Source organism: Moheibacter stercoris, from assembly GCF_040545805.1.
Classification (GTDB): Bacteria; Bacteroidota; Bacteroidia; order Flavobacteriales; family Weeksellaceae; genus Moheibacter; species Moheibacter stercoris.
In genome coordinates, this window is record NZ_JBEPMO010000001.1 from 173015 (window position 1) to 230685 (window position 57671).

General features: G+C 36.9%; 53 protein-coding genes (2 of these 53 running past the window's edge). 26 read left to right on the forward strand and 27 right to left on the reverse strand.

Annotated elements, in window-relative coordinates; genetic code table 11:
• The 7 genes from ABID46_RS00785 to ABID46_RS00815 all read left to right on the forward strand — a co-directional run.
• Positions 1–1359: the 3' portion of a DUF5686 family protein gene (locus ABID46_RS00785; protein ID WP_354505745.1), read on the forward strand. The gene continues 1128 nt to the left of window position 1, outside the view; 1359 of the gene's 2487 nt are visible here — the last part of the coding sequence; the start codon falls outside the window, past its left edge; the stop codon is at positions 1357–1359.
• Positions 1360–1404: 45 nt separating this feature from the next.
• The gene (locus tag ABID46_RS00790) at positions 1405–2100 is read left to right on the forward strand and encodes an AIM24 family protein (RefSeq protein ID WP_354505747.1); all 696 of its coding nucleotides are present in this window, start codon (positions 1405–1407) and stop codon (positions 2098–2100) included.
• A gap of 248 nt (positions 2101–2348) precedes the next feature.
• A complete protein-coding gene (locus tag ABID46_RS00795; RefSeq protein WP_354505750.1) occupies positions 2349–5069 on the forward strand; it encodes a sodium-translocating pyrophosphatase in 2721 nt (906 codons plus the stop codon).
• Positions 5070–5160: 91 nt separating this feature from the next.
• Positions 5161–6381 (forward strand): MFS transporter, encoded by a 1221-nt coding sequence (locus tag ABID46_RS00800; RefSeq protein ID WP_354505753.1) that lies wholly within the window; start codon positions 5161–5163, stop codon positions 6379–6381.
• A 129-nt stretch (positions 6382–6510) separates the two neighbouring features.
• Positions 6511–7767: a peptidase U32 family protein gene (locus ABID46_RS00805; protein ID WP_354505756.1), complete on the forward strand. Its 1257-nt coding sequence runs from the start codon at positions 6511–6513 to the stop codon at positions 7765–7767.
• A 3-nt stretch (positions 7768–7770) separates the two neighbouring features.
• Entirely contained in the window at positions 7771–8001 is a 231-nt protein-coding gene (locus tag ABID46_RS00810; protein WP_354505759.1) for a ferredoxin, read from the forward strand.
• Positions 8002–8057: 56 nt separating this feature from the next.
• Positions 8058–8627, forward strand: a complete 570-nt coding sequence (locus ABID46_RS00815) for a 5-formyltetrahydrofolate cyclo-ligase (RefSeq protein WP_354505762.1) — start codon at positions 8058–8060, stop codon at positions 8625–8627.
• Here the strand turns inward: ABID46_RS00815 and ABID46_RS00820 are convergent.
• Complete coding sequence (locus ABID46_RS00820; RefSeq protein ID WP_354505765.1) at positions 8579–9169, reverse strand: hypothetical protein; 591 nt, start codon at positions 9167–9169, stop codon at positions 8579–8581. The two genes, ABID46_RS00815 and ABID46_RS00820, sit on opposite strands and share 49 nt — an antisense overlap.
• A complete protein-coding gene (locus ABID46_RS00825; RefSeq protein ID WP_354505768.1) occupies positions 9159–10232 on the reverse strand; it encodes a hypothetical protein in 1074 nt (357 codons plus the stop codon). Before ABID46_RS00825 ends, ABID46_RS00820 begins: the two co-directional genes overlap by 11 nt.
• A gap of 83 nt (positions 10233–10315) precedes the next feature.
• Here ABID46_RS00825 and ABID46_RS00830 point away from each other — a divergent pair, with 83 nt between their 5' ends.
• From ABID46_RS00830 to rnhA, 3 genes are all read left to right on the forward strand, one after another.
• Positions 10316–10672, forward strand: coding sequence for a hypothetical protein (locus tag ABID46_RS00830; protein ID WP_354505771.1), 357 nt, complete (start codon positions 10316–10318; stop codon positions 10670–10672).
• A gap of 99 nt (positions 10673–10771) precedes the next feature.
• Complete coding sequence (locus ABID46_RS00835) at positions 10772–11506, forward strand: lysophospholipid acyltransferase family protein (protein WP_354505774.1); 735 nt, start codon at positions 10772–10774, stop codon at positions 11504–11506.
• Between the two features lie 9 nt (positions 11507–11515).
• Positions 11516–11998, forward strand: a complete 483-nt coding sequence (gene rnhA, locus ABID46_RS00840; RefSeq protein WP_354505777.1) for a ribonuclease HI — start codon at positions 11516–11518, stop codon at positions 11996–11998.
• Here the strand turns inward: rnhA and ABID46_RS00845 are convergent.
• Positions 11995–12525 carry a hypothetical protein gene (locus ABID46_RS00845; RefSeq protein WP_354505780.1) on the reverse strand — a complete coding sequence of 177 codons (531 nt, stop codon included), beginning with the start codon at positions 12523–12525 and terminating at the stop codon, positions 11995–11997. The genes rnhA and ABID46_RS00845 overlap by 4 nt on opposite strands.
• A 143-nt stretch (positions 12526–12668) precedes the next feature.
• Here ABID46_RS00845 and ABID46_RS00850 point away from each other — a divergent pair, with 143 nt between their 5' ends.
• The gene (locus ABID46_RS00850) at positions 12669–14006 is read left to right on the forward strand and encodes a TlpA family protein disulfide reductase (RefSeq protein WP_354505783.1); all 1338 of its coding nucleotides are present in this window, start codon (positions 12669–12671) and stop codon (positions 14004–14006) included.
• A gap of 118 nt (positions 14007–14124) precedes the next feature.
• On the opposite strand, the gene rplT is transcribed toward ABID46_RS00850, so the two are convergent.
• From rplT to thrS, 4 genes are all read right to left on the reverse strand, one after another.
• The gene (gene rplT, locus ABID46_RS00855; RefSeq protein WP_182042543.1) at positions 14125–14469 is read right to left on the reverse strand and encodes a 50S ribosomal protein L20; all 345 of its coding nucleotides are present in this window, start codon (positions 14467–14469) and stop codon (positions 14125–14127) included.
• Positions 14470–14559: 90 nt separating this feature from the next.
• Entirely contained in the window at positions 14560–14757 is a 198-nt protein-coding gene (rpmI, locus tag ABID46_RS00860) for a 50S ribosomal protein L35 (RefSeq protein WP_354505787.1), read from the reverse strand.
• 60 nt (positions 14758–14817) lie between these two features.
• Positions 14818–15330: a translation initiation factor IF-3 gene (gene infC / locus ABID46_RS00865; RefSeq protein WP_354505790.1), complete on the reverse strand. Its 513-nt coding sequence runs from the start codon at positions 15328–15330 to the stop codon at positions 14818–14820.
• A 56-nt stretch (positions 15331–15386) separates the two neighbouring features.
• Positions 15387–17309: a threonine--tRNA ligase gene (gene thrS / locus ABID46_RS00870; protein WP_354505792.1), complete on the reverse strand. Its 1923-nt coding sequence runs from the start codon at positions 17307–17309 to the stop codon at positions 15387–15389.
• A 93-nt stretch (positions 17310–17402) separates the two neighbouring features.
• Here thrS and ABID46_RS00875 point away from each other — a divergent pair, with 93 nt between their 5' ends.
• Positions 17403–18680 carry an acetyl-CoA hydrolase/transferase family protein gene (locus ABID46_RS00875; protein WP_354505795.1) on the forward strand — a complete coding sequence of 426 codons (1278 nt, stop codon included), beginning with the start codon at positions 17403–17405 and terminating at the stop codon, positions 18678–18680.
• 51 nt (positions 18681–18731) lie between these two features.
• On the opposite strand, the gene ABID46_RS00880 is transcribed toward ABID46_RS00875, so the two are convergent.
• A complete protein-coding gene (locus ABID46_RS00880; protein ID WP_354505798.1) occupies positions 18732–19826 on the reverse strand; it encodes an LptF/LptG family permease in 1095 nt (364 codons plus the stop codon).
• Between the two features lie 18 nt (positions 19827–19844).
• Positions 19845–20975 carry a tRNA guanosine(34) transglycosylase Tgt gene (gene tgt / locus ABID46_RS00885; RefSeq protein WP_354505801.1) on the reverse strand — a complete coding sequence of 377 codons (1131 nt, stop codon included), beginning with the start codon at positions 20973–20975 and terminating at the stop codon, positions 19845–19847.
• Positions 20976–21335: 360 nt separating this feature from the next.
• Between tgt and ABID46_RS00890 the strand changes: the two genes are divergently transcribed.
• Positions 21336–22172, forward strand: coding sequence for a mechanosensitive ion channel family protein (locus tag ABID46_RS00890; RefSeq protein WP_354505804.1), 837 nt, complete (start codon positions 21336–21338; stop codon positions 22170–22172).
• Positions 22169–23437: a D-alanyl-D-alanine carboxypeptidase/D-alanyl-D-alanine-endopeptidase gene (locus tag ABID46_RS00895; RefSeq protein WP_354505807.1), complete on the forward strand. Its 1269-nt coding sequence runs from the start codon at positions 22169–22171 to the stop codon at positions 23435–23437. The genes ABID46_RS00890 and ABID46_RS00895 overlap by 4 nt, the downstream gene beginning before the upstream one ends.
• On the opposite strand, the gene ABID46_RS00900 is transcribed toward ABID46_RS00895, so the two are convergent.
• The 5 genes from ABID46_RS00900 to ABID46_RS00920 all read right to left on the reverse strand — a co-directional run bounded on the left by ABID46_RS00900 (position 23434) and on the right by ABID46_RS00920 (position 28838).
• A complete protein-coding gene (locus ABID46_RS00900; protein WP_354505810.1) occupies positions 23434–26211 on the reverse strand; it encodes an outer membrane beta-barrel protein in 2778 nt (925 codons plus the stop codon). The genes ABID46_RS00895 and ABID46_RS00900 overlap by 4 nt on opposite strands.
• A 138-nt stretch (positions 26212–26349) precedes the next feature.
• Positions 26350–27825, reverse strand: a complete 1476-nt coding sequence (mqo, locus tag ABID46_RS00905) for a malate dehydrogenase (quinone) (RefSeq protein ID WP_354505813.1) — start codon at positions 27823–27825, stop codon at positions 26350–26352.
• Between the two features lie 154 nt (positions 27826–27979).
• Positions 27980–28288: a pirin-like C-terminal cupin domain-containing protein gene (locus tag ABID46_RS00910; protein ID WP_354505816.1), complete on the reverse strand. Its 309-nt coding sequence runs from the start codon at positions 28286–28288 to the stop codon at positions 27980–27982.
• Positions 28289–28603: a pirin family protein gene (locus ABID46_RS00915; protein WP_354505818.1), complete on the reverse strand. Its 315-nt coding sequence runs from the start codon at positions 28601–28603 to the stop codon at positions 28289–28291.
• Positions 28604–28655: 52 nt separating this feature from the next.
• A complete protein-coding gene (locus tag ABID46_RS00920) occupies positions 28656–28838 on the reverse strand; it encodes a hypothetical protein (RefSeq protein ID WP_354505821.1) in 183 nt (60 codons plus the stop codon).
• A 250-nt stretch (positions 28839–29088) separates the two neighbouring features.
• Here ABID46_RS00920 and ABID46_RS00925 point away from each other — a divergent pair, with 250 nt between their 5' ends.
• Complete coding sequence (locus ABID46_RS00925; RefSeq protein WP_354506388.1) at positions 29089–29205, forward strand: winged helix-turn-helix transcriptional regulator; 117 nt, start codon at positions 29089–29091, stop codon at positions 29203–29205.
• A gap of 98 nt (positions 29206–29303) precedes the next feature.
• Here ABID46_RS00925 and lpxB read toward each other — a convergent pair whose 3' ends face one another.
• The 3 genes from lpxB to ABID46_RS00940 form a co-directional block, all read right to left on the reverse strand.
• A complete protein-coding gene (gene lpxB, locus ABID46_RS00930) occupies positions 29304–30422 on the reverse strand; it encodes a lipid-A-disaccharide synthase (protein ID WP_354505824.1) in 1119 nt (372 codons plus the stop codon).
• 107 nt (positions 30423–30529) lie between these two features.
• Positions 30530–32833, reverse strand: coding sequence for a VPS10 domain-containing protein (locus ABID46_RS00935; protein ID WP_354505827.1), 2304 nt, complete (start codon positions 32831–32833; stop codon positions 30530–30532).
• 99 nt (positions 32834–32932) lie between these two features.
• The gene (locus ABID46_RS00940; RefSeq protein ID WP_354505830.1) at positions 32933–34573 is read right to left on the reverse strand and encodes a hypothetical protein; all 1641 of its coding nucleotides are present in this window, start codon (positions 34571–34573) and stop codon (positions 32933–32935) included.
• A 57-nt stretch (positions 34574–34630) separates the two neighbouring features.
• Here ABID46_RS00940 and ABID46_RS00945 point away from each other — a divergent pair, with 57 nt between their 5' ends.
• Positions 34631–35134: a DUF2480 family protein gene (locus ABID46_RS00945; RefSeq protein WP_354505832.1), complete on the forward strand. Its 504-nt coding sequence runs from the start codon at positions 34631–34633 to the stop codon at positions 35132–35134.
• 70 nt (positions 35135–35204) lie between these two features.
• On the opposite strand, the gene ABID46_RS00950 is transcribed toward ABID46_RS00945, so the two are convergent.
• Complete coding sequence (locus ABID46_RS00950; RefSeq protein ID WP_354505835.1) at positions 35205–36404, reverse strand: endonuclease/exonuclease/phosphatase family protein; 1200 nt, start codon at positions 36402–36404, stop codon at positions 35205–35207.
• A 93-nt stretch (positions 36405–36497) separates the two neighbouring features.
• Here ABID46_RS00950 and ABID46_RS00955 point away from each other — a divergent pair, with 93 nt between their 5' ends.
• Positions 36498–39236, forward strand: coding sequence for a carboxypeptidase regulatory-like domain-containing protein (locus ABID46_RS00955; protein WP_354505838.1), 2739 nt, complete (start codon positions 36498–36500; stop codon positions 39234–39236).
• 31 nt (positions 39237–39267) lie between these two features.
• Positions 39268–40632 (forward strand): DUF5689 domain-containing protein, encoded by a 1365-nt coding sequence (locus ABID46_RS00960; protein ID WP_354505841.1) that lies wholly within the window; start codon positions 39268–39270, stop codon positions 40630–40632.
• A gap of 433 nt (positions 40633–41065) precedes the next feature.
• On the opposite strand, the gene ABID46_RS00965 is transcribed toward ABID46_RS00960, so the two are convergent.
• The 3 genes from ABID46_RS00965 to ruvC all read right to left on the reverse strand — a co-directional run bounded on the left by ABID46_RS00965 (position 41066) and on the right by ruvC (position 44607).
• Positions 41066–41812: a type III pantothenate kinase gene (locus ABID46_RS00965; protein ID WP_354505844.1), complete on the reverse strand. Its 747-nt coding sequence runs from the start codon at positions 41810–41812 to the stop codon at positions 41066–41068.
• Between the two features lie 3 nt (positions 41813–41815).
• On the reverse strand, positions 41816–43669 hold the full coding sequence (locus ABID46_RS00970; protein ID WP_354505847.1) for a M1 family metallopeptidase: 1854 nt from the start codon (positions 43667–43669) through the stop codon (positions 41816–41818).
• Positions 43670–44061: 392 nt separating this feature from the next.
• Positions 44062–44607, reverse strand: a complete 546-nt coding sequence (gene ruvC, locus ABID46_RS00975; protein WP_354505850.1) for a crossover junction endodeoxyribonuclease RuvC — start codon at positions 44605–44607, stop codon at positions 44062–44064.
• 74 nt (positions 44608–44681) lie between these two features.
• Between ruvC and ABID46_RS00980 the strand changes: the two genes are divergently transcribed.
• Positions 44682–45269 (forward strand): hypothetical protein, encoded by a 588-nt coding sequence (locus ABID46_RS00980; protein ID WP_354505853.1) that lies wholly within the window; start codon positions 44682–44684, stop codon positions 45267–45269.
• 62 nt (positions 45270–45331) lie between these two features.
• Here ABID46_RS00980 and pyrF read toward each other — a convergent pair whose 3' ends face one another.
• The gene (gene pyrF, locus ABID46_RS00985) at positions 45332–46681 is read right to left on the reverse strand and encodes an orotidine-5'-phosphate decarboxylase (protein ID WP_354505855.1); all 1350 of its coding nucleotides are present in this window, start codon (positions 46679–46681) and stop codon (positions 45332–45334) included.
• Between the two features lie 94 nt (positions 46682–46775).
• On the opposite strand from pyrF, the gene ABID46_RS00990 reads away from it, so the two are divergent.
• Together ABID46_RS00990 and nadA are read left to right on the forward strand one after the other, a co-directional pair.
• Complete coding sequence (locus ABID46_RS00990) at positions 46776–47891, forward strand: C1 family peptidase (protein ID WP_354505858.1); 1116 nt, start codon at positions 46776–46778, stop codon at positions 47889–47891.
• Between the two features lie 109 nt (positions 47892–48000).
• Positions 48001–49005, forward strand: coding sequence for a quinolinate synthase NadA (gene nadA, locus ABID46_RS00995; protein ID WP_354505860.1), 1005 nt, complete (start codon positions 48001–48003; stop codon positions 49003–49005).
• Positions 49006–49113: 108 nt separating this feature from the next.
• Here nadA and ABID46_RS01000 read toward each other — a convergent pair whose 3' ends face one another.
• Positions 49114–50853 (reverse strand): agmatine deiminase family protein, encoded by a 1740-nt coding sequence (locus tag ABID46_RS01000; protein ID WP_354505863.1) that lies wholly within the window; start codon positions 50851–50853, stop codon positions 49114–49116.
• A gap of 109 nt (positions 50854–50962) precedes the next feature.
• On the opposite strand from ABID46_RS01000, the gene rsmI reads away from it, so the two are divergent.
• Entirely contained in the window at positions 50963–51640 is a 678-nt protein-coding gene (rsmI, locus tag ABID46_RS01005) for a 16S rRNA (cytidine(1402)-2'-O)-methyltransferase (protein ID WP_354505866.1), read from the forward strand.
• On the opposite strand, the gene recJ is transcribed toward rsmI, so the two are convergent.
• Genes recJ through ABID46_RS01020 form a run of 3 tightly spaced genes read right to left on the reverse strand, consistent with a single transcriptional unit; the run spans position 51630 to position 54787 of the window.
• A complete protein-coding gene (gene recJ / locus ABID46_RS01010; RefSeq protein WP_354505869.1) occupies positions 51630–53315 on the reverse strand; it encodes a single-stranded-DNA-specific exonuclease RecJ in 1686 nt (561 codons plus the stop codon). The genes rsmI and recJ overlap by 11 nt on opposite strands.
• Positions 53316–53366: 51 nt before the next feature.
• Positions 53367–54113 (reverse strand): uroporphyrinogen-III synthase, encoded by a 747-nt coding sequence (locus ABID46_RS01015; RefSeq protein ID WP_354505871.1) that lies wholly within the window; start codon positions 54111–54113, stop codon positions 53367–53369.
• A gap of 14 nt (positions 54114–54127) precedes the next feature.
• Positions 54128–54787, reverse strand: a complete 660-nt coding sequence (locus ABID46_RS01020) for a DUF4271 domain-containing protein (protein ID WP_354505872.1) — start codon at positions 54785–54787, stop codon at positions 54128–54130.
• Between the two features lie 65 nt (positions 54788–54852).
• On the opposite strand from ABID46_RS01020, the gene ABID46_RS01025 reads away from it, so the two are divergent.
• Both ABID46_RS01025 and ABID46_RS01030 read left to right on the forward strand, forming a co-directional pair.
• Complete coding sequence (locus tag ABID46_RS01025) at positions 54853–55572, forward strand: polyprenol monophosphomannose synthase (protein ID WP_354505875.1); 720 nt, start codon at positions 54853–54855, stop codon at positions 55570–55572.
• On the forward strand, positions 55569–55949 hold the full coding sequence (locus tag ABID46_RS01030) for a DUF4296 domain-containing protein (RefSeq protein WP_354505877.1): 381 nt from the start codon (positions 55569–55571) through the stop codon (positions 55947–55949). Before ABID46_RS01025 ends, ABID46_RS01030 begins: the two co-directional genes overlap by 4 nt.
• On the opposite strand, the gene ABID46_RS01035 is transcribed toward ABID46_RS01030, so the two are convergent.
• Positions 55946–56710, reverse strand: a complete 765-nt coding sequence (locus ABID46_RS01035) for an alpha/beta fold hydrolase (protein WP_354505880.1) — start codon at positions 56708–56710, stop codon at positions 55946–55948. The two genes, ABID46_RS01030 and ABID46_RS01035, sit on opposite strands and share 4 nt — an antisense overlap.
• 48 nt (positions 56711–56758) lie before the next feature.
• Between ABID46_RS01035 and ABID46_RS01040 the strand changes: the two genes are divergently transcribed.
• Both ABID46_RS01040 and ABID46_RS01045 read left to right on the forward strand, forming a co-directional pair.
• The gene (locus ABID46_RS01040) at positions 56759–57307 is read left to right on the forward strand and encodes a hypothetical protein (RefSeq protein ID WP_354505883.1); all 549 of its coding nucleotides are present in this window, start codon (positions 56759–56761) and stop codon (positions 57305–57307) included.
• Positions 57308–57415: 108 nt separating this feature from the next.
• Positions 57416–57671, forward strand: the 5' portion of a protein-coding gene (locus tag ABID46_RS01045) for a M16 family metallopeptidase (RefSeq protein WP_354505886.1). Its footprint extends 1058 nt past the window's final position; only the first 256 of its 1314 coding nucleotides appear in the window; it begins with the start codon at positions 57416–57418; its stop codon lies off the right edge, out of view.

A 57671-nucleotide genomic window follows, 5' to 3' on the forward strand; every position in this document is an offset into this window, starting at 1 on the left:
AACCCAAGAAATTATGATCCGTATACATCTGGGGCATTTGAAAAAGATGATGCCTATTGGGCTGAGACTCGCCACGAGCGACTTTCCAAAAACGAAGGAGGCATTTATGAAATGCTCGATAGCTTGCAACAAGTCCCAAGATTCAACCGAATTGTCAAAGCTGTTGAGATATTTGGTTCTGGATATTGGAATGTTTGGAATGCGATTGATATCGGAGATTTATATTCCACTATTGGGAACAATGACATTGAAGGATTACGACTTCGCGCGGGCGCAAGGACCTATTTTTCCCAAAATGATATGTGGAGACTAGCAGGATACATGGCGTATGGATTCAAGGATCATCAATTTAAATATGGTGCAGAAGCTCGATTTATGTTTGATAAATTCAATCGATTTCAAATTGGAGGTGGAACCAAACGAGATGTAGAGCAATTGGGAGTTCAACTAACCACATCAGATGGCATCATGACCCGTAGTTTTGCTTCTTCATCAATCATCGGAATGGGCGACAACAACAAATTGAGTCATATCAACAAAACCAATTTGTATACGTCTATTGATCCCTGGAAAAATGTAACGATTCGTTTGGATGGAAATTACCAAACCACACGAGCTGCAGATCCAGAGGTTTTCAATATTTCCTATATCAACGAAAAAGGCCTGGAAGAAGCGCATCTAATTGACACCAATTTAAGTCTATCCATCATCGCTCGACCAGGAGCGAAATTCTCTCGCTATGGAATCGATCGATATGAGCATAGCACTTTGGCGCCAACCATTATGTTGCGCTATACGAGAGGATTCAGCGGATTGTTCAATTCTCAATTTGATTACAACAAAATCCAATTTTTATTTGCCAAACCTTTCTTAGTAGGATCTTTTGGCCGAAGCGATGTGGTTTTGGAAGCTGGAAAAACCTTTGAAGGAATGCCTCTTTCCTTGTTGAGCGTAATTCCTGGAAACGAAAGCTATGGACAAGTTCCAGGAACTTTTTCACAAGTAGATTATTATGAATTTGTGACAGATTCTTATGCAACCTTTATTTTGGATCACCATTTCAACGGCTGGATTTTCAATAAGATTCCTTTGCTCAAGAAATTAAAACTTCGTGAAGTCGGATTTGTTCGTGCCGCATGGGGAGAAATTTCACAAGAAAGTTTGGACATCAATCGTTCCGAAATCAATTATTTAGCACCTTCCGATCAGATTTATTTCGAATATGGATTTGGAGTTGAAAACATTGGATTTGGAAATTTCAGACCGTTTCGAATCAATTTCAATTGGAGAGGAAATTATTTGGACAATCCAGATGCTCGAAAATTTGGGGTAACAATCGGAATGAGCACAAGTTTCTAATTTTGAAACTTTAGAAAACGAATTATAAACCTTTAAAAACTAAACATGAGCGAATATTCTTTAAAGTCATTTGTTGCAAGTAGACGACAAAATGATGCAGAACATGATTATTTCGAATTGGAAACTCCTCAAATGTTGGAAATCAATTTGAACAACCAATTTGTCTGGACCAAAAATGGTTCCATGGTAGGCTATGTAGGAAATATCAAATTTGAACGCGAAAGTATGCTTTCGGGTGGTTTGGGAAATCTTTTGAAAAAAACCTTAACGGGTGAAGGCGCAAAGCTAATGAAAGCGGAAGGGACTGGAAGAGTTTATGTTGCCGACAACGGAAAGAAAGTTCAGATTTTGCATTTGGAAAATGAATCCATTTCGGTCAATGGAAATGATATTTTGGCACACGACCAAACGATTCAAAGCAAAATCACCATGCTCAAAAGTGTTGCAGGAATGATGTCGGGAGGATTGTTTCAAGTGAAATTATCAGGAACAGGACACGTAGCCATCACAACGCATGGCGATCCTTTGGTTTTAATGGTCAAACCCGATCAACCTGTTTTTACAGACCCCAACGCAACCGTTGCTTGGTCAGGTAATTTAAGTCCAGAATTGAAAACCTCTGTCTCATTCAAAAGTTTGTTGGGAAGAGGAAGTGGAGAAGAATTCCAAATGAAATTTTCGGGCGAAGGATGGGTTTTAATTCAGCCGTATGAAGAAGTTTATTTCCAAAATCAGAGTTAATTGTTAAAATTATACCGAATTGAAAACGCCTTGTAAGTCCACTGATTTATGAGGCGTTTTCTTGTTAAACTGTTACTGCACACATATTTTAGAATTTTTTCATTCTGTATTCGGATTATAGTATATTTGTTAGTTGTTAAAATTTTTATAAAATTTAAAACACATTAAAATCAATTGACCTTTTGCTAAAAGTTTGAGGGCATTTTAGTAAATAATTACTTTTTAAAAACAAAATTAAAAGAGAACACATGAAAGAACTTTCTTTATGGATACCAGTAATCCTCGCCATTGTGGGATTATTGATGATGATATCCAAATTCATCTGGGTAAAAAAACAAGATGCAGGAAATGAAAAGATGCAAGGAATTGCCAAAAACATTCAAGAAGGCGCATTAGCTTTCCTTTCTGCAGAATATCGTTTGTTATTAATTTTCGTTATTGTAGCTTCCATTGCATTATTTGGAATTTCAAGAATAGTTGAAACCACAAGTTGGATGATTGTTCCTGCATTCATCATTGGAGCAATTTTCTCGGCTTTGGCAGGAAACATCGGGATGCGTGTTGCAACCGCAGCCAATGTTAGAACAACCCAAGCTGCACGAACTAGTTTACCAAAAGCCTTAAATGTTTCCTTTTCTGGAGGAACTGTTATGGGATTAGGTGTGGCTGGTTTGGCCGTTTTAGGACTTTCATTATTTTTTATATTCTTCACCAGCTATTTTGTGACCGGTGGAAAACCATTTTACGATGAAATGACGGTTGCTTTAGAAGCTCTTGCCGGATTCTCATTGGGAGCAGAATCGATAGCATTATTTGCTCGTGTTGGTGGAGGAATCTATACCAAAGCTGCCGACGTTGGAGCGGATTTAGTTGGAAAAGTTGAAGCTGGAATTCCAGAAGATGACCCAAGAAACCCTGCAACAATTGCCGATAACGTTGGGGACAACGTTGGAGACGTAGCCGGAATGGGTGCCGACTTATTTGGTTCTTATGTAGCTACCGTATTGGCTTCGATGGTATTAGGAAATTACATCATCAAAGATTATGTAACCGCAAATGGGATAGCTTTTGAAGACGAATTTGGCGGAATGGGACCGATTATGTTGCCAATTATGTTTGCCGGAATCGGAATCATTGCATCGATTATCGGAACATTTTTGGTTCGAATCAATTCCAATGATGCAAAAGAAGCAAAAGTTCAAGCTGCTTTAAATTTAGGGAACTGGAGTTCAATCATCATTACGGCGATTGCTGGATTTTTCTTGATCAATTGGATGTTGCCAGAAACCTTGTACATGGATTTCTTTGGAGAAGGAATAAAAGAAATTTCCAGAATGAATGTTTTCTATGCAACATTAATTGGTTTGGCAGTTGGAGGATTGATTTCAGCTTTTACAGAATACTACACAGGTTTGGGTAAAAAACCTGTCTTAAATATTGTTCAAAACTCCTCTACAGGTGCCGCAACCAACATCATTGCTGGATTAGCAACAGGGATGATTTCAACATTTTCTTCCGTTTTATTATTTGCTGCTGCCATTTGGGGTTCGTATGAGTTAGCCGGATTTTATGGTGTGGCAATTGCTGCATCTGCCATGATGGCAACTACGGCGATGCAATTAGCCATTGATGCATTCGGTCCAATTGCTGACAATGCTGGTGGTGTTGCAGAAATGAGTGAATTGCCGAAAGAAGTTCGTGAAAGAACCGATATTTTGGACTCCGTTGGAAATACAACCGCAGCGGTTGGAAAAGGATTTGCGATTGCTTCTGCTGCTTTGACTGCTTTGGCGTTATTTGCTGCCTACGTAACCTTTACGGGAATTGATGGAATCAATATTTTCAAAGCCAAAACCTTAGCTGCATTATTTATTGGAGGAATGATTCCAGTTGTATTTTCTGCTTTGGCAATGCAATCTGTTGGAAAAGCAGCCATGGCAATGGTACAAGAAGTTCGTCGTCAGTTCCGTGAAATTCCAGGAATCATGGAAGGTACTGGAACTCCTGAATATGGGAAATGTGTCGAAATTTCAACAAAAGCAGCTTTAAGAGAAATGATGTTGCCTGGAGCTTTAACTATTGTAACACCGATTTTAATTGGTTTCATCATGGGAGCTGAAGCTTTAGGTGCATATATGGCTGGAGTAGCCGTTTCGGGTGTTCTTTGGGCTATTTTCCAAAACAATGCAGGTGGAGCTTGGGACAATGCTAAAAAATCATTTGAAGCAGGTGTAGAAATCAACGGCGAAATGACCTACAAAGGTTCTGACGCTCACAAAGCTGCCGTAACAGGTGATACCGTTGGGGATCCATTCAAAGATACCTCTGGACCTTCTATGAATATTTTGATCAAATTGACCTGTTTGGTTGGATTGGTTATCGCTCCGATTTTAGGTGGTCATACAAGTTCTGAAGAAGTAACGGAAGAAGTAACCGTTTCTGGTGAATACCAAGAATCAATTGATGATCAAGGTAATTTTCAATATAATTTAGGGGAAACAATCCAATTGAAATTGCCTTCTGGAAATACAATGGAAGCAGGAGAAAGATCGATTGAGAACAAATTATTTACTCGTTTATCTTCTGACGCTCCAGCTATGGGAATTCGCGAAAAAACAGGAAATGATTGGTTAACCATGGACAGAGTTCATTTTCAATCCAATTCCTCAGAATTATTGCCAATATCAACTCGTCAATTAAGAAACATTGCGACCATCATGAACGAATATCCCAATGCCAAAATCAAAATTGGTGGATATACCGATAATACGGGTGCTGATGAAGTCAACGACGAAGTTTCGACTGATAGAGCCAATATCGTAAAAGCTGAATTAGTCAAATTGGGCGTAGACGAATCCAGAATGCAAGCAGAAGGTTATGGTGCACAACATTTCGTTTGTGCCAAAAATGATACCGATATTTGCAAAGCCAAAAACCGAAGAGTGGACGTAAAAATTGTTTCGAAATAATTGAAACAAATTCAATAAAAGAAAAAGCAGTCCTTCAAACGACTGCTTTTTTTATAGGTAACAAATGAAATCAAAGAACGACTAACCCATCATGATCAACCCATTTAAATTATACATCGATTCCTTTAAAGGTCTATCACCCGAAAGTTGGATGCTTGCTGTGGTCATGCTTATCAATCGTTCTGGGTCGATGGTTTTGCCTTTCATGGGAATTTACATGACCGATCACTTGGGGTTTGGCTTAAAAGAAACTGGGATTGTTTTAAGCTGCTATGGATTTGGAGCGGTATTCGGATCTTGGTTTGGAGGAATGATCACCGACAAAATTGGAGAATTCAAAGTTCAATACTTAAGTTTGTTTTTAAGTGTTCCTTTGTTCTGTCTAATTCCATTTTTCAAAACGGAATTGAGTTTGGCCATCATCATCTTTATACAAAGTTCCATTAGCGATTGTTTTCGACCAGCCAATTCAGTTGCGGTAACCAAATATGCCAAAAAAGGAAATCTTACGCGCGCCTTTTCACTGAATCGATTGGCGATGAATTTAGGATTTTCAATTGGGCCTGCATTAGGAGGTGTTTTGTCCACCATTTCCTATGATTTTTTGTTTTATTCCAATGCTGTGGGCGCTCTTTTAGCGGCCATAACCTATGTTTGGTTTTTCAGAAATCGTAAATATCGAAATGAAGAAGAAGTCTTGGAAACCAAAGAAAATGCAGATATTTCACCTTATCGTGATGGGAAATTTATCTTGTTTTCATTTGCCTGTTTTCTCTTTTCCGTTTCCTTTTTCCAATTACTCAATACACTGACGCTGTTTTACAAACAAGAAGCTAATTTAAGCCAACAAGGAGTCGGATATATTTTGGCTTATAGCGGATTTATTATTGTGCTGATGGAAATGATGCTCGTACAAATTGCCGATAAAAAATTCCGATTACAAACGACCTTATTCTTAGGAACTTTACTTTGTGGAATTTCCTTTTTCATGTTAGGTTTTGGAACGGCAGTTTGGTTTTTGGTGCTCTCCATGACCATTTTATGCATAGGAGAAATATGGACATTGCCTTTTATGTCAACTGCAACCGCTTTACGTTCTGGGGTCAACAACAAAGGAGCTTATATGGGATTATTAGGAATCGGATTTTCCTTATCCTTCATCATAACGCCATTTTTAGGAACTTTAATTGCCCAAAATTATGGTTTTACCATATTGTGGATTGGAACTGGAATCCTGATGGCGATTACCGCTGTCATGTTTTATTTCATCACGCCATGGATGTTGGGCGATAAAATCAATCAATCCGCTTAAGTAACGAATATTCTGAAGTCATTGTTTTCAATTCCTTTAGGTTATAATACCTATGAATTTTTGTAAATCCAATTCGAAATAAAGGATAAGCAATTTTTACGTAAATTTGCAAACTCAATTTTGAATGATATGACGAAAGATGGAAAATTAGAATTAATGGCACCTGCTGGGAACTTCGAATCCCTTCAAGCTGCATTGGATAACGGAGCAGATTCTGTTTACTTTGGAGTGGAGCAGTTAAACATGCGTGCACGTGCTTCCATCAATTTTACGATGGATGATTTACCAGAAATTTCTAGTCGTTGTAAAGAATTAGGTGTTCGTACCTATTTGACACTTAATACCATCATTTACGACCATGATTTGTCTGTCATCAAAACTTTGATTGACAAAGCAAAAGCTGCCGACATCACAGCGGTTATTGCGATGGATCAAGCCGTAATTGCCTATGCGCGTCAAGTCGGAATGGAAGTGCATATTTCTACCCAAATCAATGTTACCAATATTGAAACGGTACGTTTTTATGCCATGTTTGCCGATACGATTGTGTTGAGTCGCGAATTGAGTTTGAGTCAGGTGAAAAAAATCACCGAACTCATCAAAAAAGAAAACATTTGCGGTCCTTCTGGAAATTTAGTTGAAATCGAAATTTTCGGACATGGAGCTTTGTGTATGGCCGTTTCAGGGAAATGCTATTTGAGTTTGCATTCTGCGAATTCATCTGCCAACCGTGGAGCTTGCAAACAAAATTGCCGTAAAAAATATACCGTTATCGATCAAGAAACTGGTTTCGAAATTGAGTTGGACAATGAATACATGATGTCACCAAAAGACTTGTGTACGATTGACTTCTTGGACGAAATTGTCGATGCCGGAATCAAAGTTTTGAAAATTGAAGGTCGTGGACGTGCTCCAGAATATGTTGCGACTGTGATTCGTTGCTACCGCGAAGCAATTGATGCAATTGCTGACGGAACTTTCTCCAAAGAAAAAACTGATTATTGGATGACTTTGCTTCAAACGGTATACAACAGAGGATTCTGGAGCGGATATTATTTGGGTCAGAAGTTAGGCGAATGGTCTCCTTCCAATGGTTCCATGGCTACTCAAAAGAAAGTTTACATCGGAAAAGGAAAACATTTCTTCCCGAAAACCAATATTGGTGAATTCTTAATTGAAGCGTACGATTTGAAAATAGGAGACACCATCTTGATTACAGGTCCAACCACAGGTGCAAAAGAAGCGGTTGTAAATTCTATGATGGTGGAAGATGTCGTTGCCGACACAGCAAAAAAAGGCGATAATATCACGATTCCAATTGATTTCAGAATTCGTCCTTCAGACAAATTGTACAAATTGGTTAAAACGGAATACGCAGAAGCCTAAACTATGGTCATTATTACCTTGCAACGCGACAAATGCATTGGATGTAATTATTGTGCAGAATTGGCTCCAGAAAAGTTTCGTATGTCCAAAAAAGATGGGAAATCAGTTTTGCTAAAAGCCACTGAAAAGAAAGGGTTTCATACCTTAAAAGATCCCGATCATGGCATTTTTGAAGATTGCGAACGTGCCGCAAAGGCTTGTCCTGTGAACATTATTTCCGTAAAGGAAATTTAATTTGTCTACTATTTATAATTGATTTTCGTAAATCATTAAGTTCAAATTCTATTGGTATGAATAAATCGGAACTTAGGAAATTCTACTTGTCTAAACGAAATGAATTTAGCTTAGAGGAAATTGAACAAATGAGTCATTCCATTTTGGAAAATCTCAAAAAAATGCCAATTTGGGATAACCAAAACTTCCATATTTTCAAGAGCATACTCAATAAAAATGAGGTTCAGACATCTGAAATTTTGGATTATTTATTCGAAGAGAACAAAACTATCCTCGTTCCAAAAGTGATGGAAAATCAGCTTATTTCTTGTCAACTAAATGAATGCACAGAATGGACAAAAGGAAAATTCAATGTTCCAGAACCCTTGCATTGTCATGAATTTCCAGATAATAAAATTGATGTCGTATTTGTTCCCATGCTCATATGTGACAAACAAGGCAATCGAATTGGCTATGGCGGCGGATTCTATGATCGTTTTTTGGCAAATTGTTCCGCTTCAACCTTGAAAATTGGATTGAACTTTTTTTCTCCAATTTCAGAAACTATTGACAAAGAATCCTTTGATATTCCGCTTGATTATTGCGTTACGCCAACTGAAATCGTATCCTTTTCTTCTACTTCTTGAATTAAATTCTGAAAATAAAACGTGAATTCATGCTTAAACTTTTTGGGCTCTCTTTTTAAAATGAATTCTGCATTTTTATTCAAGATATCAATCAACTTTTTGTCTTGTGAATAATACTTCAATTGATAGTTAACGCGACGAACTGAATCTGCAACCAAAGAATCAGATTCAGGAAAATCCAATTGCCCTAATTCTACGAAATGAACTTTCAAGGAATCCATTTCAGCTAAAATTTGCGCTAAATTCAAAGAATCATTCGGCAAGAAATAACTTTTGATTTGCGGATATAGAATTTCACGCATCAAACTATCTCCTACATTGGAACTATACAAAGAAGACAATTCATATAATTCGGTCAATTTTTGTTTTGTAATAAATCCTATCGACGTCAGAGAGTCCATTTTTGAGGCTGGAGTACTGTGATTTCTGTATGTTTTGATTACTTCAGGATCATGTTTACCTTTAAAAGTCGGCTCGTCTTTGCAAGACCAAACGACAAAAATTAATCCTAAAGCAAATATGATAAGTGACTTAATTTTCATCTGAATGGATTTTAAATTTAATTTTTACAATTTTCCCGCGATTCCTTTCTGCTTCTATCAATGTAAAGTTTTTCAAGGAAGTCGTGGGTAAAGAAACGAGATTAATATACTGCTTTTTGCTCAAAACTTCAACACCAAAGTACTCATTATCATAGACTTGATAAATTAAAGCATCATCAGAAATCATTTCGTCCAGCATTTTTATTCTCTCTTTCACACTTTGAGAAGATTTGGAATAATGGCGCAACATTACTTTATAATCATCGGGCTCCAAGCGAATGTTTTCTTTCCCTTGGTATTGATGAAGATTGATTTTGAAGGTATCTTTTTTGTAATAAGTAGAATTTACCGTCAACAATAAAGTATCCTCAAAAGAAGAAAACTCAACACAACCGTTTTGCGTCAATAGTTCCAAAGGCGTAGATCCCTTTCGCGCTACGGTGATCTCAATAGGTTCTTTGATAAATGAATTACGGTCTGCGTCTATGAAACAGAATTCATAGGTCTTGGTGTAGAAAAATCCAAAATACACTCCAGCAGCAATCGCAACCAAAGCAAGAATGGAGACTATACTAATGAGCGTATAGTTCCTTTTACTTTTGGGAACGAATTCAATTTGCTTGCTTTCTGTTTTATCTGTTTTCACTTCCTCCCTTGAGGTTTCAGCCGGAAGCACTTCCTTCTTTTCAATCGAATTTTCTGATTTTAAGTCTTCTTGAAAAGGTTCTTCAGTCGCTTTAGAAACTACTTCTATCTCGGTTTCTTCAGGTGTATCATATTTGCTTAAGAATTCAGACCAACTGGAATAACCCGCATATTGAGCCAAAAGGTTCAACATGTCGATTCTTGGAAGTTTCTTAAAGTCCGATTTGAAATAAGTATAAAACCATTTTTCACTTACGGTAGATTTGGTTTTATTGAAAACATCTTCCTGAAATGTGACAATATCTTGTCCTTTCCACTCAGAAATGTTCTTAGAGGAGGCAGAATTTGACTCAAAAAAGCGCTTCGTGATGTCTTTTTTGAGATTTTCAAACAATTCTATATCGGAAATTTTATTCAATTTTCTATAGTTATTTATCTGATTTAAAGCGTTTTGTAAATTGTAAATTATTTTACAAACTGATTACAACACATTTTCAAATCATGAGACACAAAGCTAATGTACTTTTGGAACAAATAAAAACCATTAAAAAATTATTAGTTATGAAAAATGTATTTGTAAAAGGATTCGCTTTATTAGCAGTTGTTGCTTTATCTTTCGCTAACGTATCATGTGAGCAAAAACCAGCTGCTGAAGAAGCTGTAGAAGCTGCTGCTGACGCTACAACTGAAGCTGCTGAAGCTACTGTAGAAGCTGCTGAAGCTACTGCTGATGCTGCTGGAGAAGCTGTTGTTGACGGAGCTAACACTGCTGTTGAAGCTGCTGCTGACGCTACAGTTGATGCTGCTCAAGCTACTGAAGCTGCTGCAAACGAAGTTAAAGAAGAAGTTGCTAAATAATTTAAAGCATCCTTTATATAACTTAAGCCCTGAGAATCTCAGGGCTTTTTTTATGTCCCAATTTCACGATAGATTTTAGTATTTTTGGCTCTTATGAAAATGCTAACAAAGTATTTAACCTATTTGTGGAAGATCTGGTTTTACCTACTCACTTCCCTATTGGTCATTATCATCGGTGTTTTTTGGACTTTCCCACTCGCACTTTCCAATAAAACTTTTCCTTTGGCTTATAAAGGAATTCGCCTTTGGTCAATTTTAAGTTTTTATGGTGCTGGATTTCGATTAAAATTTCATCCAGATCAAAAATTAGATACAAATCATCCGTATATATTTATTTCCAATCATACCTCGTTAATAGATGTTTTGGTGATGGCCATCATCCATCCTCATCATCCGATAGTTTTTGTTGGAAAAGCTGAATTGGAAAAAATTCCATTATTTGGAACTATTTATCGAAAAATCTGTATATCGGTAGATCGAAATGATTCCAGAAGCAAATCCAGAGTATTTCGTTTGGCGAAACAAAAAATAGCATTGGGAAATAGCATTGTTATTTTTCCAGAAGGAGGAATTCCTGATGACCAAAACATTGTATTGGATCATTTTAAAGATGGAGCCATTTCCATCGCTATCGCTTCCAAAGTTCCGATTGTCGTCTACTCAATAAAAGGCTTGAAAGAAATGTTCCCTTGGTCTTTTGATGGCGGTTATCCAGGAAGAGTTGAAGTAAAATTACTGAACATAATTCCTACGGAAGATTTATCTTTGCGCGATAAAGATTCTTTGAAAGAGTCCATTTATCAAAACATTTACCAAGATCTCATTCACTCTTAATTTCAACTTATGGCAATTATAGCATATACCGACGGTTCTTCATTGGGAAATCCGGGTCCTGGAGGCTATGCCACAATTTTGTTGGAAACGGAATTAAAAATCAAAAAAGAATTCTCTCAAGGTTATCGACTTACCACCAATAATCGAATGGAATTATTGGCCGTTATAGTGGCATTGGAGAAATTAAAAAACCCAAAAACAACCATTACCATTTACACAGATTCCAAATATGTGTGTGATTCGGTCGAAAAAAAATGGGTTATGGGTTGGGAGAAAAAGGGTTTTAAAGGCAAGAAAAATGAAGATTTATGGCGTCGATTCTTGATTTTGTATCGCAAACACCATGTTTCTTTTCAATGGGTAAAAGGTCATGCTGGAAATGAATTTAACGAACGTGCAGATGAATTAGCCGTTGCCGCAGCCAATTCCAAGGATTTACTAATTGATTCCTTTTTTGAAAAACAACAAGAACAAGAAGAAGGAATGTTTTAGTTTTCTGCTTTAAATTTCACAAAAAAGGATTTTGCGTCTTCCGAAATAAAATTCTCTGGACAAGATTTCATTTCAACCAAAGCTGTTTCGTCTTGAAAATTCAATTCGGAAGGATTCGTATAGCTAAAAACAGAATCTTCACTCATAGACATATCGCCATCTCCCAAAGACAACACCGTTTTATCCTTTAGAAAATGTTTTTCCATTTTTGAAACCACACCTTCTGCAAGAAATTCATAGGTTAATTTCAAAGTATCCCCAATCTGTTCTCCATCCACTTCTCCAAAAGCTCCATCTTTTTCATAAAAACCATAGACCATCCATCCTTGAATCTTCTTATCAATTTCACGAATTTGTAAGCGGATTGTATCTTTATTCTTAGCGTAAATATAGCAGTGATAAGGCCTATCAATGTGTTCTACAGCTCCTTCATTGCTCATCACAACAGGGCCTTGAATTTCTTTGTCATCTTTAATCGTGCAGGAAAAAATAACGAAAATTAGACTTAAGGTTAGGAAAATTTTCATGTCAATTGGTTTCTACCAAATATACCAAAAACAATGTTTCGGTTTTGAAAATAATTTCAGAAATTATGGTTAGTTGAATTTAACAAAACAAGCTTTTTTGCTTTCTCAAAATGCCGTAGGTTTGAATCTTAAACAAATCATTCATGAAAAATATAATTCTGTCCATTATTATCATAACGAGCATAGTTTCTTGTACACAAAAAGAGAAGGAATTTACACGAATTGCTGGAAAGTTGGAAAACATCCAAACCGATAGTATTTATCTTATCAAGGACAATTATAGAAAAGCGATTGCTGTAACCAACAATGCGTTTTCAGATACTTTAAATTTAGAAGATGCATCTTATTTAACGTTGAAAATGGGAAATGAAAGTACACAAATTTTCCTTCATCCGTCCGATAGTTTGCATGTAACAGTTAATGGAGAACAATTCGACGAAAGTGTAAAATATGCTGGAAATTCGGCAGCTGAAAACAATTATTTGGCAGCTGATTATTTAGCAGAAGAACAAGCAATGCAAGATCCTAAAGCATTCTTTAGTATGGATCCCGTTGCATTCAAGCAAAAACTAAAGGAATTGCGTGATGCTTCCAATCAATTATTAGATCAATCTCAATCGTCCGCTATTTTCAAGGAATATCAGAAGAAAAACAACGAAGCTAGATATTTGAGCGCATTGATTCAATATCCAGAAGCTTATCAATATTTTGCAGGTCAACCGGTTAATCTACCATCAGATTTCACAGAAGAATTTGAAACTTACGATTTTGAAAATGAAAAAGACTTTATCAACATCCCTAACTACAAAGATTTAGTGTTGATGCGATTATCTGAATTGATTGAAGGCGTTCCTCATTCAGAAGGTAAAGAGACTCTAATTGGTAAAATTCAATCTCAAAAAATCAAAGATGCCTTTTTAAAAGGAATGATCTACCAAATCAGTAGCACCAATCCCGATTCAAAAGCGATTCAAGATCTAATTGTGAAACATAGCCAAGATCAAGATTTGGTGAAAAAAGCACAAGATAAATACAACACCATCCAAGCCATTTTGCCAGGCAAACCCTCTCCGACATTTGATTATACCGATATTAACGGAAAACAAGTTAAATTGGAAGATTTAAAAGGGAAATTGGTATATGTAGATGTTTGGGCAACTTGGTGCGGGCCATGCATTAGAGAAATCCCTTCTTTGAAACAATTGGAAGCCGATTACCATGGAAAACCTGTGCAAGTTGTGAGTATTTCCATTGATGTTAAGAGAGATTTTGAAAAATGGCAAAATATGGTGAAGGAAAAAGACTTGAAGGGGATTCAATTATTTGCCGATAATGATTGGAAATCCGAATTCGTTCAATCTTATGCCATAGATGGAATTCCACGTTTTATTTTAATCGATCAAAATGGAAATATACTCGATTCTGACGCTCCAAGACCTTCTGATCCAGAAATTAGAACCTTGATCGATGCAAATCTCTAAGAGATAAATCAAACATACATACAAATCCTGTTGAGTTTAAGCAGGATTTTTTTTTGGATTTAGGAAATAAAAAATCCCGCAAATTGCGGGATTTACAAACGTTTTATGTGAGTTAAATTTATTTTACTTTTTCAACAATTGCTTTGAAAGCCTCTGGATGATTCATAGCTAAATCTGCAAGAACTTTACGGTTCAATTCGATTCCAGCTTTTTTGGCAGCACCCATAAATTGTGAATAAGACATTCCATGAAGTCTAGCTCCCGCGTTGATTCTTTGAATCCATAAAGCACGGAAGTTTCTCTTTTTCTGACGACGGTCACGGTATGCGTATACTAAACCTTTTTCAACTGCATTTTTCGCTACAGTCCATACATTTTTTCTGCGTCCGAAGTAACCTTTGGCTAACTTCATCAACTTTTTTCTGCGCGCTCTAGACGCTACTGAATTTACTGATCTTGGCATAATTTTTAATTTTTTTGCGGCGGGCGGATATTTCTATCACTTGATAAGCTCCGACACAGGGTTAATAATTTGAATTAATAAACCTGAGAATTATTTCATTCTCAACATGAATTTTACGTTTGGCTCATCTGCTTTATCAACTAAAGTTGAATGAGTCAAGTTACGTTTTTGTTTTGTTTCCTTTTTTGTAAGGATGTGGCTTTTGTAAGCGTGTTTTCTTTTAATCTTACCTGTTCCAGTAAGTTTAAAACGCTTCTTAGCACTTGAATTCGTTTTTAATTTTGGCATAACTGTATGGTTTTATAAAACGTTTGTCTTTTTTGCGAAATTCGAGTTTCGAAATTCGTATTATTTTTTGGGAGCCATCATCATAATCATACGCTTTCCTTCTAATTTAGGAAGTTGTTCAACCTTTCCGACGTCTTCTAATTCTTGAGCCAATTTCAACAAAAGAATCTCACCTTGATCTTTAAAAATGATCGATCTTCCTTTGAAGAAAACATATGCTTTCAGTTTGGAACCTTCTTCCAAAAAGCTTCGAGCGTGTTTCTTTTTGAATTCGTAATCATGATCATCTGTTTGAGGACCGAAACGAATTTCTTTGATCACAACTTTCTGCTGTTTTGCTTTAAGTTCCTTGTCTTTTTTCTTTTGTTCGTACAAGAATTTTTTATAATCCACAATACGACATACAGGAGGCACGGCTCTCTCGGTAATCATCACCAAGTCCAAACCTTGCTCCTGAGCCATTTCCAAGGCTTTCTTGGTCGGATAAACTCCTGGCTCAATTCCTTCACCTACGACCCTAACTTCTGGGACAGTGATTTTATCGTTAATCTTATGTTGATCTTCTTTGATCACACGTGCTGGACCGCGTCCACCACCTTTTCTTCTAATTGCGATAGTTATGTATGTTTTTAATTAATCTCAATTTCTTTTAATATCAAATCTTTGAACGACTCAAGACTCATTTCACCCAAATCGCCTTCTCCGTGTTTACGCACAGAAACTGATCCATTTTCGGCTTCTTTCTCGCCTACAATCAGCATATAAGGGATTTTTTTCAACTCAGCATCTCGTATCTTCTTGCCAGTCTTTTCGTTGCGATTGTCAATTAGCCCGCGAATATCGTGATTTTCTAAGAATTTTGAAACTTTTTCGCCATATTCTTGATATTTCTCACTGATTGGCAGGATAGTAAACACATCTGGAGTCAGCCACAATGGGAAGTTTCCGCCTGTATGTTCCAACAAAATCGCTACGAATCTTTCCATCGATCCAAATGGTGCTCGGTGAATCATTACAGGTGTATGCGCTTGATTGTCAGCTCCAATGTAACTCAACTCAAAACGTTCTGGTAAGTTATAGTCAACTTGGATCGTACCCAATTGCCATTTTCTTCCCAAAGCATCTTTCACCATGAAGTCCAATTTCGGCCCATAAAATGCAGCTTCACCATATTCGACAACTGTTGGCAATCCTTTTTCTTCAGCAGCTTTGATAATTGCAGATTCCGCTTTTTCCCAATTCTCGTCCGATCCGATATATTTTTCTGTGTTTTCTGGATCACGAAGCGAAACTTGCGCCACGAAATTATCAAACCCTAAAGTATTGAAAACCAACATCACTAAATCAATTACTTTTTTGAATTCCTCCAACAATTGATCTGGCGTACAGAAGATATGCGCATCATCTTGCGTAAATCCACGCACACGAGTCAATCCATGCAATTCTCCACTTTGCTCGTAACGATACACAGTTCCAAATTCCGCGTAGCGTTTTGGTAAATCACGATACGACCATTGGGAAGTTTTGTAAATTTCACAGTGGTGAGGACAGTTCATGGGTTTCAACAAGAATTCCTCTCCCTCGTTTGGTGTATGAATCGGTTGGAAACTATCGGCACCGTATTTTTGATAGTGACCAGACGTGATGTATAAATCTTTGTGTCCAATATGTGGTGTAATCACCATTTCGTATCCAGCTTGTTGCTGAGCTTTGCTTAAAAAGTTTTCCAATTTCTTACGCAATGCGGCTCCTTTTGGCAACCACAAAGGCAAACCTTGACCAACTTTTTCAGAAAAAGCAAAGATTCCCAATTCCTTTCCTAGTTTACGGTGATCACGTTTTTTGGCTTCCTCTAAAAGTTCTAAATATTCGGTAAGATCTTTTTGTTTTGGGAAAGTAATTCCATAGACTCTCACCAATTGTTTGTTCTTCTCATCACCTCTCCAATAAGCACCTGCTGCATTTAAAATTTTCGCAGCTTTTACAAATCCGGTATGAGGCAAATGACCTCCACGACATAAATCGGTAAAATCATCATGCGAACAGAAAGTAATTTGACCATCTTCCAAATTTTCAATCAATTCCAATTTGAATTCATTGTCAGCATATTCTTTTAACGCATCTGCTTTGGAAACTGGGTATAATTTGAATTCAGATTTTTTCTGAGCATTTTCCAACATTTTCTTTTCGATTTTCTCGAAATCTTTGTCGGTAAAAGCTTCACCTTCGAAATCTACATCATAGTAAAATCCGTTTTCAATAGCAGGTCCAATGGTCAATTTTGCATTGGGATAATAAGCCAAAATAGCTTGCGCCAATAAGTGAGCAGAAGAGTGCCAAAAAGCTTTCTTCCCCATTTCATCATTCCACGTTAAAAGCTGTACGGTAGCGTCGGTGGTGATCTCGGTCGTTGTTTCAACTTGATTACCGTTTACCAATGCGGACAGCACATTTCTCGCTAGTCCTTCGCTAATGCTCAAAGCAATACCCATAGGCGTTATGCCACTCTCGTATTGTCTGATGCTCCCGTCAGGAAGTGTAATGTTGATCATTTTTATTGAATTTAGGGTGCAAATTTACAATTTTTGGTGATAATCATCATTTAATTTGATGAACTAAATAAGTCTTTTTATTTTTGGAGCCATATGGAAAATTCAATCTATATTTCAGCTGAAGAAGCTGTAAAAATCATTGAGAGTGGAAATCGCGTTTTCGTTCATGGTAGTGCAGCAACACCCCTGCATGTATTGAATGCCTTGTTGAGACGCGCAGGAGAAGTGAAAGATGTTGAACTTGTTTCCATCAGTACCTTTGGAGATATTGACTGGAAACAGCCTGGAGTAACCGATAGTTTTTATCTAAACTCTTTGTTTGTTTCGGCCAATGTACGCGAATGGGCCAATAGCTCAAGTGGAAGATACATTCCTATTTTCTTAAGCGAAATTCCTTTGTTATTTACCAATGGGTATTTGCCATTGGACGTAGCAATTGTTCAAGTATCACCACCCGATCAACACGGATATTGTAGTTTGGGAACTTCGGTTGATGCAGCTTGGACAGCAGTTCGTCATGCCAAAAAAGTGATTGCTCAAATTAACCCAAGAATGCCTAGAACTTTAGGTGATTCTTCCATTCACCATTCAAAATTCGCAGCAATGGTATTCCATGAAACGGAATTACCCGAGATTTTTTATGGAGAGAAAACGAACGAAACGATATTAAAAATTGGGGAAAATGTTGCCAGTTTAATTGAAGACGGTTCAACATTACAAGCCGGAATTGGAGCGATTCCCGATGCCGTTTTAAATTGTTTGCACAACCATAAAGATTTAGGTGTTCATACCGAAATGTTTTCAGATGGATTGGTTGATTTGGTAGAAAAAGGAATCATTAACAACGAAAAGAAGAAAATATTAACAGGAAAAACGGTAACATCGTTTGTGGCAGGTAGCCGAAAAGTTTATGATTTCGTAGATAACAATCCAAGTTTGTCTTTCATGAATGTTTCCTATGCGAACGATGCAACAATCATCCGTCAAAATCCAAAAGTTGTCGCTATTAATAGTGCGATTGAAGTTGATCTTACTGGACAAATCTGTGCAGATTCAATTGGAACCTATCAGTTTTCAGGAATTGGAGGTCAAATGGACTTTATGCGTGGAGCAGCCTTATCTGAAGGAGGAAAACCGATTATAGCAATTCCATCTGTCACCAATAAAGGCGTTTCTAGAATTACGCCAATGTTGAAACAAGGGGCTGGCGTTGTAACCACTCGTGGACATGCGCATTACATTGTGACCGAATATGGAATTGTGAATTTATATGGGAAAAATTTAGAGCAACGCTCCAAACTATTGATCAGCATCGCACATCCAGACCACAGAGAAGAATTGGAAAAAGCGCATTTTGAGCGTTTCAAATAATTAATAATTTACAATGGTATCAATAGCTCGAAGAAATTCGGGCTATTTTTTTTAGGCTCTAGCTCGTTTGATATAGAAATAAGCAGTCAACAATCCAAATAAGACATTCGGTCCCCAAGCTGCCACAAAAGGCGAAACATATCCTTGTGTGGAATAGGTAAGAGATATCTGATTGAAAAAGATGTAAACGAATGCTAATATAATTCCCAGCGCAAGGTTTAACCCAATTCCACCTCTTCTCTTTTGCGAGGACAAGGATAAGGCTAACAAGGTCAAAATAAAGGTTGAAAATGGTGAGCTATTACGTTGTTGCAATTCATTCATGTACGCATTGACACTCGCAGAACCTTTGAACTTTTGCTTTTGGATGAAGTCATTTAATTCGATGGAATTCATCGTTTCGGCTACATATCCTTCGGGGAGAATTTCATCTGGAGTAGCACTGAATTTTCGCTTCAGGGTAATTTCATATCCCAAACTATCTTGGATATCGGAAGTTACATTTCGAACGAAAACATTTCGTAACACATACATGGAATCTTTGGAATCCCAATTAAAAGAGGAAGCCGAAATATGTTCGACCAACTCTTCCTTTTCAAAACGTTGAAAAACAAAACTAGTTCCTCGTTTTTCTACACGGTCATAATTTTCAGCGAAAATATATTCATCACCCGAAATTTGCGAGGATATTTTCTGCCGTTCGTAGTATTGACCTTTTTTGGAGGAACTTAAAAGATACTCGTACTGGTATTTATTTTTCTTGATATTGGCCCAAGGAAGTGCAAAATTATTGACAAATAATGCTACAATCGCAATGACAGACGCTACCCAAATATAAGGTTTCGTGATTCGATAAAAACTAATTCCTCCCGCTTGAGCCGCAACAATTTCGGTTTGCATGGTCAAGCGAGACGTAAAATAAATCACGGAAATAAAAACAGCAACTGGCAAAAAGGTATTGACCAACCATACCGCCCAAAATGGATAAAACTGTGTTAATGCAGCAAATGGCGTTGAACCATTGTCTTCAATTCTTCCTAGTTTCTGACTCAAATCGATGATTACCGCAATCGTCGACAAGATGATGACCATGAAGAAGAAGGTGCTCACAAAGTTCTTGACGATATATTTATCAAATATTTTCAACTGCTCAATCTTAATTTATTAAAGTCGTTGTCTCAATCTTGGAACTACTTGATTTTTCCATTCGTTAAAATCTCCTTCTAAAATATGTTTTCTGGCGGTTTGAACCAAATCCAAATAAAAGGCCAAATTATGAACGGAAGCAATTTGCTTTCCTAAATATTCTTCCGAAATAAACAAATGACGTACATAAGCTTTGGAATATTCTTGGTCGACAAAACTTGTTCCCAATTCATCCAAAGGAGAAAAATCATCTTTCCATTTGGCATTTTTCATATTCATTACACCATTCCACGTGAAAAGCATTCCATTTCGTGCGTTTCGGGTAGGCATCACACAATCAAATTGATCAACCCCAAGTCCGATACATTCCAATATGTTCCATGGCGTACCAACCCCCATCAAATAGCGAGGTTTTTCTTGAGGCAATATATCGGTTACCAAATCGGTAATTTCGTACATAACATCTTCTGGTTCCCCAACACTCAATCCACCAATCGCATTACCATCGGCATTGAAATCAGTGATGTATTGAGCCGATTCTTTACGCAAATCATGGAAAGAATTTCCTTGCACAATCGGATAAAGTGTTTGTTTGTATCCGTACAACTCAGGATTTTCATTTAACCAAGTTCTACATCTTTCTAACCAACGATGGGTTACATGCATGGCGCGTTTGGCATCATGGTATTCAGCTGGAATCCCCGTTAATTCATCGAAAGCCATGAAAATATCGGCCCCAATATAACGCTGAATTTCCATGGATTTTTCAGGTGTAAACATATGGTAGGATCCGTCAATATGTGATTTGAAACGAACTCCTTCTTCGGATTTTTTACGACTTGTCGCCAAGGAATACACTTGAAAACCGCCACTATCAGTTAAAATTGGTCGATCCCAATTCATGAATTTATGCAATCCACCAGCCTGATGGAGAATGTCCGTCCCGGGGCGTAAGTACAAATGATAGGTGTTTCCCAAGATAATTTGGGCTTTGATATCTTCTTTTAATTCACGTTGATGAACAGATTTCACCGAAGCGACTGTTCCTACAGGCATAAAAATGGGTGTCTGAATTTCACCATGATCTGTTGTGATAATTCCTGCACGTGCTTTTGAGTTGGGGTCTTTTCCCTGAATTTCAAATTTCATCGATGCAAAGATAAATAACTTAATGATTAGAACTTCTAAATAGAAGGATGGAAAAAGAAATCGGCATTTCAGAACGAAATGCCGACCCTAACCTTTTTTGTTAAACTAATTCATTTTACGGCTAGTTTCTTTCAATAGACACATATACTTTTCAAATTAGGGGCTGAAATGCATATGTAATTAGCATTTCAAATTTACGTTATAAACGTTCAAATTTTATAACTAGAAATAGGTATGTTTTTAGAAAACTTTATCATTCAACACCCCAGAATGAGGAAAAACTGTTTAGGTTTTCTTAAAATTGAAGGACTTAGTGGAAGAATTGAATGGAGAAACTTTATTTTTGATAAATTTTAAAAAATGGAAGAATTAAGTGTCGGAAAATTTCAGTGGTTAATTGAAGAATTGATTCGTGTTGGAATTAAAATGGGGCTTGCCCTTGTTATCATTATTGCTGGATTTTGGATTGGTTCAAAAATCAAAGGAATTATTCGAAGACGTATGATTGCTCGAGATGTGGAACCATCTATTCGAGAATTCATCATTCCAATAATCGACGTTATTTTTAAACTCTTAGTCATTTTAACGGCAATCAATACAGTCGGCGTACAAATTACCTCATTTGCGGCCATTATGGCGGGTTTAGCAGCAGGTGTTGGTTTATCGCTTCAAGGAAGTTTATCCAATTTCGCTGGTGGATTGCTAATTATTTTGTTCAAACCTTTTAAAGTTGGTGATTATATTGAGGCATTGGGTCATGGAGGGACAATAGAAGCCATTAGTATTTTGTATACAACCATTACAACAGTAAATCAACAAGTGGTTATTTTGCCAAATTCAAGCTTATTAAACAATCCTGTGATGAATTATTCCATCAAACCGAATCGTAGGTTGGATATAAAAATTGGAATCTCCTACAGTGATGATTTAGAAAAGGCGCAAAAGGTTCTCAAAGAAATGTTGGAAAATGAACCTTTGGTTTTAAAGGAACAACCCGTTACTGTTGAGGTATTAGAATTCGGAGATAGTAGCATCAATCTTGCCGTTAGGGCGTTTACAAAAAGAGAAGATTACTGGGACGCTTATTTTAAATTGTATAAAAAAACCAAAATGATTTTGGATGATAATGGAATTTCAATTCCTTTTCCTCAAACAGAAATGCGAATCGTACAACCAAATGATGATTTTACAAAATGATGCGTATCAAATTATTTCTCTTATTTAGTTTTGTTACACTAAATCTATTTGCCCAAAATCACACCGAATGGGTTCGTAGACATCTGGAATCTGATTTTTACAAAACCCAGTTCACGGGTTTTTATTTATACGATCCTTCGACCAAACAGGTATTGGAAGATTATAACGGTGAAAAGTCTTTTACCCCTGCCTCCAACATCAAAATTTTAACTTTATATAGTGCCCTAAAAACTTTAGGAGATTCTATTCCTGCTTTGCGCTATGAACGAAAAAATGGGGACATTTATATCGAAGGTTTGGGAGATCCTACTTTTTTACATCCTGAATTCAAATCGGTCAACAAAGTCGTTGATTTTTTAAAAAATGAACCTGGAAAAATCGTTTTGCGATGGGGGAAATTTGAAGGTCCACGAATGGGATTGGGTTGGTCATGGGAAGATTATGAGAAATACTATTCAGCCGAAAGAAGCGAATTGCCCATGTATGGAAATATGGCAACCATCAAACGTGGAAAATCTGGTCCAACTGCATTTCCAGCGACTTTGGCTGATTCGGTCGAATACCAAGAAAGTTTGTTTAGCCGCGACTTTTTTGACAATAAATTTTATTTAGGTTCTCGCAATGGAAATTCAGCTCGTGTGCCTTTTGTCGTGAAAAATGAATTGATCAGACAAATGCTTGCAGATGCAACCAAAAAAGAAGTAGAATTGACCGATAAAGATTTGTCCAAATCGGCCAAAACCTTGTTTAGTTTACCATCTGATTTGGTTTACAAACGCATGATGGAAGCGAGTGATAATTTTCTCGCAGAACAAATATTGTTGATGGTTTCCGCCAAAGTTGGCGGCGGAATGAGTACCGAAAAAGCGATCCAACATATGGAATCTAGGCATTTAAAAGGAATGCCCCATAAGCCTGTTTGGGTAGATGGTTCTGGATTGTCACGTTATAATTTATTTTCCCCTCAAACCATGGTATATGTATTGGATAAAATGTACCAAGAATTTCCTCAAGAGCGTTTGTTCAACATTTTTGCTGTAGGCGGACGTACCGGAACATTGAAAGGTAATTATGGTGGAAAACGTCCCTATGTTTATGCAAAATCGGGAACCTTGAGCAATAATTATTGTTTAAGTGGTTATTTGGTGACCAATTCTGGTAAAACCTTGATATTTTCTGTTATGAACAATCATTATTTGAAAGAAAATTGGCAAGTTCGTCAAGAAACTCAAAAGTTATTGGAATTCATTCGAGACAATTATTAGTGAAACATAAAGGATCCTCCACCTCTACGTTTTCCTCCACCTCCACCAAATTTGTCCAACTTAAATCCAAGGGAGAACATCACATAACGCTTCAATACGTCGTTTTGCACATCGGTGATTGAAGTATCGGTAATCGTTCTTCTATCTCCTGTATTTTGGTTCAAGATATCGTAGACTTTTATTTTGAAAGTCAGTTGATCTTTCCAGAAGTTATAAGCCAAACTTGAATTCCACAAGAAGAAATCTTTCTTGAAACCGTCAGCAATATTGGAGTTATAGGTATAGGTAAAATCGTTTCCAAAAACAAAATTTTTCGGCCAATAATTGGTGGTCATTAATTTGAAATTATGCACAAAATTGGAGGTTTCGTCCAAACGGTAATTTTCATATTGCGTGATTTGATAACGCAAATTATAACTTGGATTGATGGTTAGATACGTTCCAAAATCCCAATTAAAATTCACGCGAGGTCCTAAGGAATAATTTCTTGCTTCATACAATTGACCATCTACAAAACCTTTGTTCAAGGAATGATTAGTGTTCAATCCTATGCTGTATCTAAATTTGTGCGAATCTTTGGAAAAAGATTTATTGAAATTGAATCCTGCCCACATATAATAAGTATCATTGACATTTTTGTAAGTAGTGGTGGAAGCAAAATTCTCGTCGATTTCTCTATAATTTACGATAATTCTGCTATTGTAAGTACCTCCTGCGTAAAAATTGAAACCAGATCTGGATTGCATGTTGAATTTGTTAAAACCTGCATAAAGACTATGAGAAATATTTGGATTCAAATCAGGGTTACCAACTATTGTGTTCAAGGGATTGGATAAATTTTCAATTGGTAATATTTGTTGAGCAGAGGCAAAACCTACTTCATAATTATAATTGAAATAGAATTTGAGTTGGTTTCTAAATTCATAATTAAGATTAAAATTAGCAGATGGAGAAATATAATTTTGTTTTACATAATATTTATTTGCTAAATAATTTCCATAATTGCGTTGTGTTAAGAATTGTGTACCCGCATTAAAAGAAATAAACAATTTATCTTTTGTTACTCGATATGCTAAATATGGATTGAATTTTTGAAATTCCGACGATACTTGCATCGATAAAAACTCATTTTCATCGGTATAGGTTTGATTCAAATCGTCAAAATCATAGGTAAATTGATCGTCACGATCATTTTTGAATTCCAATTCAGCACCCACATATAATTTTGTAGAGTCCATCACCTTAAAACCAAATTCTGACTCTATATTGTGCTTATCTTGTTTTTTTCTATTTTGAGTCAACTGATTTCTGATGTCGTCTGCCTGATCATTTTGGTAGAAATAAGTTTGTGAACGATTGGTTTCATCTGATCTATTTCTCGCACTTGACGAACTATAGTCCAAACTAAATTCCATTTTGTTGCGGAAAGTTTTGTAATAGTTCAAACTATTGGAAAAATCTTGAGTCAAAGATTCACGATTGGTTTCACCTAAATTCTCATTGGCCAATTCATCAACTTCATTCCATGTTTGTTTCAAAAACGTATTGCTCGATTTTGATTTGTTGTAGGAATATTTCGGTTCAAACCAAATGCTCGAAGTCGAATCAATTTTCACTTCTATACTGGTATTGATGTTGTGGTTAAATGATTGATTTCTTGTTTTGGAAGTCGATTCCGATGTATAAATGTTATTGGGTGTAAAATTTTCCTGTCTTGTGAAATTATTGTTTTTCGAGTCAGATTGGGTATAGAAATAATTTCCATTGAACTCAATGTCTTTTGCCCAAGTGTCGGAATAGCTAATTCCTCCTAAATGAGATTGTGTGATTCCTGAACCGCCACCAAATCGCATTCCATTCATACCAAATGAACCATCGCCACTTGACCAATAACTATTGTTACGACCCCCACCCATATTATCAAATATTTCGTTCATGGAAAATCCCGTAGAATTGATGTTATTGGACGACCCCAAAATACTGATTCGTTGATTTCCTTTGAAATAATTCAACATCATACTCGACTCATATCGCTCATCGGTTCCGTATCCAGCCAAAGCTTTGAGCATAAATCCTTTGTTTTTATTTTCGTCAATCGTCAAATTGATACTTGCATTGTTTCCGGAAGCTTTTTGACCTGAAATTTCTTCTTTTTTGGTTTTGGTATCTGAAACCTGAACTTTGTTGATGATGTCGGCTGGTAAATTTTGCAAGGCAATTTTCCCATCTTTGTCAAAGAATGGTTTTCCATTGACTAAAATTTGATTTACTTCCTTTCCGTTCACCGTGATTTTCCCTTCTTCATCGATTTCAACCCCAGGCAATTGTTTCAAAAGTTCTTCAACATTGGCATCTGGACGAACTTTAAAAGAAGAAGCATTAAATTCCAAGGTATCTGATTTGATTCGTATGGGTGGAGCGCCGGTAATCACCGCTTCATTTAAACCAATGGTCATCCCGATTTTTACTTCACCTAATTGGATATTTTCCTTCAGCGATTCCATTTCGGTATAGTATTCCCCAATTGCATCATCTGTAATTCGAAAGAAAACAGGTTCGTTAATCGGTTTTAAATTCAAATTGAAATTTCCTTCTTTATCGGTAATAGTATAATTCACCACCGAAGAATCTTTTTTCAAAGAAAGATAAACGGTAGCTTCCTCAACTGGCGTTAACAAAATATCGTCAATTGCTTTTCCAGAAATGGATACATTTTGTGCCGATAGTTGTTGCATGAAGAGAATAGCGAATAGAGTAAGGAGTAGGTTTTTCATGTTTATCGTTAAAAATCATGCAAGTATAAAATTTTTTCTAGGAATGAGGCGGTTAATGAAAGGTTAAACTGCTTCATTTTTCCAGTTTAATTACAATTTTTCACAAAAAAAGCCTTGAAATTCAAGGCTTCGGTCTATTTAATCGTTTAATTTCAAGATTTGATTGGATTTCTTTTGGTTTTCTTTCCATTTTTCCGATTCGGATTCAGGTAAGTTATAGGATGGAATCATCTCTCTGATTTTGGGTTCCCATTCTTTCAACTTATCGGGAAAGCATTTCTCAATTACATCCAACATGATTTGAACTGAAGTTGATGCCCCAGGTGAAGCGCCCAATAAGGCAGCAATTGTTCCATCTTTGGAATGGACGATTTCGGTTCCAAATTGAAGAATCCCTCCTTCTTTTTCGTCTTTTTTAATGACCTGAACACGTTGACCCGCTATGGCTTCCACCCAATCTTTTCCATCGGCATTGGGATAATATTCACGCAATGCGTCCAATTTTTCATCAGACGACTGACTTACTTGTTCAATTAAATATTTCGTCAAAGGTAAATTCTTCAATCCTGCTGCTAGCATGGGCTTGATATTGGACCATTCGATGGATTTTGGTAAATCCCAATAGGAACCATTTTTCAAAAATTTTGTTGAGAATCCAGCAAATGGACCAAATAGCAATTGGTTTTTTCCATCAATCACACGCGAATCCAAATGTGGAACTGACATTGGAGGAGCTCCAACTTTTGCTTTGCCATAAACTTTCACATAGTGCTGCTCAATAATTTCTGGATTTTTACAAATCAGCCATTCACCACTTACTGGGAAACCTCCAAAACCTTCCGCTTCTTCAATTTCCGATTTTTCCAACAACCACAAAGATCCTCCTCCTGCGCCAATGAACACAAAATCTGCTTCAACCTTTAGTTTTTTAGAAGTCGCCAAATTTTTCACTTTGACTTCCCAGCGACCATTTTCCAACTTTTTTAAGTTTTTAACTTCGTGGGCTACTTTGAGCGTAATGTCTTTTTGGATGAACAAGTCTGCGACAATTGATCTTGTCAAGGACCCAAAATTCACATCTGTTCCTTCATCCATTTTCGTTGCTGCAACTAATTGAGATGTGCCTCTACCTTCCATCACCAAAGGCATCCAAGATTTCAAGGTTTCAAAATCTTCGGAATAATTCATCTCCTGAAACAATGGATTTTTGATCAATTCTGCATAACGTTTGCGCAAGAATTCTACATCTTCCTCACCCCAAACGAAACTTAAATGAGGAGTTTGTCGAATGAAATCTTTCGGATTTTTGAGATGACCCGTTTCGACTAAGTGAGCCCAAAATTCTTTGGATAATTGAAAGGATTTAGCCACTTGAATGGCTTTTTTCACGTCGATGCTTCCATCCTTTTTTTCGGGTGTATAATTTAATTCGCAATAACCCGAATGTCCTGTTCCCGCATTGTTTAAGGCATCTGAACTTTCGCCCGAAACGACGTCAAGTTTTTCAAAAAGAGTAATGTTACAAGTAGGATTTAATTCTTTCAAGAGAATGGCCAAAGTCGCGCTCATAATCCCAGCGCCAATTAGCACAAATTCAGTAGGTTTATGTTCCATTTTTGAACGAAAATATTTGGGTGCAAATTTACGACCTGTCTATATTTAATCTTGGTTTTAGGGTAAAGTTTGGCATAGATTTAACATAAAAAGAACCCTCAAAAAAACGTTGGATTCTTAAAAACCCAACGTTCAATAATTTATCCAATTTCTATTATAATTTCCCAAACTTACCGGCATTGAAATCTTCAAATGTTTTCACCAATTGTTCTTGTGTATTCATCACAAATGGTCCGTAATGGCCAATTGGTTCATTAAAAGGTTGTCCACTCATAACCAACACAAGAGTGTTTTCTTCCAAAGCTTCCAATTCGAAAGTATCGCCTTTGCCATTTTCAAACATGGCAAAGCTATCTTTTCCCAAAGTTTGATTAGCATTTTCTTTGACAGATCCTTCCACCACTAAAATTGCAGTATTGAAATCATTTGGGAATGGGAAGGAAACCTTCGTTCCGACTTTCAATTAGGCGTTGTATAAATGCATGGGAGAGAAAGTAGTAGCTTTTCCTTTTTGACCTTGAAATTGACCTGCAATCACATTGACATAACTTCCTTTCTCGTCAATTCTAACCTTGACCATGTCATTGAGTAGTAAATCTTGGTATTTTGGAGTGGTTTCTTTGTCTTTGGCAGGAAGGTTGACCCACATTTGAACCATTTGAAATGTACCTCCTTTTTTGGGAAATTCTTCTTCATGGTATTCTTGATGTAAAATTGTCATCCATTGTACATCACCTTCTCCTATGACGCCATAGTTTACGACTATCTTTGTGTTCAATCTTTCCTTTATAGGCAATGGTAACTGTTTCAAATCCCTTGTGTGGATGGGCTCATATACCAAGTGGAATTTCTTTCGCTTCGAAATCTATGTCCGCATTATAACCCAATGCAAAGAAGGAATCCATACATCTTCTTGGAATTTCACCTCCAATAAAAGAGGTGGTATAAAAGGCATCTCCAACCCCAAAAAAGTTATTTGGAGTTAGAATCTTTTCTATATTTATAGTGTTCATAATTACCTGTTTTTCCAATTCTTATACAAAGTTACGATCGCCTATTTATATCTTTACCATGCGTTATTTCGAGGTAACTAGTAACCAAAAAGTAAGTCACATGTTCAAAAAACCGAAATCATAACCACTAGGTTGTACCAATGATATTATGGCGATTCAAGATACGCTTGAAGTTTTGGGTGGGCGATAGAAGATTTTGATTGTCCATTATTTGATGCTTCGCGAAAACGAAATCGTTACGTTCAATAAAATGGAAAAGGACATTGGAGGAATATCGGTTAAAATGCTTTCCAAAGAAAAGAAAACACTCGAAATGAGCCAATTAACCCATCGAGAAGTGATGAATACAAAGCCGATAATGGTATAATATTCCATTGCCGAATATGGTAAAAAAACCAAAGACGTAATTCGAGCGATGGTCAATTGGGGCGAAATGCACCGAATACATTTATTTCAAACAGAAGATTAGGAATTTTTCAAATCGGTCACGATCATTTCTGCTGTTCGAGCAGATGCTCCAGGGCCACCTAGTTTTTGTCGCAATTCAGCATAATCCGATAAAATCTCTTGTCGTTTGGGTGAATTCAGAATCAAATCCAATTCTTTTTTCAAATTGGTATAATTCAAATCTTGTTGGATCAATTCTTTGACTACTTCTTTGTCCATAATCAAATTCACCAAAGAAATATATTGAATATGTTTTACGACACGTTTCCCAATTTCGTAGGAAATTCTGCTTCCTTTGTAGCAAACTACTTCCGGTGTATTGAGCAAAGCAGTTTCCAAAGTAGCCGTTCCAGATGTTACTAAAGCCGCTTCTGAGTTTCGTAGTAAATCATAAGTTTGTGCAAATACAATGTTCATTTCAGTTCCATTGGCTACTTCTTTGTAAAAGGATTCTTCCATTGAAGGTGCGCCCGCAACAATGAATTGGTAATCGGGATAGTCTTTTACTACCGAAAGCATAATGGGCAATTTCACGCGAATTTCTTGCTTTCTACTACCGGGAAGCAAGGCAATGATTTTGCGATTGTCTAATTGATTTTTTGCTTTGAATTCTTCCGAATTGATTTCGGGTAAATTTTGCATAGCATCTAACAAAGGATGGCCCACGAAATCTACTTCATACTCATATTTCGCATAGAAATCCTTTTCAAATGGTAGAATGACAAACATACGGTCCACAAATTTCTTGATGGTGTGAACACGTCCTGTTTTCCAAGCCCAAATTTGAGGAGAAATATAGTAGTAAACTTTGATGCCTAGGCTTTTGACGAATTCTGCTACGCGAAGATTAAAACCCGGATAATCAATCAAAATGACCGCATCAGGCTGATAGGCTTGAATGTCTTTTTTACAAAAAGAAATATTACCCAAAATGGTACGTAAGTTCATGATAACCTCCGCAAAACCCATAAAAGCAAGGTCTCGATAATGTTTGACTAGAGTGCCACCTTGTTCTTGCATCAAGTCGCCACCCCAAAAACGAAAATCTGCTTCTGGATCTTGAATTTTGATGTTTTTCATCAAGTTGGAACCGTGTAAATCGCCCGATGCTTCGCCTGATATGATGTAATATTTCACTTGTGTTTTGCTTAAAACAAAGATAGATGTTTGAGGGACGTAAAAAAACTAGAGCTTCAAAATTTCTTCTGAAGCTCCTGTATTCATTAGGTGGGCAATAATAAATCTTATTTTTTGATGAGTTTTTGAAAATGAATTTTTCCTTTTTCGGTTTGCATTTTCAATAGGTAAATTCCTTTTGGCAATTCCGAAATATTCCAATTTCCATTAAAAAGTGATTTCATTTTTTGACCTTGAAAATTAAAGATCTCAATTTGTTGAATTCTTTCATTGGATTTCACCTCAAATGGACCTGAACTTGGGTTTGGATATAGGGTGAATTCTTGGATGTTTTGATCGGAAATTGACATCACTTCTAAATCAACTTCATATCCAACCACACCCAAATCGGGTGTTAAGAAATATACGGTTGCAGCATCTTCATAAAATAAAACATCTGAGTTCATGGTGCGCATAAATCCAAATATATCGGTTGAAATTTCCTCCCAAGTTTCACCATTATTGGTCGTAAACACCAGTTGAGAATGAGCAGATGGATAAAGGTAACCGTCTTCAAAACGAGACGTAGCAATGATTACACCTTCGTTGCCGTCAGAAAAACTGATTTTATGATAGGATTGTCCCACAAAAGAATGGATCCATGAATTCCCGGCGTCCTCCGTTGTAAAGATTCCCAAAGAAGTTCCAATGGCCCATTGTTGCGGATTATTGGGATTTATAGCAAGATCAAAAATGAATTCATTGTTCAAACTTTCCAATCCATTGGATAACTCTGTCCAATTGGCTCCATTGTCCAAAGTCTTGTAAATTTTTTTCCCTTGTACGATGATCAATTCATTTTCATTTTGTCCAAATTGAACATCTTCCACAATGTCAAATCCCGGTAAACTAATTTGGGTTTGAACAATGTTTTCTAAGTCCGTTACATCAAATTTGTATACGAGTTCCCCAAATGAAAGCATAATCAAATTAGGATTGGCTTTGAAGGAATCTGCTGCCATCAAGAAAATATAGCTGTTGGAATGGATTAAAGTGGAATTTTCACCATGGTCATTGGACATCATGATTGAAGCATTTCCCATCCAGTTGGAATACCCTACAAATACACGACCTTCAACATTTGGATCTACATAAGGCCCCATCATGGTAGTATTGGGTGTGAAACCAAGCTCTGAAAGTCCAATAGGCAATTCCTCTCCTGTAGCCATGTTCTTATGAACGAAACCTCCTCTAACTCCATAATAAAGATGCTGATTTTCTCCTCCAAAAACTCCCATCCTTCCTGTTGAATTGACAAATGGAGTCTCTAATTTGGCTAGATTCACGCCACCATCTGTGGAAATAAACGGATAATAATTAGCCGAGATAATCAATTCATTTTCTTCAAATGGATTAAAAGAACCATTCACTCCATAATAATATTGTTCTAAATTCTCTCCATCATACACATGAGATTCCCAATTAACACCACCATCATGAGAAATGACGATTTCGTTCTCTTCCAACACCACAATATTTTGATCATTGTTTGGATTGATAAGAATATCTTGAATACTATTGCTACTTAAATCTGTCCAGTCAATCACCATTTCAACCCAAGACATTCCATTATTAGTAGTTCTGTATAACTTTTGAGTTTGATCTAAACCCAAATAAAAAGAACCTAGGTAGACAGTATTGGGATTGGACTCATGAAAGGTTATGGGCATTAAATTGATGTTGCTCAATGCTTCTTCCCATGATTGACCAGCATCTTCTGAAATCCACAATCCTCCTTCAATACCCCAAGGAGATGGACCTCTCATCATGTATAATTTTTGTGAATTAAAGGGAGAAATCGCCACGTTGTTCACAGCAACATCGCTGTTTGATGGGCTATAATAAACAGATGTCCAATTTTCTCCACCATCTTGGGTATAAAATAATTCGGTAACCAATCCCCAATTAATAAAACGAGTCGTATGCAAGAAAATGACATCTAAATCCTCTTTGAAAATCGAATAAGATTGAATTAAACTTCCAGATTCTTCTCCAATTGGGGAATAAATTGTTTTCTCGACTTGCTCGGTTTGAACATTGAATAGTTCAATTCTATTCATGGCTGTACCTTCTGCAGTACAGATATACGTTAAATAATTTCCATCATGGGTAATTTTCAAGTCTTTCACTTGAATGAAAAAATCATCTTGAGGAACGGAATGGATTATTTCCCAATTTTGTCCTCCATCTGAGGATCGAAGGACATGGTTAGTAAGCGAACGAGCAAAAAGCAAATTTTCGGTTGTGGGCGAATAACGTATATCCAATAATTGTCCATATTCTTTGGAACTTTCAAATTGGAATTGGGCATTTCCACTATTAGGAATAAAAAGGCCAAGGACTACCACTAAAATAAATAAAAGAATTCTCATGTTTGTTTGGATTTAATTTGTACAAAATTCATCTAAGATTCTGGTAATCTGTTGTAAATACCTGCGACATTTTGTGACAAGACTAGGAGAGAAATGAAGCTAAATACCTGTTAAATAAGTATATAAATTTCCTCCATCTGGAAGATTTAACTTTTTGGAAATTCTTTCTTTTCTTTTTCGCGTAGATTGAGGAGTAATATTTAATAAAGATGCAATTTCCTTATTGTTTAAGTTCATATACACATAAGTGATGAATCGAATTTCATTTGGATTGAGATCGGAATGCTTTTGTTGCAATCGATGGATGAATTCTGGATTGGCTTCTTCAAAGTGCGTAAAGAAGGATTCCAATTGGTTTTCATTTTTCAATTGGATTTTCAAATCCATTAAATTTCGTTTAAGAGCTTCATTTTTGGAAAATTCAGGAAGAGAACTCACCATCTTGATAACTTCTTCAATGACATCGTTCTTGTTGGATAATTGCAATGCCCTAGTTGCCAATTTCCTGTTTTTCTTTTCCAATTCATTTTTTAATCGTTCATATTCCAAACTTGCAAAAACTTCTTTTTCTTTGAGTTGCTTTTCCAACAATAAATTATCAGCTTTTTCTTTGGCCAATTCCAATTCTGCAATTTTTTCCTTTTGTTTGAATTTGATTCCGTTTACGCGAAACGCCCAAAATCCAATCAGCATAATCAACAAACTCGCAATTGAGATCGTATAAATGAGATATTGAGAGGACTTGACTTTGCGGTTGCTTTGTTCTAAATCGTATCGATAGTTCTGAATTTCAAATTTGATTTTACCATTTTCATAGTACATAGAACTTCTTTTACGGCCCAAAGAATCTTGAGAAACGATAATGCTATCTTGATAACTGATGGCATTTTTCCAATCATTTCCCTTAGTGAAAATTTTGACCAAAATCTTATAGCAATCTATTTTTGATTCTGTAGAATTTGCATCTTGAAGTGCTAATGCCACCTGATTTTCTGCTTCTTTTAATTGATTTTTCTCCATGTAGACTTGAGCCAAAATCAGATGAGTAAACACTCTATTTTCGACATGTCTTTTACCAATTAGTTTTTGCAACACATTTTGAGATTGCTGAAAGGCCAAATCCAAATTTCCTTGAAAGAGATTGTTTTCGGCAATGGCCATTTCTATGATTTCTTTGAAATTTGAATTTTCAGTAGCGCTTTTTTCGGCTATTTTGATGAATTGAGATGATTCTTCTAGTCGTCCTATTTTGTTTAAAACCAAGGCCAGATTGGTTGCATAAATGGCCATTTTTTCCTGATTCTGTGTTTCCAAGGCCAATTCATAGGCTTTATGAAAGTATTCATACGCCTTGTCCATTTTTCGCTCATGGAGATACAAAATGGAAATATTGTTCAAGACCGCCATGATGTTGTCTTTGTTATCGTGTTTGATCGCGATATCGTAGGCTTCCAAATAGAAATTTAAGGCTTCTCCAAAATCGGACATCATGAAATAATTGGCCGCAATGTTGTTGGTTGCCATAAATTCTTGTTGTGCCAATTTTTTTTGATTGGAAATAGATTTTGCTTCCACAAGCATTCCCAAAGATTGCACATGGTCTTTCTGATACATTTTGGAAATAGCAGAATCGATCAAAGATTGAACCTCATCTTTGGAGTCCGATTGAGCATATAAGGTTAAAGTTGGTAGAATTATAAGAACAGTAATTAAAACTGCTAGAAATCCAGATTTCCTCATGGATGGTTTTTTCTTTGTAATTTTACATTTCTAAAAGTAATTAGATTTTTCTTAAAAATGGACGAAATCATTAACAGAGTTGCCAATAGTCCTTTGGTCACGATCGATTTAGAAGAGTTTTACCCAGAAGGTAGACGAATGGTGTTTGACCTTAAGGATTTTTTGTGGGAAGAATTGATTTTAAAGGAAAAAGTCTTTCGCGAGAATTTAAAGAATCACGATTGGTCACAATATCAAGATGCCTATGTTGCCTTGGATTGTACAACCGATGCCATCATTCCTTCATGGGCATTTTTGTTGGTTGCCACTCATTTACAACCTTTTGCTAAACGTATTGTGAAAGGAAATTTGGTCGACTTGGAAACTTCTCTGTACCAAGAAATCATTTCCAATCTGGATGTTTCGGCATTTGAAAACAAAAAAATCATTGTGAAAGGATGCAGTCGAAAGCCCGTACCAGATGCGGCTTATATTTTGTTAGTCGAAAAAATTCAACCGCATATTCAATCCTTAATGTACGGAGAAGCTTGTAGCACTGTTCCTTTGCTGAAGAAGAAATAAAACCCAGTTTTCAACTTATAAAAAATGCCTTGATGAACTCAAGGCATTTTTTTATATCGGTACGAAAGGATTATTTCATCTCTCTCAATAAAATTGTATACACTGGGAAGTGATCACTGTATCCTTTTGCATAGAAGGTGTCACCACCGTACATTCTGAATGGATACCCTTTGTATTGTCCTTCTGGAGTGATCAAGTAAGGAGCAGAAAATATAGCTGTTTTGAATACTTTGTAAGAATCAAATTTTTTGTTGTTCTCCACTAAAGTTCCCGTTACCAAAATTTGGTCAAACAAATTCCAAGAATCTCTATATCCCAAAGTTCCCATTCCTTTTTTGAACATGGCTTCCATTGGATTGAAGATGTCAGCATTTTTCACTCTTTCTTTTTTACCTTCAGTTCCCATTACTTGTTTGATAGAAGGACTTGTTGGGTCATCATTGAAGTCACCCATAGCGATGATTTTCGCGTTAGGGTCTTCGGCACGGATTTCATCAAAAATTCCTTTCATAACTTCAGCTGCTTTCTTACGCTTCGGCATACTTACTTGTTCTCCTCCACTACGAGAAGGCCAGTGATTCACCAAAAAGGTAATTTCCTCACCATCCAACATACCTGTTACACGCAAAATATCACGTGTGTACTGTCTGTATCCGTCGCTATGAAAAATTTCCACAAAATATGGTTTCGCTTTGGTCACTTGAAAACGACTCTTTTGGTAAATTAACGCAACATCCACTCCACGAGCATCCATTGAATTGAAATGAACCACCCCATAATCAAAACGTTTCAAGGCTGGTTGATTGATCAAATCCTCTACCACTTCTTTGTTTTCAATTTCGCAAAGACCTACGATTACGGGTGCCGTTTGAGTATCAGTTTTTCCTAATTCCGCAATTACTTCTGATAAGTTTTTCAACTTTTGGTTGTAGCGTTCTTTGGTCCAAACTTTTTTCCCATTCGGATGAAATTCTTCCGTTTGCAAAATTAAAGGACGAATGATCTTTTTACCTTCTAAATTTTCATAGGTATAACTCCCTCTATAAGCAACGGTATCGTACTTCGAAATATCGCTTGCCTTAATCGAAATGTGGTAATTAGGATCGTTTGGAGAGCGAGTTCCATCTATATAACCTACAGAGGCTTCCGTATCAAATAGGTTTTCCAAATTGTAGAATCCTACGGCGGCAGCTTTAAACTTTTGCTGTCCAAAAGCATCAAGAGAAAGCAATAACATCAACAATGTTAAGAAGCTTAATGATTTATTCATTTTTGACATCATAATATTTATTACATTTGTGCCCTCAAATTTTACTGAGGTAACTTTTTTAAAAGCACAAAAGTAAAGATAAAAATTCGTTGAATGAATAAATTATTATTAAGTGTAGTCTTTGTCATTCTGATGGGAATAGCATTGATGGGTCAAACAAGAGTATCGGGTATTGTAAAAGATGCATCAACCGGTAAAGAAGTGTATGATTTATCTGTATTGTTAGTCGAAACAGGTGAGGAAGTGAGAACAGACAGAATTGGTTATTTCCAATTTGTCGATGTGAAACCAGGAACCTATACGATTCGTATATCTGGAACAGGATATTCGCGTATGGAACAACCTTTAATGGTTGGAAATGAAAACAGAATTGAATTGGGTGATTTGAACGTTCAATTCAATCCAATCAGTGACACTTTGGGTGTGATTACATTAACCGAGGATGAGTTAGATGATGATGAATCAAGCTCTCAATCTTCTGTTGGATTATTGCAATCCTCTCAAGATGTATTTGCTTCTACCGCTGCGTATGATTTAGGAGCATATTGGTTCCGCGTAAGAGGGTACGACAACAAATACAATGACGTATTTTTCAACGGTGTAAAAATGAACAAAATCGACAATGGTCGAGTAACATTTAACAACTGGGGAGGTTTGAACGACATTACCAGAAGACCGTCTGAATTGACGTATGGTTTAGAGCCAAGTTCAACAGCTTTAGGTGATATCGGAGGTGTTACCAATTTCGATACACGTCCTTCTACTTTACCAAAAAGAACAAGTTTATCATATTCATTTACCAACCGTTCTTACAGAAACCGTGTAATGGCAACCTACAACACAGGTTTGATGAACAACGGATGGGGATTCACCGTTTCGGGTTCAAGAAGATGGGCTGAAGAGGGAAGAATTGAAGGAACATTCTACGATGCTTGGGCTTATTATTTAGGTGTAGAGAAAAAATTCAATGATCGTCACACCTTGCATTTGACAGCTTTTGGAGCACCAAACAGAAGAGCGACCAACAGTCCAAATACTCAAGAAGTATACGATTTAGCAGGTACTGATTACAACTCATATTGGGGATGGCAAGATGGTGAAAAAAGAAGCGAACGTGTACGTAAAACACACGAGCCAATTGCTATGTTAACGCACCACTGGAACATCGGAAACAATTCAAAATTATTGACTTCCGTAGCCTACCAAATGGGTTCTGATTCTGGAACAAGATTGGACTGGTACAAAGCCAACAATCCTTCTCCTACTTACTACCGTAACATGCCGAGCTTTTATTTACAATCAGGACAAGACAATCCAGCAATGGCTGAAATGTTTACCAATATGTGGAAAGATGGAAGCTTTGGACAATTGGATTGGACAAGTTTGTATGGGATGAACCATTTAAGAAACTTAGCGGGTAAATCTGCTGCTTATGTTTTGGCTGAAGATTTTCAAGATGACAAAACCTTAACAGTTAGTACCAATTTCAAAACGAAAATCGAAAGCAACATCGATTTAGTAATGGCTGTTACGTACCAAAACACAAAATCTGAAAACTACCGTGAAATCGCTGATTTGTTGGGAGGAAATTTCTTCTCAAACGTAGATGATTTTGCAGATGCTGGTCAATCGGGTCAGTTTGACTCTATGAATCCAGACAGAGAAGTGAAAGAAGGAGATCGTTATGAATACGATTATGAAATCAACCGTCAATACGCTGATTTCTTTATTCAAACCAAAGCAAATTGGGATTGGTTGACTTGGACATTTGGAGCAACAGTTTCCAATACGTCATTCTACCGTGAAGGAAACTTCCAACACTATTTGTATATGAATGATTCTTACGGAAAAAGTAAAACTTACGATTTCTGGAACTTTGGGGTGAAAACGAATTTCTTATTCAAATTTGACGGAAGAAATTTCATCGCCTTGAACGGTCAATATAGCACAAATGCTCCAACGGCTGACGAAGTTTTCGTAAACGCAAGAGGAAACAGCTTATCTGTGCCAGATTTGAAAAATGCACAAATAATGTCTGGAGAATTATCGTACATCTACCGTGCACCAAGAGTGAAAGCAAAAGCGACAGGTTTCTATACGTTGGCTAAAGATGAAATGGAAAAATCATTTGGATACATCGACAATGAAGCGCAAACTTATTTCGCGGCTGAATTGTTAAACGGTGTTGACAAACAATATTTCGGAACTGAATTGGCGATTGAAGCGCAAGTGACAACTGCAATTTCAGTAACAGCTGTTGCGTCAATTGGTCAATATACCTACAACAACAATCCAGATTACTACTTGTTCTCTGATGATTTAACTGGCGGATACAAAGATTTCGGAAAGACGTATTTGAAAGACTATAAATTGTCAAACGGACCTCAACAAGGATATTCATTAGGAATCGAATACCGTAGTCCAAACTACTGGTGGTTGGGTGTTAGTGGAAACTACTTGATGGCAAACTATTTTGACGTTTCTCCATTTAACAGAACAAGAGATTTTGCTGATTTGGCAAACAACCCAGATACGAACTTTATTGATGAAGGTACATTACGTAGTTTATTGAAACAACATCAAACAACCGATGAGTTTATGTTAAATGTGAATGTTGGTAAAACATTCCGTTTTGGAAAATACAATATGGGTATCAGCGGTACCGTTAACAATGTATTGAACAACAAAAACTACATCACCAGTGGATTTGAACAAATGAGAGGAGGTAGCTACCAAAATATGTTGGACGAAAACTACCGTACAACCTTTGGTCCTAAAATGTGGTATGACCAAGGAATTAGCTACTTCTTAAACGTATACTTCCGCTTTTAATTCTTAATTTTAAACAATGAATATTTTAAATATGAAAAATATACTAACAGCATTCGCAGCAATTCTATTATTAAATTCCTGCGTAAAAGATGATGACTATGCAACTCCTCCATTTGAACAATATATTTGTAGTGAAGAATGGACAACCAACAGAACCATTTCTGAAGTAATTGCAGAAATTGGAAGTTCTTCTTTGTACACTTTCCCAGCAGATGGTGAAGAAATCGTATTTGAAGGATATGTGATTTCAAGTGACGAAACTGGAAATTTCTACAAAACGATTTCATTACAAGATAGCCGTGAAAATCCAACAAAAGGGATTCAAGTAGAATTGAACAAAGTAAGTTTGTTCAACAACTTCCCAATCGGATCTAAAGTTCGTGTAAAATTGAACGGAATTAACGGTGGTATTACAAACGGAGTTTACAAAGTAGGTGGAACTTACCAAGGTGGAGTAGGTCAATTGGCTGAAATTTTGGTAGCTGACCATGTAAAAAGAGCCTGTGATGATGATACTTCATTAACTCCAAGAGTATTCCAAGGAATCACTTCTGTTTTGAACAACAACAATGTGAACACATTGGTTACATTGGAAGGTGTTCAGTTTGTACAAGCTGAATTGGGAAGTACTTATTCTGAGCCAAACCAAACAACAAACCGTACGTTACAAGATGCGGAAGGAAACGAAATCATCTTACGTAACTCTAGCTTTGCAGATTTCGCAGGAGATTTATTACCAGAAGGAAGTGGAAGAATCACTGGGGTAATGAGCAAATACAACAGCACATGGCAATTCTACATCCGTGATACATCTGATGTACAATTTGATCAACCACGTTTCGATGTTGGAGACGGTGGCGGCGGAGGTGGTGACAACGACCAAGAAGCTGCTAATTTCTTATTCAACGGTGCTGATTTCGAAAACTGGGCAAATTTCTTAGCTTCTTTGAACCAATATGGTTTGACTTCAGGATTAGCTGTACAAGGAATCGGAACTGGTCGTGATGGATCAAACTCTTTCCATTTTAACGGAACAACTGGAGATACCAACCCATATGTATTTACTGTGAAAGCTTCTGCTGCTACAATTCCTGCAAATGCAACAAAAATCACCATGTGGATCAAAGGTTCTTCAAACAAATCTTTGTCTTTTAACTTGGATACAGCTGCTGGACGTGTTTATTACAATGTAGGTGAGTTAAACTCTTCTAACAAGACGTTGACAACTTCTGCAAACAACCAGTACACTGGGGCAATCAATACCAACAATGAATGGAGATTGGTTACCTTGGATATTACAGGTATGACGTTGAATACTGCAAATGACCTATTGGCAATGAAAGCAGGTTCAGGCACTACCTACAATTTGCATATTGACAACATCAAAATTGACTAATATTCATTAGTTAAATGAAAATACAAAACCGCCTTGTTCAATTGAATGAGGCGGTTTTTTTGTGTTTTAAATTTTCTAAAATAAATATATAGTCATATTTCTTCTATTTCCCTTGGCGCTCCACTTTGAACTAATCAAAACTGGATGCCCAATATTTTTTTCTGTTTGATTTGTCCCAATATCCTCCTTTTAGTTGATAACAAAACTGCGTGAGGGATGGAGGCATTTGTTTGACTACGTCGAACCACTTCGTTAGGTTTGAGCTCTTCCCGATAGTTTTCGGGAAAGCGAGTGCCGAGAGCTTGACCAGTTTTTGTGCCATTTCGGACAAAAAATGCGCACGCTCCAATTCTGATTTATGAGGAAAACAATAATTGGGTTAATAATAAAAAAAGCGGACATCTCTGCCCGCTCCTTCCATTAAACCACTAATTTATTTGTATAAAAATTTTAATCCTTTGATGGTGTGCAATGCGTCTTGTACGTGGATTTTTTTGGTCAAAGGCGCATAGACAAAACTAAGTCCGCCCGTAGCAATGACATGACAATCGTCGTTGACTTCTTTGTTGATGCGGTCAATCATCCCTTCAACCATCCCAACGAATCCGTAGACCATACCGCTCTGCATACAAGTTACGGTATCAAATCCTAAAACACGTTCAGGTTCTTTGAGTTCAATTTCGGGAAGTTGTGCGGTTTCGCCTACCAAAGAATTCAAAGCAGTCTGAATGCCTGGTGCAATGGCTACGCCCATGGTGTTTCCGTTTTCGTCAATTCCCGTAAAAGTCAAAGCAGTTCCAAAGTCGATGACTATCTTTTTGCCTTTGTACAGTTCTTGAGCCGCCACGGCATTAGCATACAAATCAGTCCCCATTTGTTTGGACTGATGCGTCACCGAAGATGGTGTTGTGCGGTCTACAACCTGTGGCGTAATTTTATGAATTCGCTCCAAAGAATTGGCTACGGCTGCGGTAAGCGGAGGCACAACGGAACCAATCACAATTTTGGTGATGTCCTCCTTCTTTAACCCAAACGGACTGTACATACTTTTGAATTTGGCATAGCACTCGTCTTCGGTACGATAAGGTTTGGTATTGATGGTCCAGGAAATAATGTCTTCATCGTCTTTAAAAACGGCAAAACGTACATTTGTATTTCCTATGTTGACTGCTAATAACATCTTTTATTTTACGTAAGTATTATTGGAATAATCAATGTCTGCTAAACGTTTGGTTGGATCAATGATGACGCGTTTTACTTCTTTGTTGACGCTCACTTTATAATCTGGCGTTGTCCATTTCCATGGTTCTACAACCGTACGTTTTACTCCTTTGTATAAATCAAAGTTTTCCACTGGTTTCTCACCACGCATTTCCAATGCTGGGATGTAGAACAATTCTTTGGAGCCATCTGCATACTCTACATACAAATCAATCGGCATGTTGAAATTGCTCATGTTTTCCAAATGAATTTCTTTGTTGTTCACTGCTTTTACTCCGTAATTGATGACTCTAGTCGTATTGACAAAAAGGTTTTGGTACCATTTCAAATTGATGCCCGAAACTTCTTCTGCAACACGTTTGAAATCGTTGGGAGTTGGATGTTTAAATTTCCATTGTTTGTAGAATTCATGGAATACCTTTTTCAAATTGTCTTTTCCAATAATGTATTCCAATTGAATCAAATATACTTGTCCTTTTACATAAGCTTGAACTCCGTATGCATAGTTGTAGTTGTAATAATCTGCCAACAAACTCATCGGTTCTTCTACACCTGATTTTGCTAAGTCAAAATAACCTTCGTAAGCTCCCCAATTTGGATTGGACTCAATTGGTTTGTTGAAAATTTCTAAATACGCAATATGTTCTGCATAGCTACCGAAGCCTTCATCCATCCATTCGTCAACCGTTTCGTTGAATCCAAATAAATGTTGGTACCAAGCATGTGCGACTTCGTGGAAAATGACTCCTACTAAACTTTCAAAGTTTCGTTTACCTGTAATTAAAGTAACCGTACCATATTCCATACCACCGTCTCCACCTTGAACAACGGTATACGTATCCCATGGGTATTCACCAAAATGAGTGTCCATGTATTGGAAAAATTTCACCGTTGGAATTTCTGCATCTGCCCAGTTTTTGGCAATACTATCATCATTTTGACGAACGAAATATAGTTCTGGTCCATTTGGAACCTGTTGTTTGCTTACAATAAAATCTTTGTCTGCTGCCCAAGCGAAATCATGAATTTGTTTGGCAAAGAAATGCCAAGTTGCTTTTCCTTTGGTCTCTTTTATTTTTGCTCCAGAAAGGTATCCTTTTACTTCTGTTGGATTTTGCAATTTCCCAGAAGAACCAATTACATAGTCTTTTTGGATATGAATTTTTACATCGAAATCACCAAATGGTGCAATGAATTCGCGTCCGATGTATTCGTCCAAATGCCATCCGAACTCATCATAATGTGCCATCTTTGGATACCATTGCGTCATGGAGAAATCTACTCCTTCGGTTGTGTTCTTCCCTCCTCTTCTGATGATTTGTGGAATTTGAGCCAACCATTCCATGTCTAATATCGTGGTAGTATTGGGCGCCATAGCCTCTGCCAATTCTACTTCCAAAATGGTTCCCGAAACTTTGTATTTAAGGGTTTTTCCGTTTTGTTTGATGGATTTGATTTGGTGAAACCCTTGATCTTCTTGTTTCAATTGAGCAATTTTACTTTGGATAATCGGATTTTCTTTTGTTCCTGATTTGATCACCATACGTCCGTCTGGATCTGCAATGTTGACCAATCGATGATCCATGGCGCTTCCTGGTTGAAAGGCATTGTAGTACAAATGGAAATACACTTTCTTAAGCGTTTCTGGCGCATTGTTGGTGTATTTCAACGTCATCTTCCCATCATACTGAAACTTTATTTCGTCCACATTGATGTCCATTTTATAGTCCACCGCTTGCTGCCAATAACCTGCTCTTTGACCAAAAAGATTGGCACAGAACAAAGTAAAAATCAAAAGAAAACTAATTTTATTCATATCCTAATTCATTTGTGGCTAAACTTACGAATTTTCAACAAATTTGAATCGATTCAATTCTTCTCAATTCAAATAAAACCCAACTCTATCTTCTTAATTTCTTTAACGGATTTTAATAGAATGGAATTTGCAACGTTAAATTCACGCTAAAATTTGAAGAAAATTCTTCTTTTAGGTTTCCGAATGAATGAACTTTAAGGAAGTTAAAATCAAGTTTCACCAAAAAACAAACGATTATAATCCCAAGTAACCCCAATAATCCGAAACAAACCAACCTCATCAAACGTCCACAAAACAAAGACGATTTAGATAGTCGAGAAAGAGAGGAACAAATGAACAAAGGCAAACATACCACGCACAACAAAAAAGAGAAAAAAGATGATAAGTAAGATTTAAGCTTTTCGATTGGGATTTGCCTTTACGAAAGCATCCCATCCAGAATAAGATTTCGGAGCGGTTTCTGACCCCATATTGAAATAGTGGCAGACAGCAGCCGCTAATCCATCGGTGGAATCAAGACGCTTCGGAATCTCTTTTAAATTCAATAAATTCTTTAGCATTCCTGCTACCATTTCTTTGGAAGCATTTCCGTTTCCGGTGATGGATTGTTTGATTTTCTTTGGCGAATATTCGGTAATTGGAACTTCCCGATACAAACCAGCTGCCATGGCAACGCCCTGCGCTCTCCCCAACTTTAACATCGATTGAACGTTTTTACCGAAAAAAGGTGCTTCAATTGCTAGTTCGTCTGGATGATAGGTATCGATGATGGAAAGCGTTCGTTCGAAAATCTTTTTGAGTTTCAATTCGTGCGAATCGTATTTGTGCAACAACAATTCGTCCAACAAAATCATTTGCATTTTTTTGTTTTCGACTTTGATTAGCCCAAATCCCATCACGGTTGTTCCAGGGTCAATTCCCAGAATAATTTTCTCCATACTGCAAATTTAATCTTTGAGATTGAATTATAGGTTTAATTGGTTATATTTAAAATTCTTAATCAAAATCCCAAATGATGAAAATCCTAACTTTCTTAATCCTTTTAATCACAAGTTTCGCATCTGCTCAATGGCATAATGCTATTGTTGAAATGAAGTCAGGGGAACGAATAGAAACCAAAACTTTTGTGGTAGACGAAGAACAAAAAAGGTTCAAATTGAAATCTGCCAATTCTGAAACCCACAATGTATTGCTTGCCAATTCTGAAAATGTCGCCAGCATTTCCTATCAAATGGAGGGTCGAGAATTGATTTTGAAGAAACTTCCAGTCGATAAGAAAGGAAAAAACAAGCCCATTGATATTTTTGCCGAAACCATTTTTGAAGGTGAAAAGATTTCCATTATTGTCGGGTACAAACCCTATTTCGAAAACAATCGAGTTACCGGTAAAATTACTTCTACGAATTATTATATTTTCTTGAATGGAAAAGAGTTTTCGGTGCCTATTGGGAAAATAAATTCCAACAACAAAGGAAGGTTTCTTGATTCAAATCAGCTTCGAAATTATTTAAAAGACACTTCTTTTAACCTATCTGTTTTGAAAGATGATTTCGACGCTAATAGTTTGGTTAAATTGGCAACAGAATTTGAAAACAACTAAAAGAAAAAAAAGCGATTAGAAGATCAACTCCTAATCGCTTTTTGCCTATGTTCAATTCAGTATTAACTTAAACTAGCCTCATACGCTGCCCAACCTAAAGATTGGTATTCTTGCGCGACTTCTTTTGGATTGGCAGATTGGTAAATTCCTCTACCCACAATCATGAAATCGGTATGATAGCCTCTCATAACACGCTCTGGCGTATTGTATTGTTGTCCTTTGTTGTCTCCGCTTGTGCTGATATTTACGCCTGGTGTGAACAACAACAAATCATCAGACACTTTGCGTTGCGCCACAACTCCCATGACATTGGGTGCTGATTCTGCTACATTCAAAGCTTTTCCGATGTAATAATCATCGGTCAAGGTTCCTTTGGAGGACATTTCCACGATGGCAACGACTCCTACGTTGTCAAATACTTTCAAACTTTCTTCACCCGCAATCACATGCGAGGTGATCATATCTGCCCAAGAGCCAATTTTGTAAATTCCCTCTTTATATTGTAATTCTTGTGTATTTCCGATATCAGCGAATTTGCGGTCTTCAAATAACAAGAAGTCCTTTTCTTTCGCAATTTTCTTCAAGTTTTCGATGAAATCCATGCTGAAATCTTTGATGATGTCGGTATGCAATTTCAAAGCGACTACATGATCTCCTACTTCTTCTGCTAATTTCAATAATTCAGCCGTTGTAATCACATCTGCAGACGCAATCAAATTGGATTTCTTTTTCAATGCAATATCCACCAAACGTTTTCCAACTGGATGCTGAATTTGTTTTTGTTCCAATGGAACTCTTTTTACTTCTGGTGGTGCTGGAGGATTGTTCAAGAAGTTTTTCACACGACTCAATTCTCCATCGCTCAAACGATGGTAACGGTGCAAGATTTCAATTACTTCGTTGATGGTAAACAAAGTTTTGACCGTGTATCCTTTTTTCTTTAATTTTTCAATTCCGCCTTGTTCACGGTCCAAAACCACGACACAATCGGTAACATTTAGTCCTTCGCGTTCGATTTCATCAATCGTTTCCAATAAACTTTGACCACTGGTGATCACGTCTTCTACCAACAAACAGTTTTGTCCGTCTTCATAGACACCTTCTACCATTCGCTTGGTTCCGTATCCTTTGTTTTCTTTTCGTTTGATAATCAAAGGCGTTCCACTTGCCAAACTCATGGTGGTTCCCATTGGCAAAGCAGCATATGGCACACCACAAATTAAATCATAAGGTGCATCATCTGCCAATTCCAATAGATTATTGGCCAAAGTTTTTAAAAGTTGAGGACTAGATGATAGTGGACGAAGGTCAACGTAGAACGGTGATTCGATCCCACTTTTTAATGTAAAATTCCCGAATTTTATGATTCCGAGTTCGTAAGCTTTTAGAAGAAAATCTTCACGTTGTTGCATGACTGAAAGGTTTGAGCAAAGTTAAAAGATTTCCTATTTTTACGCTTCTCTTTCCAGAAGGAGTTTCATATATTTATTCACAAAATACACAGAAATGAAAAAAATCACCATAATCTCCTCATTTTTATTGAGTTCAATCCTTTGGGGACAAAATATAAATGAGTACCAATTCACACCAATTGTGAATAACGATCATACATCTGTATTGAATCAGGGCCAAACGGGAACTTGTTGGAGTTATGCGACAATCTCTTTTTTAGAATCAGAAGTGAAACGAATCACTGGCAAATCCATCGATTTATCGGAAATGTACATCGTAAAAAACACCTATCCCGACAAAGCCTATAATTATGTGTACCGACAAGGAAAAGCGCAGTTTTCAGAAGGTGGATTGGCGCATGATGTGATGAATGCTGTCCGAAAAGGTGGTGTGGTACCACATGCAGAATACTTAGGATTATCGCCCGATGCGGAAAAACATGATCATTCAATTATGGTAGCGAAATTAACTGCTTATGTGGAAAATTTGGTGAATCACCAGAAAGCTTTCTTACACGAGAATTGGCAAAAGGAATTCGATGCGATTTTGGACGAATATTTAGGAAAAGAGCCTACTAGTTTCCAATTCGAAGGAAAAACCTATACACCTCATCAGTTTGCGGAATTTTTGAAAATTAATCCAGACGATTATGTTTCGTTTTCCTCTTTCACCCATGTTCCTTATTACAAACCTTTTGTTTTGAGCATTCCCGATAATTTCTCTAACGGATCTTTTTACAATCTGCCCCTAGATGAATACATGCAATTAATGAATGACGCTTTGAACAAAGGATTTACACTTTCCTTTAGTTCCGATGTGAGCGAACCAACCTTTAGCGCAAAACAAGGTTTAGCGATTTTACCATTGGAAGGGAAAAAAGAAGATTATTTCAAAGTATTACTTCCTGAGAAATGGGCAACTGCCGAGGAAAGACAGAAGAATTTTGAGAATTTCACTACAGTAGACGACCATTTGATGCATATCACAGGAATCTTGAAGGATCAATTGGGCAATCAATATTACGATGTGAAAAATTCTTGGGGTTCTGATTTGGCCAATGGCGGAGACGTATATATGTCAGCTGCTTTTATGCGCATGAAATCGATTGCCTTTATGGTTCACAAAGATGCTTTGAGCAAAGATTTGAAAAAGAAATTGGGAATTCAATAATTAGTAGATTTACGAAAGTAGATGGTAGATTTAATTCTGAATACCAAACATTAAATAAATAATCGGAATGAAACTTGCTTTCTTCCAATAGAACTTGACGAAAAATAAGATGCAAACAATAGAAAAAGCAGTATCGACACTACCTATCAAAGGATATTTGGACATGGAAATTCCAGAAGGAATTGATTTGGTAGCTGAAATCAACCGACTTCGCAAAGAAAAAAATGCCATCATTTTGGCGCATTATTATCAGCCTGGAGAAATTCAAGATATTTCCGATTTTTTGGGTGACAGTCTGCAATTGGCACGTGCTGCAGCCGATACCGATGCCGATATGATTGTTTTTTGCGGTGTTCATTTCATGGCCGAAGCGGCGAAAATTTTGAATCCAACCAAAAAAGTGGTTTTACCCGATGTTTTGGCGGGTTGTTCTTTGGCAGATTCTTGTACAGGCGAAGGATTGCGTGCGTTTCGTGAAGAACATCCAGGTTCAATTGTCGTGAGTTATATCAATTGTGATGCTGGCGTAAAAGCAGAAAGTGACATCATCGTCACTTCTTCCAATGCCGAAACAATCATCAATTCGCTTCCTGAAGATCAAAAAATCATCTTTGCTCCCGATAAAAATTTAGGTCGTTATTTGAACCAAGTAACAGGACGAAACATGATTTTATGGGACGGCGCTTGTATGGTGCATGAAGCTTTTTCTTTGGAAAGAATCGCCAAGCAAATGGCTGAAAATCCCAATGCGAAATTGATTGCGCATCCAGAATCAGAAGAGCCTGTTTTGCGTATGGCGCATTTCATCGGTTCAACTTCCCGATTATTGGATTATGTTGCACAAGACGAAGCACAAGAATTCATCATCGCAACGGAAGAAGGAATTCTTCATGAAATGAGAAAATTGGCTCCGCATAAAAAATTGATTCCGGCTTTGACACAGGATGAATCTTGTAATTGTAGCGAATGTTTCTACATGAAACGTAACACGATGGAGAAATTGTATTTGTGCATGAAATACGAATTACCTGAAATCCAAATCGATGAAGAATTGCGTGTAAAAGCTTTAAAGTCCATCAATCGCATGTTGGAATTGTCTGCGAAGGTGAAGTAAGTTGGAAGTTGGATGATGGATGTTGGAAGTCTATTTAAAAGATTTATCTAAAAAATAAAGAAAGCCTTGTCAAGATTTGAAACTTTGACAAGGCTTTTAAGTTTACTATTACTTCACTATCAATTTCTTGGTAATTTTCCCAAATTCGCCTTCAAAGCTCACCAAATAAACTCCTTTCCATGATGAATTCAGATTTAGTGTCACGCGACCATTTGGATTTTCGATTTCTCTTTCCATCAAACTTTGACCTAAAACGGTATGAAATTTCACTTTGACTTTTCCGTTGATGTCTTTCAAATCAAAATGTACTTTGTTTTTGGCTGGATTCGGATAAGGTCCACGAATGGCGTTTTTCAACCATTCTTCAGATCCCATTGAGGTTATGTTAAATGTCCAAAATCCTTCTGGAGCTGGCAAAGGGCGCGTTAAGGTTTTCCCTGAATTGGCTTCTGCCCAAATGTAATAATGGATAGTTTCCGCATCGCTTGGTGCCGTCAAGGTTGCTGTCCAATTATCTCCAGAAGAATTTGTCAAAGACAATTCTTGGAATTCTGAATCACCTTCTTTTTTCCAGAAAATTTTTGCTGCTTCAATCCCTGAACTATGCTTGATTTGCGCTTCAAAAGGAATGTTCACATTGGATGCAAGATCACGCACTTTTTCGTGGACAATCCAAAGCGGATTTTCAACTCCAATGGTATGCGTAATGCAATGAATCGCTCCGCCTAAATTGATCAAATTTTCGCCATTGTTGTCCACATCAATTCCAACTACACGATAACCCGGCATGGCGTCGCGCCAAATTTCCAGTGCTTCTTCGTCCACTTCCGGTCGATAGGTAGGAACCAAAATCGTTTTGTTGATGATGACCGCGTTTGTATAAGTTCTATATGCTCCACCATTGTGCGGATGTTGACCAGTTGGACTTGGAGGCGCTGGAATCCATTTAATGTCGTAATTATTTCCAAATGGGGTTTGAAAATTAGTCGTGATGTATTCAATATTTTCGGTAATTTGAGGTCCGTCTGCAATTCCCGTTGGATATTCGCTTACCAAAATCGTTTCTTCGTCCAACAATTTCATATGCATGTCAATGTGGTGAATGCCATCATAGGGCAAAACGGTCATTTTACGATAGGAATCAATTCCCATATAATCCTCTAAAATCTGGTCAACTTGCTCTTCTGATTTCGTAGAAACTCCATACGGATTTCCCGCTTGATTTTCGTGCAAAATCAATTCAGAAGCAAAGGCATTCCCCATTCCGTCTGACATGAAATTTCCGCCTGTATTGACCAAATCAGCAGGTGCCGTATCGGTCACATATAAAGGAACCCCAACGTGTGTCGCATGATACGTCGGCAATAAATTATCGGCTGGACGAGGTCGATTGTAAATCCAGTCCACCAAGGCGCGTTCTCCTACATCGTTGGTATAGACCGTATTTCCTGCATAATCACGAATCCAAATACTATTGGAAGGCGCATTTAAGAATTCGACATTCGTCAAATCAATTCCATTGGAAGTCAAATAGGATTGAACGGAAGCTTGATTTTGGGTTGCAATCAAAACTTTGCATTCATCAACAGCTGCTGCTACAATTTGCCTTTGAATGTTTTGAAATTCAGGTGTCCAGCGGATCACTACGTATTCCACTTCTTCCCATTGTGCAGAGGTTCGCACTTCTTGTGCCGGTGGTGGCGTTACGAGATTTCCTCTAAATTGATAATTGGGTAGTAAGGTTCGTTCGTGTTCGGTCAATCCTTTGGGTAAAATTTCTTGTGCATTCAAAAAAGATGAACTCAAAAAAAGACCAAAAAAGATTAATCTAAAGTAAAATGATTTCATTGTCAATGTGTTAGTTAAAGAAGCTAATTTACAAAATAATGAAAACCAATTGTAGATTTAACAAGTTGTAAATGAAGAAAATCTAAAGAATCCTTTTTACCTTCGCCACATGTCAGGAATTTTATACTTGGTGCCAACGCCTATCGGGAATTTAAGTGATATGACGTTTCGCGCGATTGATACGTTAAAAGAATCCGATTTGATTTTGGCTGAAGACACGCGCAATAGTGGAATTTTATTGAAACATTATGAAATTTCCACGCCCATGAGAAGTTATCATGCGCACAATGAACACAAAGTCACCGAAGAAATCATCCAACAATTAAAAGAAGGACGAAATTTTTCGTTGATTACTGATGCAGGATCTCCTGGTATTTCAGATCCTGGCTATTTGCTAGCAAAAGCTTGTGTTGAAAACGATATCGAAGTCATTGCACTTCCTGGTGCTACAGCATTTGTTCCTGCTTTGACGGTTTCGGGATTGATTTCGAATGAATTTACTTTCGTGGGATTTTTACCTGTGAAAAAAGGCCGTCAAACGAAATTGAATGAATTAAAAGAAGAAAAAAGAACCTTGATTTTGTACGAATCTCCGCATAAAATCACCCGAACACTGAAGGATTTAGCAGAATCATTTGGTCCAGATCGAAAAGCAAGTTTGTCACGTGAAATCACGAAAAAGTTTGAGGAAACTTTACGCGGAACTTTGGAAGAATTGCATAAAATTTCTGAAGAACAAAATTTAAAAGGCGAAATGGTTTTAGTGGTGGAAAGATTTAATCCTTAAAACGAACATCACGAATCGTAAATTGCAAATAGGAATTTCCTTTCCAATGGTTTTCATCGATGGTGTAGACAACATCAAATCGACGATAACGGAAATCGGTTGCCAAATGTCCCATCCCAAATCCCACTGCAGAATATTGTTTTTTGGATTTTTCGTCCCATAATTGCAAACGCAAATGCTCGCTTTTTTTCCCCATTTCCTTTACTTCACCACCGATCAAATTCTTAGTCATAAATACAGGTGTCATATTTTCTGGTCCAAAAGGATCCATCTGTTTCAAAATGCTTAAAAAATTGGGCGTGATATCTGAAAAAGAAAGTTCCGTATCGATATCAATAGTCGGTTTTCGTTGAATTGGACGAATTTTGGATTTCACTAATTCTTCAAATTTTTCCTTGAACGGAATAAAGTTTTCTTCAGGCATGGTTAATCCCGCCGCAAATCGATGTCCACCATATTTCGATAAAAATTCAGAACAAGCATCAATTACTTCGTACAGATCAAAATCTTTGATAGAACGAGCAGATCCGGTTATTTCACCTTCATTTCCTTGTGTCAATACCAAAGTTGGTCGATAATAAGTTTCGATCAATCTCGAAGCCACAATTCCCAAAACACCTTTGTGCCAATCGGGATTGTACACAACGGTTGTAAATCGATCTTCTTCTCCATCCTCTTTAATTTGTTGAATCGCTTCTACCGTTACATTTCCATCGGTTTCTTTGCGTTGAGCATTCAAATCGTTGATTTGTGAGGTAAAAGTTTTGATTTTTTCCGCGTCTTTTGATATCAGTAACTCAACCGATTGAGAAGCATGTTCCAATCGACCTGTTGCATTGATTTTGGGCGCAATGGTAAAAACAATGTTGGAAACATTTAAGGATTCGCGCGATGTTTCGCCCAACAAACTTGCCAATCCTAAGCGTGGATTTTCTTTTAATTTTTTCAATCCATAATAGGCAAGAATCCTGTTTTCATCAACAATTGGAACAATATCGGCGGCGATGCTTACCACCAAATAATCCAAATAGTTTAAGATTTCCTCTTGAGGAATTTCTAGCTTTTTGGCCAAAGCTTGAATCAATTTAAATCCAACGCCACAGCCACTTAATTCCTTAAATGGATAATCACAATCAGCACGTTTCGGATCCAAAACAGCTACAGCATCGGGTATGGTTTCACCTGCTAAATGGTGATCACAAATGATAAAATCAATGTTTTTATCGTTGGCATAGGCTATTTTGTCAATTGCTTTGATGCCGCAATCGAGTGCTACGATCAAGGAAATATCATTGTCGTCGGCGAAGTCAATTCCTTGAAAGGAAATCCCATAGCCTTCTGAATATCGATCGGGAATATAATAACTTACATTCGGATAAATAGATGTTAAGAAATCGTACATCATGGCAACTGAAGTCGTTCCGTCGACATCATAATCACCGTACACCAAAATATTTTCTTGGTTTTCAATTGCTTGCACCAGTCTTTCAACCGCTTTGTCCATGTCTTTCATCAACATTGGGTCATATAGCTGATCCAATTGCGGACGAAAGTAATTTTTAGCTTCGTCGAAATTTGTAATTCCTCTTTGCGCTAAAGTTATGGCAAGGGGTTTTGGCAATCGTACCTCATTCATGAGGAGATTGATTGTCTCAGTATTTGGTGTGGGCTTCATTACCCATTGGTGATTCATATCCAAATGGTAATTATTTCCCTAAAATACGATTTATTTCTTATTGGCTTCTTTCACATATTTCTCCAAGGCCATGGTCATGGAAGGAGTTTCTGGAGTTGGAACCTCAATGTCTATACGCAATCCCATTTCTTTTGCAGCTTGAACAGTTGTTTTACCAAAAACTGCAATTCGGGTTTTATCTTGGACAAAACTTGGGAAGTTTTCAAACAATGATTTAATTCCAGAAGGAGTAAAAAAGACCAAAATGTCATATTTAACATCTTCTAAATCAGACAAATCACTTGAAACGGTGCGACAAAGAATTCCTCTTTCCCAGTTGATTCCGGTTTCGTTTAAGAATTTCGGAACATCTGGGTTCAAAACATCAGACGAAGGCAATAAGAATTTTTCGTCTTTGTGTTTTTTAATGAAAGGAGCTAAATCTTGAATTTCCTTTTCGCCGATATAGGTTTTTCTTTTGCGATACACGATATACTTCTGTAAATAGAAAGCAATGGCTTCCGATTGACAAAAATATTTCATGTCATCTGGCACTTGAAAACGCATTTCTTCAGCCAAACGAAAGTAATGATCAATTACGTTTTTGCTTGTGAAGATTATAGCGGTGTACTTAGAAAAATCAATTTTTTGCGATCGTACATCACGTGCGTCGACGCCTTCCACTTTGATGAAAGAACGAAAGTCAATTTTGATCTTGTTTCGCTTACCCAATTCATGGTAAGGAGACGAATCATTGACTGGTTGTGGTTGAGATACTAGGATAGATTTTACTTTCATTTTTCATGCTATATTTACCACATTATTAGAAATTTAAATAGAACTAACAAGGGCAATATTTCCAGTGCGCAAAGATACAAAATATTATAATACCAAATTTTACTTTGTTTGTCATTTTGGTTCTGAAATTTATAGGCGTATTGCAACCCTCGTATGATGATTAAAATAATTCCTGTTCCAATTAAAAGAGGTATTTTGTAAGATATTCCTGAAAAATAAAACAATAAAACCGCAATCCAAAGTACTCCAACAGCGTAGGCGTGATAAAAATTTGAGGTTTTCAAATTGAAATTTTGATCAAAAGAAATTCCCATCGCATAGGCCGCAATCATGCCCAATAAATTTCGCAAAGCAAAAACCAACAAAATGATAAACGAAACAGCCAGAACCTTTAAAATTGGAGTATGGAAGATGAAATTATATTCATTGGTTAAATAATTCATGATCAAGGTGCTGACCAAAACTGAAAATAAAAGTTGACACACAAATGCAAAGGGACCTTGGTTATCATTGACCTCTTGAAATCGTTCAATCTTTCTCAGAGATTCCACATTATTGGCAAACAAAACACGCGAAATCACAATGACCAATAGACTGCCTACCAAAATATAAATGACCCAATCTAGACTTTCTGTAGGGCGTTCAACAAATATGGAGGCTGCTAATGTTTTCATAATCTTTGCAAAAATACAAAAGCCTTACCTAGATATGAAGTATATTAGCACCATATTTTTTACCTATGTCCAAAAGTTTGGTGATCATCCCTACTTTTAACGAAAAAGAGAATATTGAAAACGTCGTGCGAAAGGTCTTTGCGCTCGATGTTCCTTTTCATGTTTTGGTGGTAGATGATAGTTCTCCAGATGGTACAGCCAAGATTGTACAGCGATTGCAACAAGAATTTCCCAATTTATTCTTAGAAGTTAGAACGGTGAAAGATGGTTTAGGAAAAGCCTATACACATGGTTTTAAATGGGCATTGAAAAACGGATATTCCTACATTTTTGAGATGGATGCCGATTTGTCGCATAATCCAAAAGATTTGCCTCAATTGCTTTTGGCCTTAGAAAATGGAAACGATGTAGCCATAGGTTCTCGCTATTCGCATGGAGTAAATGTGGTCAATTGGCCAATGTCAAGAGTATTGCTTTCATTTATCGCTTCGAAATATGCTCGTTTTATCACGGGTTTACCAATTCATGATGCCACAGCGGGATTTGTTGGCTATCGTAAAGAAGTGTTGGAAAGCTTGGATTTGAATCAAATTAAATTCAAAGGATATGGTTTTCAAATTGAAATGAAATACAAAGCATGGAAAAAGAATTTCAAATTGATTGAAGTTCCCATTATTTTTACCAATCGTGTTGCTGGTGAATCCAAAATCACCTTCAACATCATGGGTGAAGCAGTTTTTGGAATTTTAATGTTACGAATTCGAAGTATCTTTGGAAAGTTATGAAAAGATTCATTCTAACATTTATACTTGGTTGTTTGTTTTGGAGTTGTTCGAAATCGATCGAAAAACCTGAAAACTTGTTATCGACGGAACAAATCGAAACGATTTTGACCGATGTTCATTTGTATCAACAACCATCCTATTTGACCAGTTTGTACAATCAACCTATCAATCATGCAAAGATTGATGCCCAAATTTTAGCCAAACACCAAGTTTCTTCCAAGGTATTTGAAGAAAGTTTTAAATACTATGTTTTACAACCCGAAATATTCAAAGAAATTTTGGTAAATGTGAGAAAGAAACTGATTGAAAAATTGCCGCAAGAAGAACGTGACAAAATCAATTCAGAGAAAAAATCGAAGGACGACTCCAAGAATTAATCATAAACTCTTTCGGCAATCGTTTTGATGAAATCCAAACTTTGTTCAGGCGCTTCAAGATGTGCCATATGACCTGTTGGCAATTTTAATTTCGTTAATTGATCGTTTTGTGGAAGTACTTCCAAAATTTCTTGGGGGTTGATCGCTTTGTCAAATTCTCCAATGATTATTCCCATCTCACCTTGAAATTCATCCCAAATAAAACTACGATCAGGACGTAATCTCATTCCTTTCAAAGCTGCCACAACTCCCTCCAAAGGTGTTTCTCGAGCCAATTCTTTAGTGAATTCAATTTCTTGTTTCAAATTCGGTAAATTCTGCTCTGCAAATAAAGTCGGAATGCTCATTTTGATCAATGTATCCAAACTTTTTTGAGCCGTTTCGACTGCTTTCAATCGTTGCGCTTTCTTTTCTTCGGAATCGGGCAAACTGGTCGAGTTCATCAAAACAAAAGATTTTACCAAGTTTGGAAACAGTTCGGCAAAGGCCAAAATGACATATCCGCCCATAGAATGTCCAACAAACATTGCTTCCGAAATCTCTAAATATTCCAAAGTTTTCTGAACCTCTTCCGCCATAATTTCCATGGTATGAACATCTGAAATGACTTCTGATTTTCCATGACCGGGAAGATCCAACAAGATTATCTGATAGTCACGAGATAATTCCTCTTGAATTCCGTCCCACATTTTGAGATTTTCCAAATATCCATGCAAAAAAACAATTGGTTTTCCTGTTCCCTTTACTTCATAGTTCAACATTTCGTCAGATTTGAAAGATTCCTTGTAAATTTACGGAAAGATTTGACAATGCATTGGGCGAAGTTTTCGATTTATTTCCTTTTATTCACCATGGTTTCATGCGAATTGAAACCCGATACTCCTGTGGTTAAGCCCAAAGAGTTCGATCAAAAAACCTATCAGGAATCTTTGCAAATCCAACGTTCGAAACATAAAATTCCGAAAAAGGATACGCTTATAACCAAACTGGATTCGACCAAAATTAAATCCGAACAAGAAATTAGTTATTCCGAAACGACCGACACCATACAAATCAAAATAGTTCAGGGCAAGGCCAACATAGATACAGTCAAAGCACCAAGACAAGGATTGATTTTTGTTTTGAATACCGATACAGCCAAAAAATTGAACTTAAAAATAACGCCTCAAGACACGATAGCCAACGTTCGAATTTCACAAATCATTGATTCCAAAGGTAACTCTGACGGACCTTTTGGGCAGGATGTTTCTTACCAAATTCAAGAAAAAGGAATTCATTACATCCTTGTTTCAGAAAGTCAAATGCAGGGAGATGCTTGGGGTGGACGCATTCAATTTGACGCAAAATTGGCTTGGTAAAATAAGGTTCAGATGATGAAAATAGCTAAATAAATCGCTATATTTCTTTCGGAAACTGTAACAAAAGCCTAATTTCACCAACAAATAGACAATAATTTAATAATCAATATGAGAAAATTTGGACTCGCATTCGCACTTATGGGAATTTTAGCAACCGGATCTTTCGCACAGGAAATCAAATTCGAGGAATATGATTTACCGAATGGACTACATGTAATTTTACACCAAGATCATTCTGCACCTGTGGTAGTGACTTCTGTTATGTACCATGTGGGAGCAAAAGACGAAACCCCAGACAGAACAGGTTTCGCACACTTTTTTGAACACTTGTTATTTGAAGGAACTCAAAACATCGGAAGAGGTG

Bases quoted from the DNA above. Each gene is read 5' to 3' on its own strand.
- rpmI (WP_354505787.1), bottom strand. From the start codon at position 14,757: ATGCCAAAATTAAAAACGAATTCAAGTGCTAAGAAGCGTTTTAAACTT.
- ABID46_RS01040 (WP_354505883.1), top strand. From the start codon at position 56,759: ATGCATTGGGCGAAGTTTTCGATTTATTTCCTTTTATTCACCATGGTT.
- ABID46_RS00815 (WP_354505762.1), top strand. From the start codon at position 8,058: ATGAATAAATCGGAACTTAGGAAATTCTACTTGTCTAAACGAAATGAA.
- ABID46_RS00845 (WP_354505780.1), bottom strand. From the start codon at position 12,525: ATGAAAATTTTCCTAACCTTAAGTCTAATTTTCGTTATTTTTTCCTGC.
- ABID46_RS00830 (WP_354505771.1), top strand. From the start codon at position 10,316: ATGAGACACAAAGCTAATGTACTTTTGGAACAAATAAAAACCATTAAA.
- ABID46_RS00900 (WP_354505810.1), bottom strand. From the start codon at position 26,211: ATGAAAAACCTACTCCTTACTCTATTCGCTATTCTCTTCATGCAACAA.
- rplT (WP_182042543.1), bottom strand. From the start codon at position 14,469: ATGCCAAGATCAGTAAATTCAGTAGCGTCTAGAGCGCGCAGAAAAAAG.
- mqo (WP_354505813.1), bottom strand. From the start codon at position 27,825: ATGGAACATAAACCTACTGAATTTGTGCTAATTGGCGCTGGGATTATG.
- nadA (WP_354505860.1), top strand. From the start codon at position 48,001: ATGCAAACAATAGAAAAAGCAGTATCGACACTACCTATCAAAGGATAT.
- ABID46_RS01020 (WP_354505872.1), bottom strand. From the start codon at position 54,787: ATGAAAACATTAGCAGCCTCCATATTTGTTGAACGCCCTACAGAAAGT.
- ABID46_RS00955 (WP_354505838.1), top strand. From the start codon at position 36,498: ATGAATAAATTATTATTAAGTGTAGTCTTTGTCATTCTGATGGGAATA.
- ABID46_RS00980 (WP_354505853.1), top strand. From the start codon at position 44,682: ATGATGAAAATCCTAACTTTCTTAATCCTTTTAATCACAAGTTTCGCA.
- ABID46_RS00810 (WP_354505759.1), top strand. From the start codon at position 7,771: ATGGTCATTATTACCTTGCAACGCGACAAATGCATTGGATGTAATTAT.
- ABID46_RS00820 (WP_354505765.1), bottom strand. From the start codon at position 9,169: ATGAAAATTAAGTCACTTATCATATTTGCTTTAGGATTAATTTTTGTC.
- ABID46_RS01015 (WP_354505871.1), bottom strand. From the start codon at position 54,113: ATGAAAGTAAAATCTATCCTAGTATCTCAACCACAACCAGTCAATGAT.
- ABID46_RS00850 (WP_354505783.1), top strand. From the start codon at position 12,669: ATGAAAAATATAATTCTGTCCATTATTATCATAACGAGCATAGTTTCT.
- ABID46_RS01035 (WP_354505880.1), bottom strand. From the start codon at position 56,710: ATGTTGAACTATGAAGTAAAGGGAACAGGAAAACCAATTGTTTTTTTG.
- pyrF (WP_354505855.1), bottom strand. From the start codon at position 46,681: ATGCAACAACGTGAAGATTTTCTTCTAAAAGCTTACGAACTCGGAATC.
- ABID46_RS00790 (WP_354505747.1), top strand. From the start codon at position 1,405: ATGAGCGAATATTCTTTAAAGTCATTTGTTGCAAGTAGACGACAAAAT.
- ABID46_RS00890 (WP_354505804.1), top strand. From the start codon at position 21,336: ATGGAAGAATTAAGTGTCGGAAAATTTCAGTGGTTAATTGAAGAATTG.
- ABID46_RS00835 (WP_354505774.1), top strand. From the start codon at position 10,772: ATGCTAACAAAGTATTTAACCTATTTGTGGAAGATCTGGTTTTACCTA.
- ABID46_RS00925 (WP_354506388.1), top strand. From the start codon at position 29,089: ATGGAAAAGGACATTGGAGGAATATCGGTTAAAATGCTTTCCAAAGAA.
- ABID46_RS00970 (WP_354505847.1), bottom strand. From the start codon at position 43,669: ATGAATAAAATTAGTTTTCTTTTGATTTTTACTTTGTTCTGTGCCAAT.
- ABID46_RS00990 (WP_354505858.1), top strand. From the start codon at position 46,776: ATGAAAAAAATCACCATAATCTCCTCATTTTTATTGAGTTCAATCCTT.
- ABID46_RS00935 (WP_354505827.1), bottom strand. From the start codon at position 32,833: ATGAGAATTCTTTTATTTATTTTAGTGGTAGTCCTTGGCCTTTTTATT.
- ABID46_RS00795 (WP_354505750.1), top strand. From the start codon at position 2,349: ATGAAAGAACTTTCTTTATGGATACCAGTAATCCTCGCCATTGTGGGA.
- ABID46_RS00965 (WP_354505844.1), bottom strand. From the start codon at position 41,812: ATGTTATTAGCAGTCAACATAGGAAATACAAATGTACGTTTTGCCGTT.
- ABID46_RS01030 (WP_354505877.1), top strand. From the start codon at position 55,569: ATGAAAAGATTCATTCTAACATTTATACTTGGTTGTTTGTTTTGGAGT.
- ABID46_RS00960 (WP_354505841.1), top strand. From the start codon at position 39,268: ATGAAAAATATACTAACAGCATTCGCAGCAATTCTATTATTAAATTCC.
- ABID46_RS00875 (WP_354505795.1), top strand. From the start codon at position 17,403: ATGGAAAATTCAATCTATATTTCAGCTGAAGAAGCTGTAAAAATCATT.
- ABID46_RS00950 (WP_354505835.1), bottom strand. From the start codon at position 36,404: ATGAATAAATCATTAAGCTTCTTAACATTGTTGATGTTATTGCTTTCT.
- ruvC (WP_354505850.1), bottom strand. From the start codon at position 44,607: ATGGAGAAAATTATTCTGGGAATTGACCCTGGAACAACCGTGATGGGA.
- rsmI (WP_354505866.1), top strand. From the start codon at position 50,963: ATGTCAGGAATTTTATACTTGGTGCCAACGCCTATCGGGAATTTAAGT.
- recJ (WP_354505869.1), bottom strand. From the start codon at position 53,315: ATGAAGCCCACACCAAATACTGAGACAATCAATCTCCTCATGAATGAG.
- ABID46_RS00895 (WP_354505807.1), top strand. From the start codon at position 22,169: ATGATGCGTATCAAATTATTTCTCTTATTTAGTTTTGTTACACTAAAT.
- ABID46_RS00945 (WP_354505832.1), top strand. From the start codon at position 34,631: ATGGACGAAATCATTAACAGAGTTGCCAATAGTCCTTTGGTCACGATC.
- ABID46_RS00800 (WP_354505753.1), top strand. From the start codon at position 5,161: ATGATCAACCCATTTAAATTATACATCGATTCCTTTAAAGGTCTATCA.
- ABID46_RS00920 (WP_354505821.1), bottom strand. From the start codon at position 28,838: ATGAACACTATAAATATAGAAAAGATTCTAACTCCAAATAACTTTTTT.
- ABID46_RS01000 (WP_354505863.1), bottom strand. From the start codon at position 50,853: ATGAAATCATTTTACTTTAGATTAATCTTTTTTGGTCTTTTTTTGAGT.
- rnhA (WP_354505777.1), top strand. From the start codon at position 11,516: ATGGCAATTATAGCATATACCGACGGTTCTTCATTGGGAAATCCGGGT.
- ABID46_RS00805 (WP_354505756.1), top strand. From the start codon at position 6,511: ATGACGAAAGATGGAAAATTAGAATTAATGGCACCTGCTGGGAACTTC.
- tgt (WP_354505801.1), bottom strand. From the start codon at position 20,975: ATGAAATTTGAAATTCAGGGAAAAGACCCCAACTCAAAAGCACGTGCA.
- thrS (WP_354505792.1), bottom strand. From the start codon at position 17,309: ATGATCAACATTACACTTCCTGACGGGAGCATCAGACAATACGAGAGT.
- ABID46_RS00940 (WP_354505830.1), bottom strand. From the start codon at position 34,573: ATGAGGAAATCTGGATTTCTAGCAGTTTTAATTACTGTTCTTATAATT.
- ABID46_RS01025 (WP_354505875.1), top strand. From the start codon at position 54,853: ATGTCCAAAAGTTTGGTGATCATCCCTACTTTTAACGAAAAAGAGAAT.